Below are 56,345 nucleotides of genomic sequence, written 5' to 3'. Positions count from 1 at the left end.
GATGCCTTCACGTTCATAAGAGGCGATGATTTGCTGGTTCACGTCCTCCGTGTAGGGCGTGAACAGGCCGATCCGTTCGGTGCCGAACGTCCGGAAGGCCTCAAGATAGGCCAGCGTGGAGGTGGTGGCGGGGATCCCCGTGGGGCCGGTGATCTCCGCGGCCAGTTCATGGTCGTGCGCGGACCCCAGCCACGAGCCTGACGTGCCGTTCCAGGCAATCACGTCCACGTCCGCCGTCGCCAGCAGCTGTGCCGCCTCCCGCATGACCGCGGGGTCGAACTGGCGGTCCGAGGAATCATCGAGCGCGATCCGGGTGACCGGGATCCGGGTGAAATGCACCGTCACGTCGGTGCGGCTGCCCAGGATGCGGTACGTCTGCGGTTCCAGGCAGGTGTTGGAGGACGGCACGATCATGCCGATCCTGCGGGGGCGGATGGTTGCAGGCATGGTGGCTCCTAGAGGGCGGCGGCGGGCAGGTGGGCGGCTTCGGAGGCGGACTGGTGCTGCCGGAAGCCGTTGCGGTGGATGAAGCGGCCCGCGGCGCCGGGATCGTGGAAGCCGTCCGCGTCAAGGACCACGCGCCCGTTGGAAACAACGACGGCGGGCCAGCCGGTGAGTGCCTTCCCGTCGAAGGGGGAGAAGTCCGTGCCCATGTGGAGGGCTGCGCCGTCCACGGTACGTTCCTCGGCGGGGTCGAAAACCACCAGGTCGGCGTCGAATCCTTCGGCGATGCGGCCCTTGCCGGGGACGGCGTTGATCCGGGCAGGTTCCGCAGCGAAGGCGCTGACAAACTGTTCCACGCTGGCCCCGGCGGAGGCCATTGCCGTGAAGGTGACCGGCATGCGCGTCTCCACCCCGGGGAGTCCGTGCGGCATGGCACGCACGTCGTCGGTGCGCTCGCGCTTCTGGGACAGGTCGTAGCAGGAGTGGTCCGAGGACATGGTGTGGATGGCACCGGAGACCAGCCGCTCCTTCAGGGCCGCCACCGTTTCCGCGCAGCGCATGGGCGGGCAGCAGGCGAACCACTCGGGGAAGGTGGAGGCGTAGACGGTGTCGTCCAGCGTGACGTAGTGGGGGCAGGTTTCGGAGTAGGCCTCGATGCCGCGCTCCCGTGCCTGCGAGACCAGGTCCACGGCGCCGGGCGTGGACTGGTGGACGAAGTACACCGGGGCGCCCGTGTATTCGGCCATGGCCAGGGTCTCCTTGACGGAGATCTCCTCGGCCAGTTCGGGCCGGGTCCGGTGCAAGTGTTCGATGCCGATGCGGCCGTCCTGGGCGTGCTGTTCGGTGCAGTCGGCAATGATGGGGTCGTGTTCGGCGTGGATGTAGGCCAGGCCGTCCAGCCGCACCATTTCCCGCATGACTTTCAGGATGGTGTCGCCGTCGGCCATGGTGGTTCCGCGGTTGGTGGTGTACATCTTCACCGAGCGGACGCCTTCGGTGGCCAGTTGTTCCAGCTGCCACGGCACGGTTTCGTCCCAGCTGATGACGGCGCCGTGGAGGGCGACGTCGCAGCGGGACTGGGTGGCCAGTTCCTTCTTGTGCAGGACGGCGGCCAGCGGGGTTTCCTGGGCATCGCGGGGGATGCCGAAATCGATGATGGTGGTGGTGCCGCCCCACAGGGCCGCGGTGGAGGTGGTGCGGTAGTCGTCCAGGGTGCGGAAGCGGCCGGTCACCTGCGCCACGTGGCAGTGTCCGTCCACGCCGCCGGGGATCACGAGTCTTCCCGTGGCGTCGATGGTGCGGTCCGCCGCGGGGACCGGCTGGGCGGCGTCGGTGAGGGCGGCGATCTTTCCTTCGTGCACCACGATGTGGGCTTCCTGCCGGCCGGTGCTGTTGACGACGGTGGCGTTGGCAATGACGAGGTCTGGCTGGTGGGACATCGGTGTCCTCCTTGGGGTGGTGAAGTCTGCTTAGGCGGCGGGCTGCGGGGTTTCGGCGTGCTCCTGGCGGGCGGCGAGGGCCGCGTCCAGGTTGCCCGACAGGCCCTTGCGGTCCTTGGCCGGGGGCGGGGCGAAGGCGCCGGCGCGGTGGGTTCCGGACTGCAGTGCAGCCACGGCTTCCGCCAGGCGGATCCCGGCGGAAATACCGTCAACCACGGGCACGGGAATCTGTCCGTTGAGTTCGCGGGCCAGGCCGGCCAGCGGGGCACCGGCGAGGATTACGACGTCGGCGCCGTCCTCGGCGACGGCCTTCCGGCTGAGTGCCAGCAGGGTTTCCCGGAAGTCCTGCTGGACCGAGGCGATGCTGGTGAGGGAGTCGTTGATGGAACGGATGGAGGCCAGGCGGCCTGCCAGGCCGAATTGTTCCACGCATTCGCGGTACCAGGGCTTGATCCGGTCCGAGATGGCGATGATGGAGAAGCGGTGGCCCTGCAGTGCCGCGGCGCAAAGGGCTGCCTCGGTGATCCCGATGACGGGTACGTCCGCCAGTTCCTTGAGGGCCGGCATGCCGGGGTCCCCGAAGGCTGCGACCACTACGGCATCCACCGGGTCAGCGCCGGGGCGGGTGTGTTCGGCGATGATCTCGGCCACTGCGCCGGCGGCGATGAGGGCTTCAAAACGGGTTTCGATGTACTCCACGCCGTGGCCGGCCGTCCGGACCAGCAATTCGGTTCCGGGGGAGGCGGAGCGCAGCGCCTCGGATTCGATCAGTGCGGTGACGTCGGCACTGATGTTGGGGTTGATGACCAGGAGTTTCATTTTCTCTTCCGGTGGAATTCTGGTTCGGTTTTCTGGAAGTCCTCGGGAAACTGGTCCCGGTACTTCCCGATGTGGGATGCGGATTGGGCCGCGGCCCTGTCCGGGTCGCCGCTGGCGATCGCGGCGAAGAGTTCGCGGTGTTCGCGGATGAGTTCGGGCAGGTCGGCCACGTGCCGGAACAGCCAGTGCATGCGGCCCTGGAGGGGTTCCAGGGCGGACTTGAGGAAGTTATTGTCCGCGATCCGGGTGATGGCGTCGTGGAATTCGCTGTTGGAGCGGTGTGCCTCCATGACGGAACCCTTCGCCAGGAAGGCCTCCGCGTTGTCCAGCAGGCCCTTGAGGTAGGCGAGGTGCTCCTCGGTGGCCCGCTTGGCGGCGAGCCGGCAGGCCAGCACCTCCAGGGACTGGCGGACGTCGAAGAGGTCCTCCACGTCCTTGGGGCTGAGGCTGCTGACCTCGGCCCCGCGTGCGCCGCGGTCACTGATCAGGCCTTCCATGCGGAGCATTCGCAGGGCTTCGCGGACCGGCAGCCGGGAGACGGAGAATTCGGCTGCCAGGTCGCGTTCCACCAGCCGCGTGCCGGGAGCGTAGTGTCCTTCGAAAATCCGGGTGCGGAGGGTGTCCCGGACGGTCTCGCGGAGGGGGCGGTCCTTGTCCTGGGTCTCTTCTGCGGTCAGCATGATGCTCCATTCGGATTCTCGTACGGCACTGCTCCCGGCTGCGGGGGCGTCGATTGCAAGTTTCCCTGCGAGGGTCAGCTTAGACAGGAAGCCGCTTGTTGTAGTTCAGGGTGAGGACAGAGGCGCCCATGATCACCGCGGAACCCACGAAGTACAGCAGCGCCCAGGTGTAGGAGCCGGTGGCGCCCACGATCAGGCCGACGACGATGGGGGTGACGAAGCCGGAGATGTTGCCGCTGAGGTTCATCGCCCCGCCCAGGACGCCGGCGTTGGTGCGGCCGCCCAGGATGGAGGGGATGCTCCAGAACAGGCCCACCCAGCGCAGGAAGAACAGGACCACGGAGAGCAGGACCACGGCGGTGGTGGCGTCAGGCACCACGGTCACGCCCACCAGGCCTGCCACGACGATGGCGCTGGAGATGCCGAGGAGGGTCCGCATGACAAGGTTGGCGGAGGCGCCGGACGCGCGCCACTTGTCGGCGATGGTGCCGCCGATGATCTCGCCGACGAACCCGGCGCCGAAGATCACCAGCGTGGACCAGCCGATGGTCTTCAGGTCGAAGCCCTTGGCCTGGGCCAGGTACAGCGGGCCCCAGGTCAGCAGGCCGTAGAACACGCCGTTGAAGCCGAGCCAGCCCAGGCACATGGCCCAGAAGGAGCGGAATTTGAGGTAGGGAAGCAGCCCGCGCTTGCCCTTGCTGCCGTCCATGGCTGCTTCGGCATCCTCGGCGGCGTGCGACGCTTCGATGTAGGACGCCTCGGCGTCGTTGACCCCGCGGTGCTGGCGGGGGTTGTCACGGACGTACCACCAGACGGCCAGGCCCATGAGGACGGTGGCGGCGCCGGCGATGACGAAGGACCAGCGCCAGCTGCCGGTGGAGGCGATGAGGCCGGCAATGATGATGCCGCCAAGCCCGGCACCCAGGGGTGCGCCGGCGTCCAGGATGGTGGCGCCGCGGCCACGTTCGGACTTGTGCATCCAGATGGCATTGAGCTTGCCGCCGGCGGGCATCACGCCGGCCTCCGTCACGCCGATGCCGAGCCGGGCGATGAACATGCTGAGGAAGCCGCCTGCCATTCCGGAGGCCGCCGTGGCAGCGCCCCAGCCGATGCAGGACGCGGTCATCACCTTGCGGGGACCGAATTTGTCGATCAGCCAGCCCACGGGCACCTGCATCAGGGCGTAGGTCCAGAAGAACGCGGAGAGCAGCAGGCCCACCAGTTCGGGGGCGAGGTTGAATTCCTTTTGGATGATGGGCAGGGCGACGGAGATGGAACCGCGGTCGATGTAGTTGACGGACACCAGGACCAGGAGCAGCAGGAAGAGCTTCCATCGGACGGCAGTGCGTCGTTGCGTGCCGTCCTGTCCGGGTTTGTCGGCGGTGCCGGGGGTGGCCTCGGGGGACGTGGCCGTTGTTTCAGTGTTTGGGATGGACACAGCTTCTCCTTCACGGGGAAGTTTACGGATGGGGGGATGCGAACGGGGCGGTACGTGCCCGTTGGGCCGTTGCCATGGGGAGGATCCGCTGGGCGATCCGGAGCGCCGAGCGGAAGCTTTGCAATTTTGGGATCCCAAATTGGGATCCCAAAATCAAAGGTAGGAGTGACTCCCGCCACTGTCAAGGATTTTTCGGGCACCGGCTGCGTGGCCGGCTTCCCAACCGATGTGACTGGCGGCGGCCGGGTAGTGGGCAACCGTGAACAATCCTCTCCACCCCGGTCCAGCTGGCCTCCATGGCCGGTGCCATCATCCTGATCACCGTGGTGGGGTCGAGGCTCAACGTTCTGTTGGGGACGCGGCCGGCCGATAAGAAGTAATTTCGGCCACCTCAGCCAGCCGGTGGGCCCGCGCCGATTCCGCCGGAGTGAACGGCTCGCCCGGCCGGGAGAAAGTGATGGGCCCGTCCCATGCGGTCGGGATCTTGAGGCGCGTTCCGTCGTCGGGCCCTGTGCCGGCGGCGTCCGACGGCGGCAGGATCCTTGCGTGCAGGAGCTCGGCCACCGCCAGCGGCAGTTCGTCCGGGGCGGCAGCGATCCGTGCCGCGAGGCTCAGCGCCTTGGTTTGCCCATCCGCCATGGCCAGTGCGGTGGTGGGCCACACGTGGGAACTGCTGCCGCCGCCGTCGTGCAGTGCTGTCAAAAGCTCCCGCTCGCGCACGTGGCCGGGGACGGAGAGGACGAACTCGTCCAGGACTCCGCCGGGCACAGGGTGGACGTGGATGCTGAGGATGTTGCTGTCCAGCCGCGCCAGCGCCCGCGTGATCCGTTGCAGTGAACCGGGCTGGTCCCGCAGCATTGTCCGCGCCCGCCACAGCGATGGGGCTGCCGCCAGCTGCCGGCGGCGCCGCAGCGCAGGAGCATGCAGCCAGCGGAGCAGGAGCCGGGCGGCTGATGGCTCGGCCACCCAGATCACCAGGACCGTCGCGGTGAGGGCCAGCACCAGCACCTTGGCCACATAAGGAAGGTGGGTTTCCACCACCAGGGCGTGGACCAGCAGCTCGATGGGCAGCATCACGGCCACGTTCGCCACGGTCAGTCGGGCCTTGGGCGGTTCCGGCATCTGGCCGCAGACTTCGCAGCGCAATTCTTGAGCGGTCGGGTGGGACGAAGGGTGCTTCATGGCTCAAGCATTGCCCCGAGTTATTTCCCCTGCGTTGCCTTCCGATTCCATTCAGGGGAACGCGGCGGGCGCTGCATAGGGTCCGGGCCGTAGGATTTATCAGGAACGTCAGCGTGGCCGCCCGTCCAGAATCCACCCCAGGAAGGCGCTGCCCGTGAAGTTGTTTGCCGAGATGTTCACCATCGGCCCCGGCAACAAGGACCACCACCCGGCGCTGCGCTGTGCCGTGGGCGTCTTCGTTCCCCTCATCACGCTGGTGCTGCTGGGCCGGCTGGACGTGGCAATCTTCGCGTCCTTCGGCGCCTTCACTGGAATCTACGGCCGCGGCGAACCGCATGCCGTCCGCTTCGTGCTGCAGCTGCGGGCCGGGCTGCTGATGCTGCTGGTGATCTTCCTGGCGGCGCTCGCGGCCCGGATGGGTCCTGCCTGGGGCCTGGATGCTGCCACCCACACCTGGCTGCTGGTCCTGGCCACCACGCTTGTGGCAGGCGCCTGTTCCGTCGCCATCTCCTGGTTGCGGCTGCGCCCGGCAGGGTCGCTTTTCCACATCTTCGCTTTCGCCGCCATTGCGTCCATTCCCAACCAGCCGCCGCTTTGGCAGGGCATGCTGGTGGCCGTCCTCACCACGGTGTTCGCCCTGCTTGTGGGCTTCTCGTCCCGGATCCTTCCCAGCCACCGCACCCCGTGGACCAGGCCGCCGCGGATCCGGCGCACTGCCACGGAGAAGCGCACGGCGTGGCTTGAAGGGTTGGGCTACCTGGTGGCCGCGGGACTTGCCGGCACACTGGCCACCTGGGCCGGGTCCCGCCTGGGGTTCGGGCACAACTACTGGGCCATGGTGGCCGCCGTCGTTCCCCTGGTGGGCCACACCACACGGCACCGGGTGCGCCGCGGCATCCAAAGAATCATCGGCACCGTCCTGGGCCTGCTGGTCCTGGCGGCCGTCCTGCTGGTGGGCCTGCAGCCCTGGCAGACAGTGCTCGTCATGGCGCTGTGCCAGTTCGGCGCCGAAATGTTCATCATCCGCCAATACCTGCTGGCCCAGGTGTTCGTCACCCCCCTGGCGCTGATCTCCACGCTGTTGGTTGTTCCCGCCTCGCCTGCGTTCCTGCTGCGCGACCGCATCGTGGAGACGGTCATTGGTGCCGCCGTCGGCATAACTGTGGTGCTGGCTCCGGCCCTATGGCGCCGTGTGCGGAGCAGGCAGGGCGGGGTCACGACGGCGGCCTGACAGCCTTTTCCGATCGGCCCGCCCCCGGAGCGCCTGGGGCGGGCCGATCGGCGGCGGGTTATGGGCGTTCCGCGGCTGCTTCTTCCCGGACTGCCCGGATGGTGTGCGGAACTGCCACCAGCGCCACCACGGCAATGGCGGCAGCGGCCGCGAAGACGTAGAAGCCCCAGGGGTAGGCGATGTTGGCGGCCACCAGCGTTCCGGTAACGGCGGGGCCCAGGATGGCGCCGAGCCGCCCCACACCGGCGGCGAACCCCAGGGCGGTGGCGCGGAGGGCTGCCGGGAACAGCTGACTGACCCACGCGTAGACCAGCACCTGTGCGCTGAACACGAAAACGCCAGTGACAAAGACTGCCAGGTTGAGCAGCAGTTCACTTTGGATCTTGACGCTAAGGACCGCCAGGAAGACCGCGGAGAGCCCGAACCACAGCAGTACCACCTTCTTGGTGCCGTGCCTGTCGGCCAGGATCCCCGCGATGACCAGCCCCACCACGGCACCCACATTCAGGACCAGCAGGAGGACCAGGCCCGTGCTGACCGTGTACCCGGCGCCGGCCATCAGCTGCGGAAGCCAGGTGTTCAGTCCGTAGACCAGGAGCAGGCCCATGAAGGAAGCGGCCGCGATGGCCAGCGCCACCAGGGGGTAGGGCTTCCGGGCCAGGTCCCGGAAGCCTGTGGGGGCTGCGGCCGGTTCCCTTGCTTCCGTGGCCGGGGCAGCCGCTGAGGAGAGGGTCTCCGGGAGCTTGAACCACAGGAAGGGAGCCAGGACAATGCCCGCGAGCCCGCCGACGACGAACATCATCCGCCAGTCCGGGATCAGCATCAGGGCAAGGAAGGACGTGGCCACGGCGCCCGCGTGGTAGCCGGTCATGGTGCGCGTGGTTGACTTACCGGCAGTACCTGCCGGAGCGTAGTCGTTCATGTAGGCCAGGGCGGCCGGGAGGCAGGCACCCAGGCCCAAGCCGGCCAGAAGCCGGAAGACGCAGAACACGGTGACGTTGGGAGCGAACACCACGGCGATGGTGAAGATCGAAAACCACAGGACGCACGCCACCAGGAGGCGGCGCCGGCCGAAGCGGTCTGACAATGGGGCGATGAACAGGGCACCGGCGCCAACGCCGACGAGGGAGATGGTGGCGGCCCACGTGGCGCCCACGGCATCGAAACCAAGGTCGTGGGTCTTGATCAGCGTGGGGATGACGGTGCCCAGCACCACCAGGTCAAAGCCGTCAAGGACCATTGCGAGCCAGCAAAGCCAGACCGGCCACTTGGAGCGGGGTTGAGATGGCGCAAATGACATAGAAATACCTCGGTGTATCTTCCAGGAGTTTGAGCGGCGGGCTGCTTTGCCGTGGTGGTTTTGGGCAGCATCGCCCACATCCCCAGTGAGGTTTGTATCACCAGGGGGTGTAATCTGGGACATGTTTTCCCATTCAACGGAAGCGGGTGATCGCCCTGGCCAACTCTCCCTCCGGCGACTCGGTGGTGGACCGGATCGTCCGCCTGATTTCCGCGTTTCCCCAGGACATCGGCGCCCTGCAGCTGAGCGACCTCGCCCAGCGGGCGGGCCTGCCGCTCACCACCACGCACCGGCTGGTGGGCCAGCTTGCCGCCCATGGATTGCTGGAAGCGGCGCCGGGCGGCATGGTCCGGCCCGGGGTCAGGTTATGGGAACTGGCGAACCGTACCTCCCCAACACTCGCCCTGCGGCAGGCGGCCATGCCATTCATGGAGGACATCCAGCAGGTGCTGCACCAGAACGTAAACCTTGCCGTGCTGGACGGCTGGGAGGCCTTGTTTGTGGAACGGCTGTCCCGGCGGGGTTCGGTGGCCAACCGGGCCCAGGTGGCAGGCCGGATGCCGGTCCATATTTCGTCGGCAGGCCTGGCGCTGATGGCGCACCAGGACAAGGCTGCGCAGGAGGAATACCTCCGCGGGTTCACGGACCCGGATGGAAAAGTCGGACCTGACGCCGTGCGCGCCCTCCTTGCCGAGACCTCCCACCAGGGTTTTGCCCAACTCAAGGGCGTGGTGGATCCGGACACCTGGGGCATAGCCGTCCCCGTGCTGAACCGGCGGCAGCGCGCCGTGGCCTCGCTCGGCGTCGTGGTTCCCCTCCGCGAGATGCGCCTGCAGGCATTGGTGCCCGCGCTGCAAACGGCTGCCCGCGGCATCGCCCGGCAAATGGCAGACTTCTGATCCATTGAACGGAATAGGTGTAACGGAGGTCACCGGCTTCGGCCCACACTGGTTGCCAGACGAAGAAGCCCGGTGCCGCCTCCGGCGGGGCCCGCAATGAAGCGAGAACAGACCATGGCACGAAAAGTCATCACCACCCAGGTAGCCATCATGGGCGGCGGCCCCGCAGGACTCATGCTCTCCCACCTGCTGGCCAAGGCAGGCATCGAGTCCACCGTGATCGAGATCCGCAGCCACGAGCAGATCGCCCACACCGTTCGGGCGGGCATCCTGGAGCACGGCACCGTCAACCTGTTGGTGGACAGCGGCGTTTCAGATCGGGTGCTGCGCGACGGCGACCGGCACGACGGGATTGAACTGCGCTTCAACGGCGAGAGCCACCGCATTGACTTCAAGGACCTGGTGGGGGAGTCCGTGTGGCTGTACCCGCAAACAGATGTCTTCCTGGACCTCGCCGCGCGCCGCAAGGACGACGGCGGCGACGTCCGCTACAGCGTCACCGACACCTCGGTGCACGACCTCGAAGGCAAGCCGAAGGTGTGGTTCACCGATGCGGACGGCGTCGAGTTCGAGATCCAGGCCGACTTCCTGGTCGGCGCCGACGGCTCGCGCAGCCACTGCCGGTTCCAGATCCCCGAAGCCCACCGCAAGTGGTACTTCCACGAATACCCCTTCGCCTGGTTCGGCATCCTGGCCGAGGCACCGCGCAGCTCGGACGAGTTGATCTACGCCAACTCCGCCAACGGCTTCGCCCTGATCAGCCAGCGCACCGAGACCGTGCAGCGGATGTACTTCCAGTGCGACCCCAAGGAAAACGTCGCGGAATGGGATGACGACCGGATCTGGGCCGAATTCCGCAGCCGGGTCAACGGTAACGGCTTCGAGCTCAAGGAAGGCCCGGTCCTGGAAAAAATGGTCCTGCCGTTCCGCAGTTTCGTCCACACGCCCATGCGCCACGGCAACCTTTTCCTGGCCGGCGACGCCGCGCACACCGTCCCGCCCACCGGGGCCAAGGGCCTCAACCTGGCCATCAATGACGTCAAGGTCCTCTTCGAAGGCCTCGACAGCCACTACAACTCCGGCTCGGATGCGCTCCTGGAGACCTACAGCGATCGCGCCCTGGACCGGGTGTGGAAGGCGCAGCAGTTCTCCTACTGGATGACCACCATGCTGCACACCCCCGCGGACGCCGATGACTTCTCCCGCGCCCGCCAGCTCGGGGAACTGAACTCCGTGGTCTCCTCCCGGCATGGCAGGGCCTACCTGGCCGAGGCTTACACGGGCTGGCCCACCGCAGCCTCCTGAGCCAGGGAGGATTACGACGGCGGGCTGCCAGCCGGTCTTACGGCGTCAGCAGCCGCCGGACTGCCGACGCAATGGCGGCGGCGTCGGGAGCGTCATCCCGCCGCACGGTGAGCAGGTGCAGCAGTACGCCGTCGCCGTAGTCCGCCACGTCCCGTGCCCTGGCTCCGGCGTCCGGTACGCCCAAGGCGGCCAGTGCCTGTTCCAGGCCGCCCACCAGCCGGAAATGGCCGGCGGTTACTGACTCGGGCTTGTCCAGGGAAAGTGCCAGCCGTGCGCGGGTCAGGCCGGCATGCTGACCCGCAAGCGCCAGCACCAGGGAGGCCAACTGGTTTGCCAGTTCCTCAACGCTCCGGGGCGGCCCGGCCGGCCCCTGCTCCGCCAGGAGCGCTGCGTCCAGCTCCAGCAGGCGCTCCAGCACTGCCGCTACCAGGGTGGCGCGGTTGCGGTAGTAGTTGGAGGTGGTTCCCTCGGCCACTTCTGCTGCGGCGTCAACAGCCCGGTGGGTGAGGCCCTTCATTCCGCGGTCCGCCACCACGGCCAGGGCGGCATCGAGCAGTTGGGTGCGGCGGTCCGGCATGCGTTCAGTGTAATTGGGCTCTTCCTGTTCACTACAAAAGTAGTAGAATGTGCTGCATGGAAACGATCACGATCGTTGGCGGCGGAATCGCCGGGCTCGCCCTCGCGGCTGCTTTGGATACCAGCCGCTTCCAGGTCATCGTCCATGAGAAACGTCCGGAACTGCCTGCCGTGGGCAATGCGCTGGGGATGTGGCTAAACGCCCAGCGGGCACTGGCCCGACTGGGAATCCTTGACGAGGCGCGGGCAGTCAGTCCGGTGCTCGGCACAGGCTCGGTCCGCAATGCACAGGGGGAGCCCTGGGTCACCGTCGATGCAGGGGAGATGTTCGGCATTTCCCGGGTAGACCTGCTCCGGCTGCTGGATGCCGCCGTGCCCGCTACCATCCGTAGGGTCACTGACACCGTGCAGACGATTCCCGTGGACGGCAGACTGGTGGTGGGCGCCGACGGTGTCCACAGCATGGTCCGGCGTACGGCCTGGGGCGGGGCCACCGATGCCCGCCTCACCCCCTACCTTGCTCTTCGCGGCACCCTCCCCACTCCAGTCGCACCGGATGAGGTGGGCGAGTACTGGGGCCGGGGAGACCTGTTTGGGATGGCCGCTGCGCGTGGAGGCTCCTTTTGGTATGCGAGCTACCGGTCGGAACTCGGCCCGTACGGGATAGACCCAGCGACAGCCCTCGAGCAGGCAAGGGCACGCTACGCCAACCACGCCCCTGCCATCCGGCACGCCCTGGCTGCAGCCACGTCGGAGGAATGCCTGGTCCAGCGCCTGTGGACGGTTCCGCGCCTCGGCTCCTACGTCAGCGGCAGGAGGGTGCTCATTGGAGACGCCGCGCATGCCATGATGCCCACGCTGGGCCGCGGGGCCTGCGAATCGCTGGTCGACGCGGTCACGCTGGCCGACCTCCTCAACACCTTGCCCGAGGACCAGGCGCTGCGGGCTTACAACCGGCAGCGGAGGCTGCGCACGCGCGCCGTGAGTGTCGCCTCGTCAGCGCTGGGACGGATCGCGCTCGCCGACAGTGCCCAGCCGCTGCGGGACCGCGTGCTCAACCTCGCCCGACGGCGGAACGCAGGGGCCGCCGTCGGCAGCACCTCCGGCGGTTGATCAACGAACGGCACCGGCTGGACGCGTGGCGTCATCCTCACCCGGCGCCTGCGCTCCAGGAGCTCCCGGGCCGGGGGCTTGCGATGCGGAAGGCAGGGCGGGCAGGGGTTTCTTGGACCTGCGCCGCCCGGACCTGCCGTACACGAGGTACATGGTCACGCCCGTAATGACCATGAGGAGCACTGTGTAGACGAATGTGTTCGCGATTCCCTCAGTGCCCTCGGCGCCGTCAGTATTGGCTTTGATGACCAGGCCCAGCGGCTGCACCAGCGGATGGGCCAGGAAGATAGCGGTGTCGTAGTCGTCGAGGAGGCTGTTGAAGTTCAAGGCCGTAATGGCGGCCGCGGCCGGGAGCACCAGCGGCAGGAGGATCCGCCTGAAGACGTACAGGGTCTTGGCACCCATGATGGCTGCAGCCTCCTCCAATGAGGAGTTCACGGAGGCAAAAGACGCCTTGAGCATCCGGAGTGTAAATGGGATCTTCACCGTGACAAACGCGATGAGCAGGATCACCGTTGTCCCGGTGAGGACGGCACCGCCCACCAGGGGATTGGGGTGGTCGTAGCTGACAATCAGGCCCAGGGCCAGCAGTGCGGACGGCAGGATCCACGGGATGTGCAGCAGGTACTCGAACGTGGAGGCCACCCAGTTTTTGTACTTTTGCAGCAGCCGCGCCACAAAGAGCAGCCCGCCCACCGCGATGACCGCCGCCAGGGCGCTGTACACCACGCTGACGATGAACGGCCGGAGCCCCGACTGCTGGGTGAGGACGCGGACGTAGTTGTCCAGTGTCAGGTTCGCAGGCGAGAGCTGTCCTGTTTGGATGGCAGCGCCGTCCGCAAACGAGTACAGCACGATCAGCACGACCGGAAGCGTGTAGATGGCAAAGAGGAGATAGGCCACGCCGTGCACGGCCACGTTGGCTGCGCGATTGGTGATCTCCTGCTTCTGGAGTTCGGAAGACACCTTTGACACTGAAAAGTAGGTTCCGCCCTTTTCCAGGCGGGACATCACTGCGAGCATCAGCATGGTGGCCAGGCCCAGGATTACGGCCAGCAGCGCCGCCAGGTCGCGGGAGGTGGGGCTGTTGGTAAACGTCAGGATCATCGGCGTGATGGTCTGGAAGTCCCGGCCCCCCAGCACCTGGGGAGCGCTCAACGCGCCCAGGCCGGTGAGGAACGACAGGATGGTGACGGCGAACAGCGTGGGTTTGAGCATGGGCAGGACAATGCGCCGCAGGATGGTCCACGTGGAGGCGCCAAGGTTCCGCGCCGCCTCGATGGTCTGATAATCGATGCCCTTGAGAGCGTTGGCCACGAACAGCATGTGGTTGGTGGTGGTGGCAAAGGTCATGACCACCAGGACGGCAAAAAACCCGGAGAACCAGCCCGGGTCCATCCCGGGGAAAATCCGGACCAGCAGCGAGGTGACCATGCCCTTGTCCCCGTAGATGAATTTGTAGCCTGCGGCCAGGACGATGCCGCCGTAGATGAAGGTGGAGGCATACCCCAGGAAGAGGATCCTGGAGCCACGGATCCGGAAGTAGTGCGTCACCAGGACGATGAAGACCCCCACCGCGTTGACGGTGATGGACAGCGCCACGGCCAGGAGAAAGCTGTTGCCCAGTGCCTTCATCGCCCGCTGGGAGGAGAATAGCTTCTCCGCGGCGCGGCCCGAAAAGCTGCCGTCGGGGAAGAAGGTGGCGATCAGGATGTTCACGTTGGGCCATACCAGGAAGCCGGCAATGAACCAGGTGAGGATGACCCCCACCACCAGGACGAACGGCGAGCGGGCCATGCTGCCCACCGGGTTGTTGACGCTCATGGCAGGGCAACCGCCCGGTCCTTTGCCAGTGCGGCACCGGTTTCGGGATGGTACTGCAGGATGTGCCCGGGCTGGACGTAGACAGTTACGGCCGTGCCGGCCTCGGGGTGCGCGCCGCCGTCTTCCCGGACCAGGAGGCGAATGTCAGCGCCGTGGCTGCGCACCACGTAGCGGCTGTGCAGGCCGTGGTACGTGCGGGAGACCACGGTGGCGGAAAGTCCGACGGCGGTCCCTCCGTCCCCGGGCCGGTCCAGTGAGGCTTTTTCCACGCGCAGATAGGACCTGGCATCCGTGCTGAGGCCGGCGCCGGAAAGCCGGTTGACCTCCGCCACGAAGTCCGGCGTCAGCGTGGAACTGTCGCCGATGAAGTTGCAGACGAACTCAGTGGCGGCCTGGTCGTAGATGTCCTGCGGGGTGCCGACCTGCTCCACGACGCCCTTGTTGAACACGGCGACCCGGTCACTCATGGCCAGTGCCTCGTCCTGGTCATGGGTGACGTACACGGTGGTGATGCCGAACTCGCTCTGCAGGTCCTTGAGCTGCTGGCGCAGCTGGTGGCGTAGCTTGGCGTCCAGGTTGGACAGCGGCTCGTCCAGCAGCAGGATTTTCGGCCGCAGCACCAGGGCGCGGGCAACGGCTACCCGCTGCTGCTGGCCACCGGAAAGTTCGGCCACGTTCTTCGCCAGCTGCTCCTCGCTGAGTTCCACGCGCCGGGCAATGTCCCGCACCAGGCGGTCGCTGTCGGCCGGTTTTTCCTTCCGGACCCGGAGCCCGAAGGCGATATTCTCCCATACGCTCATGCTCGGGAACAGGGCATAGTTCTGGAACACCATGCCCACCTGCCGCTTGTCGCTGGGAAGGCGGGTCACGTCCTTGCCGTCCACCCTGACCGTACCCCTGGCCGGCTGGATGAAGCCGGCCAGGGTGCGCAGCGCCGTCGTCTTCCCACAGCCGGAGGGCCCCAGGAGGGTGAAGAACTCGCCCGGCCGGACATGCAGGTCCAGCTGCGGAATGGCGGTGAAATCGCCAAAGGTAACTTCGATGTTTTCCAAGCGGATCATGGCAACCCTGTCTGGTGGAACGCGGGAATGGCGGCTGGCGGTATGAGTTACGTCATGTACTCAAGTTCGATCTTCTCCACCCAGGCACCCATGTTCTTCTGCACGAAGTTCCAGTCGATGTCCTGCTGCTTGAGGCCGGCAAAGAAGTCCACCACCTCGGGGTTGGCCTTTGCCTGGGCACCCTTGTTGACCGGCATGGAGTTGAACTTCTGCGCGAACTCGCCCTGGACCTCGGCGCTGCCGAACCAGTCGATGAACTTTTGCGCCTGGTCCTTCTTCTTGGTCCCCTTCACCAGCGCTATCTGCTCCACGGCAAGCGGGACCCCCACGGAGGGGATGACAGTGTCCACGTTTACCTTGAAGGACTTTTCGCGGTCGGCAATGATCGAGGACGGCATCTGGCCCATGTCCACGTCACCGGAGGCGATGCGGGCAAACAGGTCGGTCTTGGCCACTGCGGGGCTGCCGTTCTTGAAGTACTGCTCAACCTGCTTCCACCCGTCGTCGGAAATCCCCAGATCGCCGGAGTCATCCCGGTACCTGGAGAGGATGCCTGCGAAGACCAGCTGCGCGGTGGCCGTGCCCATGCCGGTGACCCGTTCATAGCGGCTCTTGAACTCGTCCTTCGTCCACAGGTCCGTCCAGTCCTTTGGCGCGGCGTCCTTGCTGATCTTGTCCGAGTTGTAGCCCAGGAGGATGGCCTGCTTCACCAGGGGCCAGTAGGTCTCGCCGTCGCCCAGGCCTTTGTCCACGGCGCCCGCCCATGCGGGCTGGTAGGCCTCCAGCGCACCCTCGTTCTTGACCTGGGAGAAGTACATGTTGTTCAGGCCGAACGCGACGTCCGCGATGGGGTTGTTCTTCTCGGCAATGAGCTTGTTGGTGGCGTCGGCGCCTCCGGCCCCCACGATCTCAATCTTGAATCCGGCCTCGGCCGCCTTGGCAGCCAACCAGTCGCCCCGGCCCTCGCCGTTGGAGTTGGTGTAGATCACCAGGGTGTCCCCGGAGGCTCCCGCCGGAGCGCCGGAGGCGTCACCGGTAGAGGCCGGCGGGGTGGAGGCACCGCCACAGCCGGCGAGAAGGGTGGCGGCGACGGCGGCGGCAACCAAAGTCTGCAATTTACGCACGATCAGGACTCATTTCTGGACTGGAATCGGAGCATGTCCGCACAGCCTATAGCCGGGCATGACAAAAACCGGGCTGTTATAGCTATCGATTCGATAAACAGCCCGGCTGCCCACTTTGAACCAGTTGGGGAAACGGCTGGGGCCCGCGGCGTAAACCGGGGGCGAACGTTAGTCCTGGGCTCCGATGCCCCGCTAGGCCATGGCGGTCTGGGCGGCGCTGTGGGCGTGGATGGTTTTGGCGTAGCAGGAAGAGTGTTCCACTCCGATGTACGGCCCGAAGTTGGGGATTGCCTCGAATCCGGAGTTTCGGTAAAAATTGCGGCCGTCCGGTTGGGCCGAGCCGGCTTCTGCCTTGATCCGGGTTATGCCCTGCCTGAAAGCCTCCGCCTCGAGTGCGGCCAGGATCGAACTGGCCACGCCGGAGCCGCGCGTGTACGGCAGTACGTAGAGGCGCTTGATTTCCGCCGTCGATCCATCCAGGAGCCGCAGTCCGCCGCAGCCGACGGGTTGTCCGGAACCCTTGTCATACGCCACCAGGAAGACAGCGCAGTCGGCGCCCGACGGCGGCGGGCCGGGTTCATGGTCGGGCCGGCCGAAGCGGGCGTCCAGCTCGGCCTGCTGGGCATGGCGCAGGTCCGCGCCTACGGGGTTGGACCAGGGGACCTGCCGGATGTTCAGCCGGGGGTTGGTCTGCATAACTGCCTCGATTCGCCGGAGGGGTATGCCTGACAAGGCTAGGCGCCGGCGGTTACGCGGGTGTTTCCTGCCGGTTAGGGCCTCGCTAACGCGTGTGGGAGGCGGCAAAGCAATTTACTTGGCAGGCTAGTTATCAGTTGGTCTAGAATGATCCCATGGTTTCTACGGGCAACGAGGGATCCGGCTACTGGTACGGACCCGACGGGCAGCTGGACTACAGTGCAGCGGTGCTGAAGTCGCTCCGGGACTACCGGGCGGCTGAAACGGAAATCCGCCGCAGCACCAGGGACTCCATGGGCATGGGGGAGACGGACATCCTTGCCCTGCGCTACCTGCTGAGGGTGCAGGCGTCGGGCAAGCAGGTTGTGCCGAAGGATCTCAGCCAGTTCCTCAATATTACTAGCGCGTCCACCACCTCGCTCATCGACAGGCTGGTGGCAAGTGGCCATGTCCGTCGCGAGCCGCATCCCTCCGACCGCCGTTCAGTCGTTGTGCTTCCCACGGTCGAGTCCGACAAAGAGGTGCGCGAAACCCTTGGCGCCATGCACCGGCGGATGATGACGGTTGCCGAGAGCCTGACAGCGGAGGAAGCGCGCATCGTTGTCGACTTCCTCCAGCGCATGACCCAGTCGCTTCAGGTGCACGAAGGCGAAGAACTAAAAGTTCACTAGGCTGACTAGCTAGTTAGCCTAGTTATATGTAAGCTTACGATTGTTCCTGATGTTGCTTCCTAACGGAGTCGTGAGTGTGTTGGTTACTTTCACCGAAGTTTCGCCGCCTGATCCCCGCCTGGGCGCTGTAGTCCTGGACAGCCACTTGGACCTGAACCCATCCACCCTGGACGGCACCACTGCGCCGCAGGGCGGATGCGCGGTCCACTGCGGCACCCCAATGCAGCTCGTGACTCCTGCCGTCGGCTTGGAAACCGCGAGCTATACCTTTGCACCCGCCGATGCCGTCGGTACTGAGCTTCCACCCGTCTGGCGTTGCGGCTGCGGGTTCCAGCTCGATGCCTGGTCCACTGATCCCCGGCGGGGACATGCCCCAGTAGTTTCCCCCGCATGAGCCTCCTGGAAACTGCAGTTCATGCGCAGTCCCCTGCTGCGCAGCTCCCGGCCCGTGCAAACGGCACTGTTGCCGGACGCTGGCAACTTCGGGAACGGCTGGGCCGCGGGTCTGCTGCCGAAGTCTTTCGGGCGGTAGACCTGGAGGGCGGTCCCGATGTTGCGGTCAAGATGGCTGCCGGCAACGGCCGCAAGCAGCACCAGCGCATCCAAAACGAAGCCGGGGTCCTCGCCGGACTCACCCACCCCTCGATTGTGCGGCTCATTGCGCAGGGCGTTATGCCCGACGGCGGTACCCACGCCGGGCGTCCCTTCCTGGTGGAGGAACTGGCGCTGGGAACGAGCCTGGCCGACACCATCCGGCTGCAGAGCCCGCGGCCGGATGATGTTGCGCGCTGGGCGCGCGGCCTTTTTGAGGCGCTCGCGCACCTTCACGCCAGCGGCCTTGTGCACCGTGACATCAAGCCGGCGAACCTGATGCTGAGCGGCCTGCGGAGAAGTCCCGTCCGGATCATCGATTTTGGAATTGCAGCCACGGCGGGGGCGGCTCCCGAACCCGGGATTTCTTCCGGAACCGTGCACTACATGAGCCCGGAGCAGGCCGCCGGCGGGGCAGCGGAGCCGTCTTGGGACGTGTACGCCATGGGGTTGGTCCTGCTGGAACTCCTCACCGGCACCAAGGCCTTTCCCGGTACCGCCGTTGAATCCCTCGTGGCCCGCACCCTGCGCTCGCCCGAGATCCCGGATTCCCTGGGTGACTGGGCTGCCCTGCTGCGTTCCCTAACGGCGATGGACGCCACGGAACGTCCCACGGCAGCAGCCGCCGCGGCGATGGCGGCACAGCTGATTCCGGCGGTACCGTCGTCCAGCCAAGGTATCCAGCGCACCCTGCACAGCCAAGGGCGCCAGTGTGGCCAGCGTGGCCAGACGGGTGCCGGGACGTGTCCGGCGACGCGGGCACTCTCTCCCCGACGCCGCCGGCAGCGGGCCTAGGGAGCCGCTACGTCGCGTCCGGTGGGATCCCCGGCCGTCGGGTCTGCCAGGGCAAGGCCACCCACGGGGCTTCCATCCCAATGGATCAGGGTCCAACCTGCAGCCACATCTCCCTCCAGCGCGACGATTCCGGTGTTGGCCAGGACATGGCGTGCGGCGAACTCGTGGTCAGCGCCATCTGCCCGGAGTCCTGCCCAGGTGCGGATGGCGGCACCATGGCTGACGACGGCAACCGTGCCGTGCTGCTGCCGTTCAGCCCGTTCCACCACTTGTGCGATGGCGGCGTCGAACCGCTCGAAGAAGGCATGGCCGTCGGGCCCGGCGGGCATGCGGCGGTCCAGGTCGCCCGCAGCCCAGGAAATCACGGTCCCCATGTAGCGCTTGTGGGCTTCGTGGTCGGTCAGTTTCTCCAGTGACCCGGCCTCGATCTCGTGCAGCCCGTCCAGGACTTCAATATCGAGGGTGTGCAGCCGGGCCAGCGGCGCGGCGGTGATCTGCGTCCTGATCAGGGTGGAGGCGTAAAGCGCGCCGATGCGTTCGTTTGCCAGTGCCCGCGCCATGGCTTCCGCCTGGCGTTCGCCCAGTTCGGTCAAACCGGGCCCCGGGTGGTCGGTATCCAGTTGGCCCAGTACATTGCCTGGGGTTTCGCCGTGGCGGATCAGGAGCAACTTCATGTTCCCAGTTTCCCACCCCGAACGCACGGAAGGCGCCGGGCCCTCTTGAAGCCCGGCGCCGCCGTCGTACGTTTCCTGCCCTGCGTGCGGGCTTACTTCAGGTGGTCCACCAGCTGGTCCGCGATGCCCGTGTACTTGCCGGGCGTAAGGGCCAGGAGGCGTGCCTCAGCCTCGGGCGAGAGGCCCAGGCCCTGCACGAACTCCTGCATGCGGGCCGCGTCCACGCGGTGGCCGCGGGTGAGGTCCTTGAGGCGCTCGTAGGGGTTCTCCATGCCTTCGACGCCGGCAATCGCCTCGGCGCGCATGACCATCTGGATTGCCTCGCCCAGGACCTCCCAGTTGGTGTCCAGATCGGCGGCCAGGACGTCCTCGGCAACGTCCAGGCGGTCAAGGCCCTTGGCCACGTTGGAGATGGCCAGCAGGGAGTGGCCGAACGCCACGCCGATGTTGCGCTGACTGGAGGAGTCGGTGAGGTCGCGCTGCCAGCGGGAGGTCACCAGGGTGGCAGCCAGGGTGTCCAGCAGGCCGTTGGAGATCTCCAGGTTGGCCTCGGCGTTCTCGAAGCGGATGGGGTTGACCTTGTGCGGCATGGTGGACGACCCCGTTGCGCCGGCCACCGGGATCTGCGCGAAGTAGCCGATGGAGATGTAGCTCCAGATGTCCGTGCAGACGTTGTGGAGGATGCGGTTGAAGCGCGCCACGTCGGCGTACAACTCTGCCTGCCAGTCGTGGCTCTCGATCTGCGTGGTCAGCGGGTTCCAGGTCAGGCCGAGTCCCTCTACGAACGACTTGGACACCTGCTCCCAGTCGGCGCCGGGAACGGAGGCCACATGGGCGGCGTAGGTGCCGGTGGCGCCGTTGATCTTGCCCAGGTATTCGGTCTTGGCAATCCGGTCCAGCTGGCGGGTCAGGCGGTGCGCGATGACTGCCAGCTCCTTGCCCAAAGTGGTGGGTGTGGCGGGCTGGCCGTGCGTGCGGGACAGCATCGGGACGGCGCGGTTGTCCTCGGCCATCCTGCTGATCTGTGCCACCAGGGCGCGGGCCGCGGGCAGCCACACGTCCTCCACAGCACCCTTGACGCCGAGTGCGTAGGAGAGGTTGTTGATGTCCTCGGACGTGCAGCCGAAGTGGACCATGGCGGTCAGGTCTTCGATCCCGATCGCCGGGAGCCGGCGGCCGATGTAGTACTCCACGGCCTTCACATCGTGGACGGTGACGGCCTCGATCTCGCCCAGCTCCGCTACGGACGCGGCGTCGAACTCCGTGACGATGGCCCGGAGTTCGCCCTGCTGTTCCGCGCTCAGCGGGCCCGCGCCGGGAAGGACGTTGTTGCTGGTCAGGTGGATCAGCCATTCCACTTCGACAGCCACACGGTCGCGGTTCAGCGCGGCCTCGGACAGGTAGTCAACCAGGGGCGCGACGGCGGACTGGTAGCGGCCGTCCAGGGGGCCAAGCGCGATTTTTTCCGATGACGCGGCGAGGGCCAGGCGTCCTGAGGGCGTGCGGGTGTCAGCTGTGGCGGCAGTTTCAGGCATGTGCTGATTCTTTCACGAAGTCCGGCGCCGCCTTAAGCGCGTCCCCCACGTTACTTGTCCACATAGCCGACGGCGGTGCTTACCCGGGCAGGGAAGCGTCCCTAGCGTTGGTGGCGGCAGGGTTGGGGCGGATCATCCGGCCGGGAAGACCGCGACGGTAAGCAGCATGGAGAACGAATCGATGGACGGGATACGGGGCAGCGGGCAGGACGTCAGCCTGGAAGTCCAGGAGGTGGGCAGGAAGGTGGCGCAGTGCTCGCACAGTGCCGAAGGGGTGCTTGCGGGATTCCATGAGATCCAGATGGAGGACTGGCAGTCGCCTGCGGGACAGGCCTACCGGGAATCTGTCGCCTTGCAGGCGGTGGCCGTACGGAGGGCCTTGGACCGGATCCTGGAAGCTTCTGCCGCCGTGGCAGCACATGCCCGCGCGGCATTGACCTCCGAATGTTCGCCTGACGGCCGGTGCTGATGGCTGACGCAACGCCCTCCGGATCGGGAGGACCCATCCAGGTTTTGCCACCACCTCCGGACGGCAACCTCACAGTCTCCGGCGGGGTGGGCGGCATTACCGTCCAGCTGGAGGAGCTGGAGGTGGGGGCCGGAAAGCTCGATCGGCTGGCCGAGCGGCTCGCAGCCATCGAGACTGGGCTTTTCACTGCCTGGCAGGAGCTCGGTGCCCACCAGAACCGACCGCGCAGTACGGGAACCGCCGCCCTCATTGCCGTTTGGGAGGCTAAGGATGCCGTCCGGACAGTACGCCTGGAACTGCAGCGGATCAGCGGCCAGGTGCGCAGTTGCAGGCGCGAGTATGAGATTGCCGAATCCGCTGCCCACCTGAAGTGGCGGCTGGGTTTGTCGGATCCGGACGTGGAGCTCCAGAAGCACGTGGACTTCTGGCGGACGGGATTCCTTAACGGGGATGCCACTGAAATGCTGGTGGCAGATGCCGTCATCCTCCTGCCCGCGATCAAGCCAGCGGTTGAAGAGAACATCCCTTCCCTGCGCACGGGCCCCGTAACGGCCACGCAGGAAGAAACCATCTCCATCGATCTTGATGCGAGCCCCGCCGGGCTGCTTGAGCGGGTACGGATGATTGAGGCACGCGGCAGCGGCTACATCGAAGTCATTGAAGTGGATATCGGCGCCGGAAAAGCCTACGTCGTTGTTGTTCCCGGAACGCAGGTGAACGAATCCGATGGCGGGACCAATCCTTTTGATTTGGGCGGAATCGTAGACGGTATGGGTGCCCGCTCGGAACGGATCAATGAAGCTGTCATCCAGTCGCTCCGGCAGGCGGGTGCGGAACCCGGTGCGGAGGTGGTCGCTGTGGGGTACAGCCAAGGCGGTATCCACGCCATGAACCTGGCGGCTGACGAGGCCTTCGGGAAGGAGTACCGGCTCAAATACGTCCTGACCGCCGGGTCGCCCGTTTCGCGCATCATGCCTTCCCCCGATGTCAGCAGCCTTCACCTGGAGCACCGAACAGACTGGGTGCCCGGCAGCGATGGCTTGCCGAACCGCGACGCCAGGAACCAGGTCACCGTAACCATGAACAATGACCTTTACGTGCGCGGGGGAGAAGATGCCGGGTTGGGCCCCGGACACAGCCTCCCGGGCTATGAGGAGGCAGCCCGGCAGGTGGGCGCGAGCAAAGACCCCTCACTGGTCCAGTCCACGGCGGTGCTTGGGAGTGTCCTCGGAGCCGGGGGTGCTGCCACCGCCACCCGCTTTGCATTGTCCAAGACTCCGCCGCCCTCTGTTCCCAAGGATCCCAGGGACCCCTTTTCCGGGCGGCCGCAGCCGGGTGCCCGGTAGGGGCCGTGACTGTTCCCGGCGGGGGAGTCATGAAATCTGCGCGGCGTGCAGTTCAGCATAGGGATTTGAGCGTGGGTTTTCCGGTTTCGGGGCAGGTTCCGGAGCGGGCGGCGGGGCTGGCTGTGGAGCCGGGGCGGGGACAGCGGCGGGGCACCGGTAGTTGTAGTCGAGGTCGTTTTCCGTGAACTGCGTTGTGGTTACAGTTCCGCCTGGCGTCAAAGGTGAAGCCCCGCAATATTCCTCTGCCGACTCTGCGGAATAGGCGCCCGCCAGCCAGTTCTGAAGTTTGTCGAGGTTGCTGCCGGGCCTGACGTCACCCACAATCTCGCTGAATTGATACCCGGTTGAATAGATCCCTACTTCTGCTCCGGCGCCCTGCAGGTAGGCCGTCATGCCTTCCAGTTCTGCTGCATTCACCGCCTTGTCCCACAGCCAGCTGTTTCCGAATTCAACATCCAGCCACCACATCCGGTGGCCCACGGTGTGCCCGGCTTCCTGCAGGATGCCAGCCGCGTTGACGGCCATCCCGTAGCCGTGCACGTAAGCGCAGGCCGGGGAGGCAGTGCCATCGCATTGACCGTAGGGGTTGCTGACAGCAGCGTTCCGATAGGTGTTCTCTGCAGGCCACCACAGTGTTTCAACAGGACCTGTTGCGGCCGTGTTCACATACACGGCCGCCGGCGTCCCTCCTGCCGACAGCGCGCTTTGGTCGGCCCAGGCCAGCTGGTCCGACAAGCACGGGTTGGCTGTATCCGGCCGGCCGCCGTTCACGCCCACGATCGCGAAGGCAGGGGGTGCAGGAAGATCCGCGCCGCATTGGGGCCAGGAGATGTCGTTGCCCAAACCCCCGGCACTGGGCAACGGCCCTGTTTCGGTGTCCGCATGAGCAGGGCCGGCCTGCCAGGCGAAAAGCAGGCAGGCAGCGAGCAGGATTCTTATGGGCTTCATCTTTGGCCCCCGTGTTCCGGAACTGACAGCAACGGGCCTTTTTGCGGCCCGATTCGCAGCCTAAAAGGCGGGCACCATGGGGGTCATGGGTGGCCGGTACTGGACTTTTGGGAACCGGCACGGGGAAAGCACCTGTGAGGTACCTGCTTCCGCGGGCACTTCTACTTGGGTGGACGAATCCTGCCTGGTCGTCAGCCCCGGCAGGTGGCCCCGCGGGACGTCAGCGCCGGCCGCCGGGCAGCAGCCCTGCAACCATTGAAACCAGGGAAATAATGATCGCGGCCAGCACGGCAGTCCAGAAGAAGGAATCGAAGGTGAGGTGCACCGGGGTGTAGCTGCTGATCCAGGAGGTCAAGTACAACATCGCTGCATTGATCACTATCGCGAACAGGCCGAGCGTCAGGATGGTGATAGGAAGAGCGAGGAGACTTACCAGGGGCCGCACGAAGGCATTGACCACGCCGAAAATGAGGCCGATAAAGAGATAGGCCACCACAATCCCGATGGTCCCGGTGTCCTGCGAAATACCGGTCCTGGCCACGGCATCAGATGCCGCAGTGCTGGAAATTTCCATGCCGGGCAGGACCCAGCTGGCCACCCAAAGAGCAGCGGCATTGACGACGACCCGAAGGATGAAGGAACCCATGGCACCATGCTTCCATACCGTCCTTCCGGGCGGCTGGGACCGCCCTGAATTTCTGCCGTTCACTCCCCGGAACCCTTGAGGGCCTCGAAGTAGGCTAGAGGCCATGACTTCATCTGAAACCAGGGCTGGCGGAATCGCGCCGCGCCCGGTGCTGGACCGGCTGCCCCGCTACGCTGCAGGAAAGCCGCCGGCCGCGGTCAGCGGACTGGCCAGCTACAAGCTGTCCTCCAACGAAAACCCGCTGCCGCCGATTCCGGCGGTGCTGGACGCCATTGCCGGCCAGAAAGACTTCAACCGCTACCCGGATCCCCTGAGCAGCAAGCTCCGTGCCACGCTCGCAGAATTCCTTGACGTTCCTGCCGAGGACATCGTGACCGGAGCTGGAAGCCTGGGCGCGCTCAACCAGATCCTGGCGGCCTTTGCGGGCCAGAACGACGACGGCAAGGCGGACGAAGTCATCTACGCCTGGCGCTCCTTTGAGGCATACCCCATCAGCGTGGGCCTGGCGGGTGCCCAGAGCGTGCAGATCCCCGTGACCGGTGACGGGCGGCACGACCTCGCAGCCATGGCGGCAGCAGTGAGTGCCCGCACCAAGGTGATCCTGCTCTGCACGCCCAACAACCCCACCGGCCCGGCCCTCACGGCAGCTGAGGCCGAGGCCTTCATCCGTTCCGTCCCAGCCGACGTCGTGGTGGTCATCGATGAGGCTTACCAGGAGTTTGTCCGGGCGGAGGACGCGGTGGACGGGATCGCGCTCTACCGCAAATACCCCAACGTTGTGGTGCTCCGGACGTTCTCCAAGGCACATGGCCTGGCCGGGCTTCGCGTCGGCTACAGCGTCTCCCATCCGGAATTAACCCAATACCTGCGGGTCGCCGCAACACCTTTCGCCGTGTCCCAAATTGCCGAAAAGGCGGCAATCGTTTCCCTCGAGAATTACCCCCAGGTTGTGGAAAGGGTACAAAAACTCGTGGACGAGCGAACGCAGGTCATGGCTGGCCTCCGGGAGCTGGGATGGGCGGTCCCCGATGCCCAGGGCAACTTCGTGTGGCTTGCCCTTGGCGCTGAAACCACGGCCTTTGCCGAGCTCGCGGGCACGCGGGCCCTCTCTGTGCGGGCCTTCGCCGGGGAAGGCGTAAGGGTCAGCATCGGGGAACCCGAGGCAAACTCACGGTTCCTCCAGTTGTGTGCCGACTATACAAAGGCGCCAGCAACTTCCTAGCGCTTAACAAGTAGCCCTCCGGCTACTTACCGCAGATAAAGTTAGGATCAGTAAGCCAATGTATATGCCGTAAAGGGAATGTATTCCTTGTAAGGCATATATCCTCACGACATCGCATTGCATCCGGATGCGGCAGGCAAGGAGACGGTATGGGCACTCATCTGCCTTCCACCGAGTTCGACGGAACAGCGGTAGACGACCAGCGGGAGGCCGATGCAGAGGCCGTTATGGGTGAGCCCCCTGCCCCGATGGTGCAGTTGCTGGGCCCTGACGGAAAACTGGGCGCCGACCCGGTCTTCAGTGAGTACGCGGACAAACTCACCCCGGAGGACCTCCGCGGCCTCTACGCCGATATGGCCGCCATCCGCAGGTTCGACGTCGAGGCCACCGCCCTCCAGCGTCAAGGGCAGCTGGCACTGTGGGTCCCGCTTACCGGCCAGGAGGCAGCGCAGATTGGCTCGGGCAGGGCCAGCCAGCCGCAGGACTACATCTTTCCCACCTACCGTGAACACGGCGTAGCGCTGACCCGCAACGTGGACCTGGCAGAACTCCTGCGCCAGTTCCGCGGGGTCTCCAACGGTGGCTGGAATCCCAAGGACACCAACTTCCACCTGTATACGCTGGTCCTGGCCGCGCAGACCCTGCATGCCGTCGGCTACGCCATGGGAATCCAGCGGGACCAGAAGCTCGCGGCGTCGGATCCGGCAGGCAGCCAGCCGGATGCGGCCGTCATCGCCTACTTCGGCGACGGCGCCAGTTCCGAGGGCGACGTCCACGAATCGATGGTGTTCGCCTCCTCCTACAAGGCCCCGGTCGTGTTCTTCTGCCAGAACAACCACTGGGCCATCTCCGTGCCCACCAACATCCAGACCCGCGTGCCCCTCTCCAACCGCGCCAAGGGCTACGGTTTCCCCGGCATCCGGGTGGACGGGAACGACGTGATCGCTGTGCACGCAGTCACCGAGTGGGCGCTCGAGCACGCACGCCAGGGCAAGGGCCCGGTCCTGATCGAGGCCTTCACCTACCGGGTGGGGGCGCACACCACCGCCGACGATCCCACCAAATACCGGCACTCCGACGAAGAGGACGCCTGGCGCGCCAAGGACCCGCTGGCCCGGCTCGAAAAGTACCTGCGCGCCGAAGGCCTGGCCGACGACGCCTACTTCGCCAAGGTGAAGGCAGACGGCGACGAGCTGGCCGCTTATGTCCGCCGCACCGCCCATGATCTCGAAAACCCGGACATCCGGACGGCCTTCGCCAACGTCTACGCCGAAGCGCACCCGCTGGTGGCGGAGGAACTGGCATGGTTCGAGGAATACAGCGCAGGATTTGCCGGCGAGGAAGAATCCGCCGGGCAGGCAGCAAAGGCAGGCCACTGATGACCACCATGACCATCGCGAAGGCCATCAACGAGGGCCTTCGCGCCACCCTGGCCGCCAACCCCAAATCGCTGCTGATGGGCGAGGACATCGGCCCCCTGGGCGGCGTCTACCGGGTCACCGACGGGCTGATCGGCGAGTTCGGCCCTGACCGCGTGGTGGACACCCCGCTGGCGGAGTCCGGCATCATCGGCACCGCCATCGGCCTGGCCCTGCGCGGATACAGCCCCGTCTGCGAAATCCAGTTCGACGGCTTCGTGTTCCCCGGCTTCAACCAGATCACCACGCAACTGGCCAAGATGCACGCCCGCAGCAACGGCACCCTCACCGTTCCGGTGGTCATCCGCGTTCCCTACGGCGGCGGCATCGGGTCGGTGGAACACCACTCGGAATCCCCTGAAGCCCTGTTCGCCCACACGGCGGGCCTGCGGATTATCACCCCGTCCAACCCGCACGACGCCTACTGGATGATCCAGCAGGCCGTGCGGTGCCAGGACCCCGTGATCATCTTCGAACCCAAGCGCCGCTACTGGCTCAAGGGGGACGTGGACGTCCAGGCGCCGGGCCCCGCCGAGGACCCGTTCAAGGCCCACGTGCTCCGGGAGGGCACCGACGCCACCATCGTGGCCTACGGCCCCCTGGTTCCCGTGGCCCTTGCCGCCGCCAATGCAGCCGAGGAGGACGCCCGCAGCGTTGAGGTCATTGACCTGCGCTCAATCTCGCCGATCGACTTCGACACGGTCACCGCGTCCGTGCAAAAGACCGGCCGGTTGATCGTGGCGCACGAGGCACCCACGTTCGGTGGAATCGGCGGCGAAATCGCCGCCCGCATCAGCGAACGCGCCTTCCACTCGCTCGAATCCCCGGTGATCCGCGTGGGCGGATTCCACATGCCGTACCCCGTTGCCAAGGTGGAGGAAGACTACCTTCCGGACATCGACCGCATCCTGGAGGCGCTGGACCGCGCCCTCTCCTACTGAGGACACCATGACCCTGAACAAGTTCAACCTGCCCGACGTCGGCGAGGGCCTGACCGAAGCGGAAATCGTCTCCTGGAAGGTCAAGCCAGGCGACGCCGTGGCCATCAACGACGTCCTGTGCGAGATCGAGACCGCCAAGTCCATCGTGGAACTGCCGTCCCCGTTTGCCGGGACCGTCACCGAACTGCTGGTGCAGGAAGGGGTGACCGTCGACGTAGGGACCGCCATCATCAGCGTCAGCGACGAAGTTGCCGGCGACCCCACGCCCGCAGACGTCCGCGCGCCGGAAGCGCCGGCACAGCCACAACCGGGAGCGCCGGCACAGCCACAACAAACCGCGCAGCCGCTCTACGGCAAGCTTCCCCAGGACGAGGCGCCGGATGGAACGGACGACGGCGGCGCCAGCGCCCCGGCCGGCGGTCCGCTGGTGGGTTCCGGCCCCAAGGCCGACGCCGTCAAGCGGCGCCCGCGGAAGACCGCACCAGCCGCTGCCGTGACCGTCAACGCCCCCGAGGTTGAGCCTGTGCAGCCGCGGACCCCCGCCGAGGTGTTCGCCGGCGCACCCGCCGCCGTCGACAACCGGCCGACCCTGGGCGGCACCATCACCGGGCTGGTCAACCGCGTCCTGGCCAAGCCGCCGGTCCGCAAGATCGCCCGGGACCTGGGCATCGACCTGGCCGACGTCGTGGCCACCGGTTCACGGGGCGAGGTGACGCGGGAGGACCTGGTGAGCTACCAGGCCCAGCGCGACGCCGAACTGGACAAGGCGGACGGCTTCTGGGGCAAGGCAGGAAAGCCGCAGGACCAGCGGGTGGAGCGGATCCCGGTCAAGGGCGTGCGCAAGGCCACGGCCAAGGCGATGGTGGAATCGGCCTTCGCGGCACCGCACGTCAGCATCTTCGTGGACGTCGACGCCAGCCGCACCATGGAGTTCGTCAAGCGGCTCAAGGCCTCGCGGGACTTCGAGGGCGTCAAGGTCTCACCACTGCTCATCCTGGCCAAGGCCGTCATCTGGGCTGCCGCCCGGAACCCCAGCGTGAACGCGGCGTGGGTGGACAACCAGGATGGATCGGCCGAGATCCAGGTCAAGCACTTCATGAACCTGGGCATCGCCGCAGCCACCCCGCGCGGCCTCATGGTGCCCAACATCAAGAACGCCCAGGACCTGTCGCTCAAGGAACTCGCGCTTGCCCTGAACAACCTGGCCACCACCGCCAGGGCTGGGAAGACGCAGCCGGGGGAAATGCAGGGCGGCACCCTTACGATCACCAACATCGGCGCCCTGGGCATCGATACCGGCACGCCCATCATCAACCCGGGCGAGGTGGCCATCGTGGCCTTCGGGACCATCAAGCAGAAGCCCTGGGTGCTGGACGGCGAGGTGATTCCCCGCTGGATCACCACGCTTGGGGGATCCTTCGACCACCGCGTGGTGGATGGTGACTTGTCCGCCCGCTTCATGGCCGACGTCGCGGCCATCCTGGAAGAGCCCGCGCTCCTGCTGGACTGACCGGTGACGGTTAGCGGCGGGTCGATCCGGGTTAGGAACCGGACCGCCAGATGGCTGACTGAGGTTTTCCAGCCACCGGTGGTGGTTTCCCTCCAGCTGCTGATCAGCCCGCTGGCGGAGGCGGGGTTTCCCGGATCCATCGGCTACGGTGCACTGGCGGCCCTCTTTGTGTGCGTGGTTCCGCTCGCAGTGCTGCTGGTCCTGGTCCGGCTGGGGAAGGTGACGGACCACCACGTCAGCGACCGGAAGCAGCGCGCGCCCGTGCTCCTGATGGCGCTGGCCTCCATCGCTGTCGGTTTGCTGGTGCTCAATGCCGTGGACGCGCCATCGAGTGTGGTGGCCATGGTCCTGGCGGTGGTGGGCGGAGTCGCCGTGCTGGCCGCGGTCAGCCCGTTCTGGAAAATGAGCGGCCACGCCGCCGCGATGTCCTGCGCCGCCGTCGTATCCGTCCTGATGCTGGGCCCGGCGTGGGCGCCGCTGCTGCTCCTGGTTCCGGCGGTCAGCTGGTCAAGGGTGGTCCTGAGGGCGCACACGCTGGCGCAGGTGGTGGCAGGCTCGCTCTTCGGCGGAGTGGTGATGGCTGGGATCTGGTGGCTGTTGCGGGGCTGGCTGGTGGGCTAAAGCCCCGCGGAGCACGTGCAGCCAGGAGGTTTTAGTACGCGTTGTACGCAGTCAGGGCGTCAATGATCGCCGGATCGGCAGTCGCTCCCAGGGCCACCGCGGCGCCAGTCATCAGGACTCCCATCAGGGCGGCCATGCCGGCCCAGGCGCTCAGCAGCTTCCAGTCCTCGCGCAGGACGCTGCGGACAGTCGCCGGAAGCTGAAGGCCGGGAGTGATGAGGTTGGGAGCGCTGTCCAGGCTGCCGTCGTCCAGCAGCGCAACCACCCTGTCGTTGCTGCGGTCCAACCGCATGGAGCTGATGTGGTTGCCGTGGCGGGCCAGGAGGATGTCGTGGCCAACCAGCTGGCGGCGCTGCAGAGTAATCAAGGAAAAGCCCTTCGCTGGGGGTGGAATCGTCAGTGTCCACGCCTTTGGGGGCCTCTACAATTTTATCGTTGCGCCACCAGCTGAAGCGGTGATAGAGCGGTGAGAACGGACACCCCCCGCAGCGATATCCGCCACCACGGGGAGTGTCCGGGGTTACGCCTGGGGCCGGACGGTGGGCCTAGTCGGCGTCGTAGGTGTTGGCGATGTAGACGTCACATGGAGCGTTGTGGGCAACGCTGTTGGCAACGCTGCCGAGCACCCGGCCAACGCCGCGCATGCGCCGGTTTCCCACCACGATGATCCGTGCGTCCATTCGGACCGCTTCCTTGATCAAGGCGTCGGCCGGCCGCCCCCGTGCTGCCGAATACGTCACGGTGATGTCGCGGCCCAGCGATTCCGCTACGGTCCGCGCCACCTGCTCTGCGGCGTCCGCGTCGGAGACGATCCACCGGTCGCTGCCGCTGCCGAACACTTCGGTACGGTCGCTGTCGAAGGCCGAGACTACGTGCAGCGAAGCGTCCATGGCTGCTGCCAGGCCCTTGGCCGACTCGGCCGCCTTCTTTGCGGTTTCACTGCCGTCAACCCCTACAACGATGATTCCACCCATATGCATGCTCCTTTGCTCGGTTTACGGCTCTCGTGTGGCTTACGCTACAGCGCGGCGATGGCTTCCTGCAGCACCGGCGCCAGGCGGCGCACTCCTTCGGCGATCGCGTCGGGAGGCACGGCGCTGAAGGCGAGCCTGAGCTTGTTGGACGGCTCGTCCGACGGCGTGAAGGCGGCTCCCGGGATGAACACCACCCCGGCGTCGATCGCCTTGTGCAGCAGCGGGTAGGTATCGACGCCTTCGGGCAGCGTCACCCAGACGAAGAAGCCGCCCTGCGGACTGGTCCAGGAGGTTCCGGACGGCATGTATTCCTTGAGGGCGGCCAGCATGGCCCGGCACCTTTCGGCGTACAGTTCGCGATAGGTTTCGATTTGCCCTTTCCAGTCGTATCCGCCCAGGTAGGCCGAGACCAGCATCTGGTTCAGGGTGGGCGGACAAAGAGTCACGGACTCGGCGGCAAGGTAGTAGCGGCGCTGGAGGTGCTCCGGAACCAGCGCCCAGCCGATGCGGAGGCCGGGAGCGAATATTTTGGAAAAGGAGCCCAGGTAAATCACGTCATCGGGATTGGCGGCCCGCAGGGGAGCCAAGGGTTCCCCCTCAAAACGGAGCAGGCCATACGGGTTGTCCTCCAGCACCAGAATATTCGCCCTGCGGCATATATCCACCACCTGCTGCCGGCGTTCCTTGGCGAGGGTGATGCCGGAGGGGTTGTTGAAATTGGGGATGGTGTAGAGGAACTTGATGCTCCTCCCGGCCAGTTGTAGGGCTGCAATGCGGGCTTCCAGCAGTTCCGGGACCAGCCCGTACTGGTCCATCTCCACCGTTTCCACCTGGACCTGGTAGGCCTCGAATGTGTTCAACGCGCCCACATAGGTGGGGTCCTCCACCAGCACTACGTCGCCGGGATTGCAGAAAAGCTTTGTGGCAACATCCTGTGCCGATTGGGAGCCGGCAGTGATCACCACATTCTCCGGTTTGGCATCGAGGATGCCTTCGGTGGCCATGACCTCGCAGATCTGGGCGCGCAGTTCCGCGGTCCCCTGCCCGGCGCCGTACTGCAGGGCCGTGAGGCCGTCCTCGGCGATGATCTTCGCAGCCGTCGCCGCCAGGCGGTCAAGCGGCAGCGACTGCAGGTAGGGGCTTCCGCCGGCCAGGGACACAAGGCCTGGCCGCATCGAGATGTCGAAAACGTCGCGCACGGCCGACTGGCGGATGTTTGCCGCGCGCTCGGAAAAGAGTTCCTCATGCCGGTGCGCCGAGGTGGCGGCACGTTCGATGGCGTCAATGGCCTCTGCCGGCAGCGTGCCCGCCGCAGCGTCAAGTGTTTCGTGGGTCACAGAGTCAGGATACAGCCCACTGTTATTTCTAGAGCAACACCTGTTTATCCCCGATTTACCCGCGGGAAGTTCGGTGCCAGGCGCCCAGCTACTTCAACTTCAGGTAGTCAGCCAGGCTTTCGCCGTTGATGTAGATTGCGGCCTTGACGGCGCCAACGGCTTCAAGGGCGGTCTGGGTGAGCTGGGCCTCAACCCGCGGAGTGTCGCAGGTCCCGCCCGGGTTGAGGGTTCCCGACAGGTAGACCGTGACGGTGGTGCCGTCGAAGCTGCCGGACAGGAACTTCAGCCGGGAGCTGCCCAGTGCGTTGTACAGGTTTTCCGGTTGTTCCGCACCCAGGAGGGCGTTTATCGCTGCCTTAAGCCTGCCGTCCCCCGTGCTGCCGGCCCCGGCTGCACCCACCAGGCTGTCATTGCAGCCAAAGCGGACGCCGTGCCTGCCGCCGTCGTCCACCAGCACGAAGTACGCCGTGACCGGCGCGGCCGTTGCCTCGGTGCCACTGCCGGGGGTGGGGGAGGCTGTTGACCCACCGCTTTCGGAGGCGGCAATTGTGGCGGGAATGAAGGCCAGCGGGGCGGCGCTTGGTCCGGTGCTTCCGGCTGCGGCAGGGGATTGCACGTCAGGGTGGGGGATCGGGGAGCTGCATCCCGTAAGCAGCAGGGCCAGGCATCCCACGGCAACCATGGCGCAATGCACACAGCTGTCCCAGCTTCTTTTTCCTGCCATGGGGCCGCAATCCGATCCGGTAGTTCCAGTGGATTAACGCTACGGCCCCCCTTCCCGCCGCAGATGTCCGGACGGTACCGGTTGGGACAAGAGTTGGTCACGGCCCCTGCGCCCGCGCCTTAACGCGGCAGTGCCCGGTACGCAGGGGGCGTACCGGGCACTGCGGGGTGCGGGACGGGCTAGGCTGCCGGTGCGGATGCGGCCAGGGCGTCGAAGATGCCCTTGATCTGCTCCACTACCTCGGCGTCGTCCTTGGGGTGGACTTCGGCAAAGCGCACCATGGAACCGGGGACGGCAAGCTTGACGTCTTCAAGGACCTTGGCGCCTGCGATGCCCGCGGCCTTGCGGGCCTCATCCTGGGCCCACACGCCGCCGTACTGGCCAAAAGCGGTGCCGACGACGGCGGTCGGCTTGCCTGCCAGGGCGCCGGCGCCAAAGGGGCGGGACAGCCAGTCGATGGCATTCTTCAGGGTGGCGGGAACGGTGCCGTTGTACTCGGGGGTGACGAGCAGGACGCTGTCAGCCTCTTCAGCTGCGGCGCGCAGTGCTGCCGCTGCTGCCGGGACCTGGCCTTCGACGTCGATGTCCTCGTTGTAGAACGGGATGTTGCCCAGGCTTTCGTGGATTACCACGTCCACCTGCTCCGGTGCGTTGAGCTGGATTGCTTCCGCCAGCTGCTGGTTGGTGGATCCGGCGCGGAGGCTGCCCACAAGGGTCAGTACGGTGCTCTTGGTCATGGAAACTCCTGGCTAGGGGGCGCGGCGGGGGCCGCGTTCGGTCAGACTTCAGGCTTTGCAGCCTTTCACCCAGACTAAACGGACCGTGGTCCGGTTCTATTCCCTCTGGCTACACTGTCCTTGTGAGTTCCATCCCAGTGCGGCCGGAAACGCCGGTCACGGCCGCGGAGCGCAGCGATGCCGCCCGCAACCGGGAGCGCCTCCTGCTGGCTGCCCGCGAACTGATCGAACAGGGCGGAGCAGGGGCGCTCACCATGGACCGCCTGGCCGAGCACGCAGGGGTGGGCAAAGGCACCGTCTTCCGCCGCTTCGGGAGCAGGGCCGGACTGATGCTGACCCTGCTGAATGATTCGGAGGCCGCCTTCCAGGCCCGCTTCCTGTTCGGCCCGCCACCCATGGGACCAGGCGCTGAGCCGCTCGAACGGCTGATCGCCTTTGGAACCGAGCGGATTGCCTACTTGGTGGAGTTCGGGGACCTGGTCCTCGCGGCCGGGCACGCCTCCCGGGGACGGTTCGAGGTGCCGGCCGTGGCCCTCTGGAACCAGCACGTGGAAATGCTGCTGCGCGAGGCCGGAGTGGACTCGCCCGAGCCCTGGCTGATGGCGGGCTCCCTTACCGCAACCCTGGACCCTGAACGGCTCCTGCACCTCATCCGCGACCACGGTGTCACACGTGACCGTCTCGGCGTCTCGTGGCGCGATCTTGTGACACGGGTTGTAACAGGCGCGTAGGTTACGCCCTGGCAGTTTCGCTCGTCCAGTCACACCAACTTCACAGAACTATTCATAACGATCTGATACGGCGCGCCGGATTTCGAGGGATTACCGCGCTTTTCGGGTTGGGGCTTGTGATAGTTTCCTCTGGAATGTGACCCGCGACATAGTCCACCAGGACCTGCCCATAGGGCTGCGGGAAGCCAGCTACCCGCTGGTTCGGGACCCGGTGAGGCGGCACAATCCGTGCTTGTCCGGGGAAGACGGAAGGATCCAGCAGCGCCCATGCTCAAGTACCTCGCCAAGCGCGGCATCACCTATGTGGTGATGATCTTCCTCACCACGTCCGCCGGTTATTTCCTGGCTGTCAGCTCGCTCAAGCCGGCGCTCCTCGAACAGGAGCGGATCCCCCGGCCAACCCCGGAACAGGTCGCCAACTCGATGCGGCTGAAGGGACTGGACCCGGACCTCAGCCCATGGGAGCGCTACGTTGACTGGCTGACCGGCATCGTCACCCGCTGGGACTGGGGCCGGAGCCCCAACGGCGCCTACATCAACGCCGAGTTCGGGGACCGCGTCTGGATCTCCACCCGGCTCTTCCTGGCGTCGATCATCCTCACCCTGGTCATTGGCGTTGCGCTGGGCGTCTATTCGGCGGCACGCCAGTACAAGTTCCAGGACCGGGCCATCACGTCCTACAGCTACCTTGCCCACATTGTGCCCGCGCCCATCGCCTACTTCCTTGTACAGCTGGGCGCCATCAGCATCAACGAATCAGCGGGGAACCGCATCTTCTTTGTCACGGGCATTTCCACCCCGGGCGTTGCGCCCGGCTGGCCCCAGTTCGTCGACCTGCTGGCCCATTATGCAGTGCCCACGGTGGCCATCACCCTGGTGGGCTGGGGGTCGTACCAGATCGCCCAGCGGCAATACCTTCTGGACAACGTCAACGCCGACTTCGTCAGGACTGCCCGGGCCAAGGGCCTGAGCCGGAACCAGGCCATCGCCCGCCACGCGCTGCGCGTCTCCTTCATCCCGGTGGCCCAAAGCATCGCGTTCACCATCCCTGCCATCTTCGCCGGCGGTTTCTTCGCCGAAAAAATCTTCGCCTGGCCGGGCGTTGGTTCCTGGAGCATTGATGCAATTTCGCTGCAGGACGTCAACGCCGCCACAGCCACGTTGGCCTACGGCTCAGTGATCTTCGCCATTGGCGCCATTTTGGCGGACTTCGCCACCACGCTTGTCGACCCGAGAGTGCGGGTGCAGTAACCATGACCAACCTCAATGCCGTCGACCTGGCAGCCGAAGCGCAGGATGCGCACCTGGAAAGCGCCGACGTCGTCATCGGCAAAAACACCATCATCTTCCGCCGGTTCCTGCGCAATAAGACGGCAGTGGCGGGCCTGGCCATCTTCCTGGCCCTGACCGTTTTCTCGTTCATCGGCGGATTCTTCACGCAGTGGGACAAGGAAACGATCGACCCCTTCAACATCGGGATGCCGCCGTCGGCCGACCACTACCTCGGCACGTCGCAAGCGGGCATCGACCTCTATGCCATGACCGTCGAGGGCACCAGGATTTCCATCCTAATCGGCCTGGTGGTGGGCCTGGTCTCGGTCCTGGTTGCCGCGGTCTACGGCTGCACCATGGCCTATTTCGGCGGCAAGGTGGACAAGGTGATGCTGTTCATCCTGGAAGCGCTGATCATGATGCCGGCGCTCCTGGTGGTGGCAGTTGCCACCAGCGGCGGAGGCGCAGGCCTTAAGCGCGACCTTCCCTCGTGGCTACTGCTCATCATCGTCCTGCTGGTGTTCAGCTGGATGGGTACCGCCCGCCTGATCCGCTCCATGTCCATGTCGCTGATGCAGCGGGACTTCGTCAAGGCCGCCCAGTACATGGGCGTCCCGCCGCGCCGTATCGTCTGGCGCCACCTGGTGCCGAACATCGGCTCGCTGCTGATCCTGGACATCACCCGCGGCGTCACCGCCGCAATCCTTGCCGAGGTGGCGTTCTCCTTCATCGGCATCGGCATCAAGGTCCCGGACGTGAGCCTCGGCGTGCTGATCGGCGCCGCAACCTCGCAGGTGCAAACCTTCCCGTGGATGTTCTGGGTTCCGCTCGCCGTCATGTTCCTGCTGACCGGATCCCTGGCCATGATGAACGACGGCCTGCGAGACGCCTTTGACCCCAGCTCCAGTTCCACCGGCAAGGCCAAGAAGGCCAGGGCCCGTAAAATCACGGCGGAGAAGAAGACGGCATGAGCAGCGAAACCACCACCGGAGCCACCCAGCCAGCACGGTCCGACGTCGAGCGGCTGCACATGGCAGGACTGCATGCCCCCACCGACGCGGTGCTGTCGGTCCGCGACCTCAACGTCCGTTTCAATTCCGAGAACGGCGTGGTCCACGCAGTCCGGGGCGTCGACTTTGACCTGATGCCCGGAAAGACACTCGGGATCGTGGGTGAATCGGGCTCCGGCAAATCCGTTACCTCCCTGGCCATCATGGGACTCCTCCCGCCAACGGCAGAGGTCTCCGGGTCCGTCCGGCTCAAGGGCCGCGAACTGCTGGGGCTCAGCGACAAGGACATGTGCCAGTACCGCGGCAATGACCTGGCGATGGTCTTCCAGGACCCGCTGTCCTCCCTCACGCCGGTGTTCACCGTCGGCACCCAGATCATCGAAGCGCTCACCATCCACCACCCCACCATGAGCAGGAAAGCCAAGGAAGCCCGCGCCGTCGAACTCCTGGCCATGGTGGGCATCCCCAGTCCCAAGGAACGGCTGAAAGCCTTCCCGCACGAGTTTTCCGGCGGCATGCGCCAGCGCGTCATGATCGCCATCGCCATCGCCAACAACCCGCGCGTCCTGATCGCCGACGAGCCCACCACGGCCCTGGACGTCACCATCCAGGCACAGGTCCTCGAAGTGCTGCACACCGCGCAGGAGGAGACCGGGGCCGCCGTCGTCATGATCACGCACGACCTCGGCGTGGTGGCCGGGATGGCGGACGACATCATGGTCATGTATGCGGGCAAGCCCGTGGAGACCGGCGCTGTGGACGATATCTACTACAACCCCCGGATGCCCTACACCCTGGGCCTGCTGGGCGCCGTCCCGCGCGTGGACGCTGCCGAGAAGACCTCGCTGGTTCCCATCGCAGGCATGCCGCCGAATCTCCTGCACCCGCCCACCGGTTGCTCGTTCGCCCCCCGCTGCCCCCTGGTATCGGACGCCTGCCTCGAGGGCGAGCCCGCCCTGGCACCCGTCGACGGCCAGGGACACCGGGCCGCGTGCATCAAGTCCGAGGCCCTGGGCGGCGACGTGGACGTCCACGACGTGTTCGCCGCGCCGCCGGTGCCGGTGTCGCGCTTCGATGCGATTCCCCGGGCGGAGCGGACCACCGTGCTGGAACTCAAGGACGTGAGGAAGCACTTCCCACTGAACAGGGGCGCCCTGATCAAGCGCAGGATCGGAACCGTCAAGGCGGTGGACGGCCTCAGCTTCGACGTCCGCGAAGGCGAGTGCTTCTCCATCGTGGGCGAGTCGGGGTCAGGAAAGACCACCACGCTGCTGGAAATCATGGAGTTCCATCCGGACCAGGACGGCGAGGTGGTGATCGGCGGCCTCAGCAACAAGCAGGCGGCCGACGCAAAGACCAAGGGAAAGATGCGCCGCGAGCTCCAGATGGTGTTCCAGGACCCCACCGGGGCCCTGGACCCGCGGTTCACGGTGTACGAGGTCCTTGCCGAGCCGCTGCAGAACGCGGGCATGGACCGCGCCGCCATCAGGAAGCGGATCATGGAGTTGATGAAGCTCGTGGGGCTGCAGCCGGACCACGTCAACCGCTTCCCCAACCAGTTCTCCGGCGGCCAGCGGCAGCGAATCGGGATCGCCCGCGCCCTGGCCGTGAACCCCAAGCTGGTGGTCCTGGACGAGCCGGTGTCGGCCCTGGACGTATCCGTCCAGGCAGGTGTCATCAACCTCCTGGACCACCTGCGCGCCGAACTCGGCCTGAGCTACCTGCTGGTGGCTCACGACCTTTCCGTGGTGCGCCACATTTCCAACCGCGTGGCCGTCATGTACCTCGGGAAGATCGTGGAGATCGGGGCCGTGGACAGGGTGTTCGACAACCCCCGCCACCCCTACACGCGCGCGCTCCTGTCGGCCATCCCCGTGCCGGACCCGCAGCTGGAACGCACCCGCGAACGCATCATCCTCCAGGGCGACCTGCCCTCGCCGCTGCAGGCACCCAAGGGCTGCAATTTCGCCACCCGTTGTCCTGTCTTCGCGGCGCTGCCGGCGGCCAAACAGGAAAAGTGCCTCACCCTCGAACCACCGCTGGAAGCCGCGGCATCCGCCACGGACCAGCAGTTCGCCTGCTTCTTCCCGGACGGGGAACTGGATGAGGACATGTTGGTGGTCCATGAACCGGCGGACCACCATGCACCCTGAGACTTCTCGACCCACACGCTCCACCACTCGCACCTATGAAGGGAAAACCATGAGGAAACTGAACAGGATCGGCGGAGCTGCAGCGGTTGCTGCGGCACTGGCGCTGACCGCTTGCGGCGGCGGTGGCGGTGCCAGCGGCCCCGAAACCGCGAAGGGACAGGACTCGGGCAGCGACCTGTCCAAGCTGATCAGCATCAACGAGAAGCCGGCTGCCGATCTTCAGCAGGGCGGCAAGGTCACCCTGCCGCTGGGCAACATCGGCCCCGACTTCAACGGGTTCTCCAACAACGGCAACAGCGCGGACAACTCTGCGCTTCAGGTGCCCATGAACCCGGTGGGAATGAACAGCGGCGGCATCGGCGGCTGCTGGAAGGTGGACTTCAAGGGCAAGGTCACCCCCAACACGGATTTCTGCGAGTCGGTGGACAGCGAGGTCAAGGACGGCAAGCAGACCATCACCATCAAGGTGAACCCCAAGGCCACCTACAACGACGGCACGCCCATTGACGTCAAGGCCTTCAAGAACACCTGGAACATCCTCAAGAGCCCGGATGCCGGCTACGACATCGTCAGCTCCGGCGCCTACGAGTTCGTTGATTCGGTCGAGGCAGGCAGCAACGACAAGGAAGTCATCGTCAAGACCAGCCGCCCGGTCTTCCCGGTGGACTCGCTCTTCTTCGGTCTCATCCACCCCGCCGTCAACACCCCTGAGATCTTCAACGAGGGCTACAACGGCAACCTGCACCCCGAGTGGATGGCCGGCCCCTTCAAGCTGGACCAGTACGACACCGCCGCCAAGACCGTCACCTTGGTGCCGAACGACAAGTGGTGGGGCCAGAAGCCCGTCCTGTCCAACGTGACCTTCCGCCAGCTGGAAACCAGCGCCCAGATCGCCGCGTTCAAGAACGGCGAGATTGACGCCATGAACGCCAACACCATCTCCCTCTACAAGCAGCTGGACGGCACCAAGGACACCGACATCCGCCGCGGCCAGCGGCTGTTCGCGGGCGGCCTGAACCTGAACGCCCAGCGCATTACCGATGTCAACGTCCGCAAGGCAATCTTCGCCGCCGTGGACCGCGAAGCCCTGCGCAAGGTCCGGTTCAACGGCCTCAACTGGGAAGAGCCCAGCTCCGGTTCCATGATGCTGCTGCCTTTCTCCGAGTACTACCAGGACAACTACCCCGTCAAGGAAACCGGCCCGGACGCCGCCAAGAAGGTCCTCACCGACGCCGGCTACACCGCCAATGCCAACGGCGTCATGGAGAAGGACGGAAAGCCCGCCGCCTTCAAGATCAGCAACTTCGGTGACGATCCCACCACCCTGGCTGTGGCGCAGACCCTGCAGAAGCAGCTCCAGGCCGGCGGCATGGACGTCGGGATTGACCAGCGCGCCTCCGCCGACTTCGGCAAGGTCCTGGGCAGCCGCGAGTTCGACCTGAGCATCTCCGGCTACACCGTTGGCCCGGACGCCACCGACGCTGTCAAGCAGTACTACGACTCCAAGGTCAACGAGAACAAGCTGGGCGACGCCGAGCTGGACAAGAAGATCGCCGACCTCGCCTCCATCGAGGACAACGCCGCCCGCAACAAGGCAGCCATGGACGTGGAAAAGGAGCACATGGCCAAGTACTACTCCATGGGCGTGGTCTTCAACGGCCCGCAGATCTCCTTCGTCCGCAAGGGCCTGGCCAACTACGGACCGTCCCTGTTCCAGAGCCTTTCCCAGGTTCCGGACTGGACCACCATCGGCTGGGAAAAGAAGTAAGCACCACTTCGGCGGCGCCAGCCGCTAGCGTAGAAGCCGGCATCCCTGGGAACCAGGGATGCCGGCTTCTTTATGCCTGCGGCAGCGGCGGTAGCGTAGTTCCATGACCGGTACCGAAGGCGAACCCCGCACCATCCGCACCGCCGTCGTCGGCTATGGGCTTGCCGGCAGCGTGTTCCACGCGCCGTTGCTGGCCACCAACGCCAGCTACTCGCTGGACGCCGTTGCAACGTCCGACGCCGGGCGGCAGGCGGCTGCCTCCTCCCGGCTTCCGGGGGTGGAGGTGGTGCGCGACGGCGCCGCCGTCCTTGAGCGGGCAGCGGACCTTGACCTTGTGGTGCTGGCAACGCCGCCAATGACCCACTACCCCCTGGCCAAGGCTGCGCTGGAGGCCGGCCTGGACGTGGTGGTGGACAAGCCGTTCGCAGTCACCAGCGCCCAGGGGCAGGAACTGGTTGACCTCGCCCGGCAACTTGGCCGCGTGCTGACGGTGTTCCACAACCGCAGGTGGGACGGCGACTTCCTCACCCTGCAAAAGCTGCTGGCCGTCCAGGGCGTGGGCGAGGTGACCAGGTTCGAGTCGAGCTTCGAGCGCTGGTCACCCACCATCGGTAAGGCCTGGAAAGCCCGCGCAACGGCTGCCGACGGGGGCGGGACGCTGTTCGATCTCGGCAGCCACCTGATTGACCAGGCAATCCAGCTGTTTGGTCCGGCCACCGTGCTGCACGCGGAGCTGACGGCGCGGCGCTCCGACGAAAGGGCGGACGATGACGTCTTCCTGGTCCTGCGGCACCACTCCGGCGTTGTCAGCCACCTGGCCATGAACATGCTGTGCGCCCAGCAGGGACCGCGCTTCCGGGTGCTCGGCTCCATTGGCGGCTTCACCAAGCACGGCGTGGACCCGCAGGAACCCTACATCGCCGCCGGCGGCAGTCCCCTGGACGCTGAGTACGGCGTCGAGGCAGCGGAGTGGGCCGGCCTCCTGGGCCGCGACGGCCATCTGGACCCGCTCCCCACCGAACGGGGAAATTACCCTGAGTTCTACCGCCTGCTGGCAGAAAAGATCCTGGACGGCGGAGCAGAGTCACCCCTTCCCCTCCCAGTAGACCCGAAGGACGCGGTGGAGGTCCTCAAAATTATCGAAGCCGCCCACGAACTGGGTTAAAAACTCATCGATTGCTCCGTAGTTGTCGTTCTGAGGGCTCAAAACGACAAGTACGGAGCAATCGATGGAGGGGGACTAGGCGGAAACGAGCTCGTGCCAGTCGGCGACGAGGGGCAGGCCGTGGGCCTCGGACACGGAGTGGTGCGCCACGTGGCCGGCGGCGATGTTGAGGCCGGCGGCGAGGGCGGGGTCGCGGTCAAAGGCGGCCTTGACGCCCAGGTTGGCCAGGGACACGGCGTAGCGCAGGGTGACGTTGGTCAGCGCGTAGGTGGAGGTGTTGGGCACGGCGCCGGGCATGTTGGCCACGCAGTAGAAGATGGTTTCGTGCACCTTGTACGTCGGCTCCTGGTGCGTGGTGGGGTGCGTGTCCTCGAAGCAGCCGCCCTGGTCCACGGCGATGTCCACCAGGACCGAGCCGGGCTTCATGCGGGCCACGAGGTCGTTGGTGACCAGCTTGGGGGCCTTGGCGCCGGGGATCAGCACTGAACCAATCACCAGGTCGGCGTCCACCACTGACTTTTCGATCTCGTACTTGTTGGACGCAACGGTCTTCAGCCGGCCCTGGTACTGGGCGTCCAGCTCGCGGAGGCGGTTGATGTTGATGTCCAGGATGGTGACGTCGGCGCCGAGGCCCAGGGCCATGGCTGCGGCGTTGGTGCCGGCCACGCCGGCGCCCAGGACAACCACCTTGGCGGGGCGGACTCCGGGCACGCCGCCCATCAGGACGCCCTTGCCGCCGGCCGGGGCCATCAGGGAGGTGGCGCCCACCTGGACGGACAGGCGGCCTGCAACCTCGGACATGGGGGCCAGCAGCGGGAGGGAGCGGCCCTCCTGGACGGTCTCGTAGGCGATGGCGGTGACGCCGGAGTTGATGAGCTCCTTGGTGAGCTCCGGCTCGGCGGCCAGGTGCAGGTAGGTGAAGAGGATCAGGCCCTTGCGGAAGCGGTGGTACTCGGACTTGATGGGTTCCTTGACCTTCATCACCATGTCGGCGCGGGCCCAGACGTCATCGGCTTCGTTGACGATCTCGGCGCCGGCGATTGAGTATTCCTCGTCGGTGATGCCCGAGCCCAGGCCGGCGCCGCGCTCCACCAGGACGGTGTGGCCATGCGTGAGGAACTCGTGGACGCCTGCCGCGGTGATGGCCACGCGGAATTCGTTGTTCTTGATTTCTTTGGGGACGCCGATGATCATCGTCTGCTCCAGTTTTTAGGGCCGGTGGGCCGGAAATGCGGAAGGTTTTTCGTGTTCCAACGATAAATCCCGCTGTGAGCCAGGCGACATGAGCTGCTTGGGACCTGACCGCCAGGCACCGCGTATTTCCGCGGTTTTCTCCAACTTCAGCTCGACATGTGTCGAGTCCTGAAGCGTCAGGTGTCGCCTCGTGTCCGTTCGTCCGCAGGGCCGCCGGGGCAGTACTGTTGGCCCATGCAGCAGCAGGGTGTGGAACAGCTCGTCGAACAGGTGGCGCAGAAGCTGGGCCGGGGCCTGTCCCTCGAGGACCTGGACGGCCTGCTGCTTGCCTACAGCTCCAACCAGTCCCATGCCGACCGGGTGCGGGTCAACTTCCTGCTGAGCAAGAAGGTCCCGGCGGACGTGAGCGCGTGGCAGCTCTCGCACGGTATCGCCACCGCCGTGCGGCCCGTCGTGGTTCCCGCCAACCCGGACCTGGGCATGCTGGGCCGTGTCTGCGTCCCGCTGATGGTCCGGGGTTTCCGCGTGGGGTACCTGTGGGTACAGCAGGACTCGGCGGAGGAAAGCCCGACGGCGATCCTCACCCAGCTGCCGGGCGTCAACCACGAGCTGGAGCTGCTGTCCGGCCTCCTCCTCGACTCCAATACCGCCGAATCCGAATTCCGCCGCAGCCGTGAGCGTGAGTTCCTGCTGGCCTGTTCGGGAGAACCCAACGCGGTGGCGGCAGTGGCAGGCTGGAAGGAAGTCCAGGGCCGCGGGCCGTGGCAGATGGTCACGGTACTGGACGCCGACGGCTGGGCCAGCGGCCCGGACCCCATCGCCTCGACCCTAATCCACCGGTCCACCGCCCTCCAGGCAACGGTGGGCATGGACGCCGCCCTCTTCAGTGCCGGCACGGAGACCCATTCCGTGGTGCTGTTCCGCGAATCGACCGGCCGCGCCAACCACGCCCAGGTCCTGGTGCACTACCAGCTGGAGCTGGCCAAGCGCTCCGGCCGCCCGGTCCACCGGATCAGCCTGGGCATCAGCGAGGGCTTCGCCAGGACCAGGCAGCTCGCGGAGGCATACCGGCAATCCAGGGTGGCGGCCCAGGCGGCGGCGGTGGATCCGCAGTTGGGCGAGCTGGTGGATTGCAGGTCCACTGGCGTGTACCAGCTGCTCGCATCGGCCGGGGGAGGGGTGGGGGCCTGGGCGGATTCCTGGTCGGTCTACTTCCGAATGCTCGAGGACCACGACCGCAACGGCGAGCTCATCCCCGTGCTGGAGCTGCTCTACGACAACGACGGATCAGTCCAGGACGTGGCTGGCAAGCTCCACCTGCACCGGAGCAGTATCTATAACAGGCTGGGCCGGATCCGCCAGCTGTTGGGCGTGGACCCCCTGAAGGGGCTTCCCCGGCTGGAACTGCACGCCGCGCTCAAGATGCGCCGGTGGGCGGCACGGCCCAGGATCTGATCGCGGCCGCCACCTCCCGCGGGCGCAGGTGCTGTGCCACGTGCCCTGCCCGGGCAATTTCCACGAAGCTTCCCTGCGGCACCACCTGTGAGAGCCGGAGCGACCAGTCGGCGCCGGCCACTTGGTCATGGTTGCCGCGCAGCACCAGGACGGGGACGTTGACTCCTGCCAGCCGTGACTCGGTGGGGTAAGACATCATCACGGGGAGCTCGGTGAAGTACCAGCGGGGGCCGCAGCGGAAGTAGTCCGAGAAAACCAGCCAGTTGGAGGACGCGTTTTCGCGGAGCAGCGCATCAAGGAACAAGGCCAGGCCCTGCCGCCGGACGCTGCGGTGCCGCGAGTCCACCACCGGGCCCATCAACACCACCCGTTGCGCCTGCCCCGGAGCGTACAGCGCAGCCTCGATGGCGAACTGCACGCCCATGGAATGCCCCACCAGGATGTACGGGCCGATACCGCTCGCCTTCAGCGCCTGCGCGATGAAGGCTCCGTAGTCCGCTGCGGACAGCTGCCTGCCGGGCTTGGGGGTTGCGGCAAAGCCTGGAAGGTCCAGCGAATAGGTGGGGGCGACGGCGGCAAGCTCACCGTGCAGCCGACGCAGGTAGCGGTGCGATACACCGATGCCGTGGATCAGGATGTAGGCGGGTGCTGCCGGGCGGGCCGCAGCATCCGGACCCGGGGCAGGAGTTCCGTCAGCCCAAAGGATGCGCCCCGTGAAACCGTTCGCTTCCACGTCGGCTGAGCGAAGCGCACCGTCCTTCCGCCCTCGCGCCCACGCCGATGGGGTACGCACTATTCCTCCGTGCCGGCGTCGTCCCCGGCGTCTTTGCCTGGCTTGCGCTTCTGTTCGGCATGCTTTTGTTCCGCAAGCTTCTGCTTTTCGAGCCAGGTCATGATGTCGGCCGTCCTGATGCGGCGGTGTGAGCCGCGGTATTCCACCGGTATCTCGCCCCGGTCCGTCATGTTGCGCAGGTAGGTGTGCGAGATCCCTGCCAGCTCGGCGGCCTGCGAGGTGGTGAGCATTTCCTCCACGCTGCTTACCGTCACCGTTTCACCGCGGCTGAGCCGTGCAAGGAGGTCGACGACGGCGTCCCTCGCCTCCCCGGGGAGGCGGTGGACGGTCCCGTCCACGAACACGGTGATGTCATTGCTGTCCTTAAGGGCGCGCGTGAGGCTGCGCGCGTCGCCGGCGGGCAGGCCGGCCGTGACGCGGGGGGCTATCAGTGCCATGCACGTAGCCTATCCCGGCCGCAGCCGGCCTGCCGGAGACGTGGAGGAGGCGTCAGAGCCCCAGTTCCTCCAGGACCGGCAGCTTCTCCCGGACCCAGGCCCGTGCCTCGGTGGCGCTCGGCGCGGACAGGGCCAGCTTGGCCAGTTCCTGCGCCTCGGACAGGGTGACCGTCTTCAGGACCGCTGCCACGGCGGCCAGCGACCGGGCCGTCATGGAGAGGGTGGTGACGCCAAGGCCGGTGAGGACGACGGCGAGGGCGGGATCGGCTGCGGCCTCACCACAGACGCCCACGGGCTTGTTGTGGCCTTCCGCCCGGGAGCCTTCGACGGTCAGTCCAACGAGGCGCAGGACCGCTGGCTGCCACGGGGTGTTCAGGTTGGCCAGCGGGCCGAGCTGGCGGTCGGCGGCCATGGCGTACTGGGTGAGGTCGTTGGTGCCCAGGCTGGCGAACCCGACTTCGCGGAGGATGGCTTCTGCGGTGAGGGCCGCGGATGGAACCTCCACCATTACGCCTGGCGTCTTGATGCCGGCGTCGGCGCACATGGAAGCGAAGCGGGCAGCCTCTTCCGCCGTTGAAATCATGGGGGCCATGACCCAGACGTCTGCCTGGGACTGCTGCTGGGCCAGGGCGATGGCCTCCAGCTGACGGTCCAGCACGCCGGGGGTGGTGAAGTCGGTGCGGTAGCCGCGGACGCCCAAGGCAGGGTTGGGCTCGGTGGAGTCGGTCAGGAAGGGCAGCGGCTTGTCGGCGCCGGCGTCCAGCGTCCGCAGGACCACCTTCTTGCCGGGGAAGGCGTCGAAGACGCTCTTGTAGGCTGCGGCCTGTTCCTCGACGCTGGGTTCGGTGTCCCGTTCCAGGAAGCAGAATTCGGTGCGGAAGAGCCCCACGCCCTGGGCTCCCAGCTTGGCGGCTGCTTCAGCGTCCTTGCCGCCGCCCACATTGGCCAGCAGCGGCACTTCGTGGCCGTCCGCCGTCGCGCCCGTGCCGGTGAACTCGGCCAGGAGGGAGGCCGTGGCGGCCCACGCTTCCGCCGTGGCGCGGAGGGTCTCGTCCGGTTCCGCAGTGATGCTGCCGGCCGCGCCGTCCACGTACACCTCGGTGCCGTCCGGAAGTTCGTCAACGCCCACGGCGGCCACCACGGCCGGCAGGCCGAGGGAGCGGGCGATGATGGCGGTGTGGGACTGCGGGCCGCCGCCCGCGGTGACGAGTGCCAGTACCTTGTTGGGGTCAAGCGTCGCGGTGTCCGCGGGGGCCAGGTCCTCTGCCACCAGGACGAACGGGGTGTTGGAGGCGGGGATGCCGGGCGCGGGCACGCCCCGCAGCTCGGCGACGATCCGGGCGCGCACATCCAGGACGTCCGTGGCGCGTTCGGCCATGTAGCCCCCCAGGTTGTGCAGCATTTCCGACACGGAGGAGCCGGATTCCCAAATGGCGCGTTCGGCAGAGACGCCGCGGGCCACCAGCTTGGCGGCGCCCTTGATCAGCATGGTGTCCTTGGCCATCAGGGCCGTCGCCTCCAGGACGGCCTTGCCGTCACCGGTGGCGTGGGCGGCACGGTCCTTCAGTTCGTCGTGCACGGCCTGCGACGCTGCCTTCAGCGCCGCGGTGGCTTCTTCGGCAGTGGTGCCCGGGGCCAGCTGTTCACCGGCGGGAGGCTCGCTGATCGGCTTGGGCATCTGCCGGATGGCACCGATGACGCGGCCTGGGCTGACGCCTACTCCTGGGAAGTTCTGCACTGAAGGTCCTCATTCTCTGCCGGTAGACAGGCCCGCCAAGTGCTCCGGCGCCGTGCCGGGTCCGGCCGGAGGACTGCTACGTCCAGGGGCAGGAAACGTGCCTGAAAAAATTGTATGTGATTCAGTTCATATAGCAACGCTATAGGTGCTAGGGTAGCGGTTATGAGTTTGGATGGCCAGCTTCCCCCCAAAATGCGGCTGCTTCGTGCTGCCGCGGAACTGCTGGCAAATTCCGCGGGAGCTCCGGTCTCCACCCGCCAGATCACCCAGCTGGCAGGGGTTTCGGCTCCCACGCTGTACCACCACTTCGGTGACAAGGAAGGTCTGTTTGACGCCGTCGTCGCCGCAGGGTTTGAAGAATATGTCGCGGGCGAAAGGGATTTCGCCCCCTCCGGACAGCCGCTTGAGGACATCCGGAGAATGTGGGACAACCATGTCCAGTTCGGACTCAACCAGCCCGAGCTGTACCTGGTGATGTTCGGCAACATCCGCCCGGAAAGCCGGCCTGCCATTGTGGCGGACGCCGAAGCGCTGATGGAGGAGATGCTGAACAAGGCAGCGGCGGCGGGCCAGCTGAACGTCCAGCCCAGGGAAGCGGCCAGGTCCATCCTGGCGGCCAACGTGGGCGTGACGCTCATGCTGATTGCGGAGCCCGCCACCGAACGCAACCTTGAATTGTCCACCATGACCCGGGACGCCATGATCTTTGCGGTGTCCGCCGAGCCCGCCAGCGGGCCGGCCCCGGGCGGCACCGGAAAGTCCTCGGTGGTGGTGGCAGCGATCGCCCTGAACGCCGCACTTCAGGCTTCGCACTCTGACCAGCTTTCCAGCTCGGAACTCAAGCTCTTCCTCGAATGGCTCCACCGGATCTCCACCAGCCCGGCAGGTTAGCCCCACAAACCGGTAATACCCAGCAGTACGTCGTCGTAATCATCGGACCATCCTGCGGAGCAGCAGGAATGACGGTTAGGAAATCACATGGCAACAGAGACAGTTGCAAAACCCCGCACCAGCGCGCGCGTGCACGTCCAAAAGTTCGGGACATTCCTGTCCGGCATGATCATGCCCAACATCGGTGCGTTCATCGCCTGGGGCATCATCACCGCCCTCTTCATCGAGAAGGGGTGGCTGCCCGTTCCGCAACTGGGTGGTTTCGGTGAGACCGACGGGAAGCCGAACATCGGCCTGGTAGGCCCCATGATCACCTACCTCCTGCCGCTGCTGATCGGCTACACCGGCGGCAAGATGGTCTACGACGTCCGCGGCGGCGTGGTGGGCGCCATCGGCACCATGGGCGTGATCGTGGGGGCCGGCATCCCGATGTTCATCGGCGCCATGATCATGGGCCCCCTGGGCGGCTGGACCATGAAGAAGATTGACTCGATCTGGGACGGCAAGATCCGGCCCGGCTTCGAGATGCTGGTGAACAACTTCTCCGCCGGCATCTGGGGCGCCCTGTTGGCGTTGCTGGGGTTCTACGGCATATCGCCCCTGGTCACCGCCTTCAGCACCGCCGCGGGCAACTTCGTCCAGTTCCTGGTGCACAACGGCCTCCTGCCGCTGACCAGCATCTTCATCGAACCGGCCAAGGTCCTGTTCCTCAACAACGCCATCAACCACGGCGTGCTCACCCCGCTGGGCGTGCAGCAGTCGCTGGAGCAGGGCAAGTCCATCCTGTTCCTGCTGGAAGCCAACCCCGGCCCCGGCCTGGGCCTCCTGCTCGCGTACACATTCTTCGGCCGCGGCGCCGCCAAGGCATCGGCTCCCGGCGCAGCCATCATCCAGTTCCTCGGCGGCATCCACGAGATCTACTTCCCGTACGTCCTGATGCGGCCGCTGCTGATCCTGGGTACCATCGCGGGCGGCATGACCGGCATCGCCACCCTTGCCGTCACGAACTCCGGCCTGGTGGCGCCTGCCGCCCCTGGCTCCATTTTCGCCGTGCTGGCGCAGACCTCCCGCGACAGCTACTTCGGCGTGATCCTCTCCGTAGTGCTCGCCGCGGCCGTCTCCTTCCTGGTGTCCTCGGTCATCCTGAAGACCACCAAGCACAGCGATGAGGCAGACCTGGGCGATGCCACCGCCCGCATGGAGGAAATGAAGGGCAAGAAGAGCTCCGTGTCCTCCCATCTGACCGGTGCCGGTGCCGGAACCGCTGCTGGCGCAGCGGCAGGCCGCGGCGGAGTGGGCGTCCTGGCGGGTCCCGTGCGGAACATCGTGTTCGCGTGCGACGCCGGCATGGGCTCCAGTGCCATGGGCGCCTCGGTGCTGCGGAACAAGATCAAGGCGGCCGGCTTCCCGGACGTCAAGGTCACCAACGCCTCCATTGCCAACCTCAGCGACACCTACGACGTTGTGGTCACCCACCAGGACCTGACCGAACGCGCCAAACCGGTCACCTCCAGCGCCATGCACTACTCGGTGGACAACTTCATGAACAGCCCCCGTTACGACGAGATCGTTGACCTGGTCCGCGAGAGCAATACTGAAGGTGCTGCGGCGACCGAGGGGCCGGACGCGGGAGCAGGTACGCCCGGCGGTGCCTCCGCCTCCGGGCCCGCAACGGCGGCCGCGGCCGGCGCCGGCACCACCCACGGTGCACACGCCGCCGACGCCCCGGTCGACGCAGCCCCTGCCGCCGGTGCCTCCGCCAACGGCTCCGCGGACATCCTGGCCCGCGAAAGCGTCATTCTGACCGGAACGGCCACCACCCGCGACGCCGCCATCGACGAGGCCGGCCGGTTGCTGCTGGCCCGCGGGGCCGTGGACGAGGGCTACATAGCTGCCATGCACGAACGCGAGGAATCGGTGTCCACCTACATGGGCAGCTTCCTGGCCATCCCGCACGGCACCAACGCCGCCAAGGACCACATCCGCAAGTCGGCAGTGTCCGTCATCCGCTACCCGGAGGGCATCGACTGGAACGGCAAGCAGGTGAAGTTCGTGGTGGGCGTGGCCGGCATCAACAACGAGCACCTGCACATCCTGTCCTCCATCGCCAAGGTCTTCACCAACAAGGAGCAGGTGGCCCGCCTGGAGGCCGCCACCTCACAGGATGAAATCCTGGACCTCTTCGGAAAGGTCAACGCATAGTGAAGGCAGTACATTTTGGTGCCGGCAACATCGGCCGCGGCTTCGTGGGCCTGCTCCTGCACGATGCCAGCTATGAAGTGGTGTTCGCTGACGTCGCCGAGGAACTGATCAACCGGCTCAAGGAGGCGGACAGCTACGCGGTGCACGAGGTGGGGGAGAACTCCGCCGTGCGCACCGTGGACAACTTCCGTGCCCTGAACTCCAACGCCCAGGAAACGGAACTGGTCCAGGAAATCTCGACGGCGGACATCGTCACCACCGCGGTGGGTCCGCACATCCTGAAGTTCGTGGCGCCGGTGATCGCCAAGGGCATCGTTGCGCGGGAGCCGGGCCTGGCACCGCTGCAGGTGATGGCCTGCGAGAACGCCATCAACGCCACGGACATCCTGGCCAAGGAGGTGGCCTCCCAGCCGGGCGTCACCGCCGCGGTGCTGGACGGGAAGGCGGTGTTCGCCAACACGGCCGTGGACCGGATCGTGCCCAACCAGGAGGCCGGGCAGGGCCTGGACGTCACCGTGGAGACCTTCTACGAGTGGGTCATCGACCGCACCGCCTTCGGTGATTCCGCACCCGTGATCCCCGGTGCCACGTTCGTGGACGACCTTTCGCCTTACATCGAGCGGAAGCTGTTCACCGTGAACACCGGGCACGCCTCTGCTGCCTACTTCGGATTCGAAGCAGGCCTGGAGAAAATCTCCGACGCCATGGCGGACCAGGACGTGGCCGAGGACGTGCGCGCGGTGCTGGAGGAAACCAAGCAGCTGCTGGTGGCCAAGCACGGGTTCAGCAACGACGAACAGGAGGCATATGTCCAGAAAATCCTGGTCAGGTTCTCCAACCCGTACCTGCCGGACACGGTCAACCGGGTGGGCCGGGCTCCGCTGCGGAAGCTAAGCAGGCACGAACGGTTCATCGGCCCTGCCGCGGAACTTGCCGAACGCGGCGTTGTGCCGGAGGCCCTGCTGGGCGCGATTGCGGCCGCGCTGCGGTTCAACGATCCCGCCGATGCGGAAGCCACCGAGCTGGCGTCCATCCTGGGATCCGCCAGCCCCGCCGATGCCACCGCCAGGATCACGGGGCTTGAGCCGGAGCACCCGCTGTTCAACGCCGTGGCCACCCTCGTGGAGGAGCGGCAGGCGGAGATGGCCCGCACCCCCGCCTGACCTGGTCCGCCTTTCGGACTGACCGACGTACTGCACAAACCACGACGCCGGCACTTTCAAAAGTGCCGGCGTCGTGGTTTTGCTGTGCCAAGCTGGGCGGGTGACTTCCAAACAAGCTGCTGCTTTGTTCACTGCCGACGTCGACGGCGGGACGTTCCGCCTCCGCCACGCCACCCGGGCAGACCTGCCTGCCCTGGTCCGGTTGCTGGCGGACGACGCCCTGGGTGCGGGCCGCGAAACCGCCGGGGACCTGGAACCGTATGAGCAGGCTTTCGACGCGATCGACGCCGATCCCGCCCACCTGCTGGCGGTGGGCGAGCTGGTGCGTTCGGGCCAGGAGACGGGATCGATCGTTGCCACCTTCCAGCTGAGTTTCCTCCCCGGCATCTCCCGGCAGGGAGCCTGGCGCTCGCAGCTTGAGGGCGTCCGGGTGGCGGCGTCCCTTCGGGGGCAGGGCATCGGCAAGCTGATGGTGGGATGGGCTGTCCAGGAGTCCCGAAGCCGTGGCTGCCAGCTGATGCAGCTGACCACCCACAAGAGCCGCACGGCGGCCCACCGGTTCTATGAGCAGCTGAGCTTCGAGGCCAGCCACGTCGGGATGAAGTTGACACTCTAGGCCTTGACCGTTAGGTACCCTAAATGTTAGGCTACCTAACGATGAATACGAACGATGCCCAGCTGCAGGAGCTTGCCAGCGGGTTCCGCGAAGCCCTCCGCCACAGTATCTACCTGGTTCGGCGCCTGGACGCTGACGGTGAACTCAGCGCCGCCCAGCTCAGCACCCTCAAGATGATGCTCGGCGAAGGCCAGCGTGTGGGCGAGATCGCCCGAAACCTCGGAGTCCGCGTGCCCAGCGCCACTGAACAGATCATCAAGCTTGAGCGCGCGGGCCTGGCCCGCCGCGAGCCGGACCCGGCGGACTCCCGTGCGGTCCGCGTGATCCTGACTGAGGAAGGCCGCGCCGCCGTCGACTCCGCCAACAAGCGCCGCAACCAGGTGATGGCCGAAATCCTCAGCACCCTCACCGATCAGGACCGTAAGGCCCTGGCCGAAGCCCTGCCGGTCATCGACAAGATCAACGCATCCCTCCAGAACTGAACCGATTAGTACGAAACTTTAGGAGCACCCTCCATGGACGGCCAGCTCGCAGAATCCCTGCAAGCACCAGAATCAACCCTGCAGGCTGAAAAAGCCTCATTCCTGAAGCAGCCAAAGGCAGTCTGGGCCACCGCCCTGGCCGCCGTGTTTGCCTTCATGGGCATCGGCCTGGTGGACCCCATCCTCCCCGCCATCGCCACCAACCTGAACGCCACCCCCAGCCAGGTGTCCCTGCTGTTCACCAGCTACTTCCTGGTCACGGCGCTGGCCATGCTGATCACGGGATTCGTCTCCTCCCGGATCGGCGGCAAAAAGACGCTGCTGATCGGCCTGGCCGTCATCGTCGTCTTCTCCTCGCTCTCCGGCCTGTCCGCCAGCGTCGGTGAACTCGTGGGCTTCCGCGCCGGCTGGGGGCTGGGCAACGCCCTGTTTGTGGCCACCGCCCTCGCCGTGATCGTGGGCGTCGCCAGCGGCGGCGCCGGAACCGCCATCATCCTCTACGAAGCCGCCCTGGGCCTGGGCATCTCCCTCGGCCCGCTCCTTGGCGCCCTCCTGGGCGGCTGGCAGTGGCGTGCCCCCTTCTTCGGCACCGCCGTCCTCATGGCCGCCGCCTTCATCGCCCTGATCGCCCTGCTGCCCAAGACGCCGCTGCCCGAACGCAAGGTCCGGCTGCGGGACCCGCTGCTGGCGCTGGGCCACAAGGGACTGCGCACGACGGCGGCAAGCGGCTTGTTCTACAACTACGGCTTCTTCACCATCCTGGCTTTCACCCCGTTCATCCTGGGCATGAACGCGTACGGAATTGGCGGCGTCTTCTTCGGCTGGGGTGTGGCCGTGGCCGTGTTCTCCGTGTTTGTGGCACCGCCCCTGCAGAACCGCTTCGGCGCCGTGAAGGTCCTGACCGGGACGCTGTTCCTGCTCATGCTGGACCTGGGCGGGCTGGGACTGGCCGCCGGGCACTCGGTTCCTGCCGTCGTCGTCCTGGTCATCGTTGCCGGTGCGCTGCTGGGCGTCAACAACACCATCTACACCGAACTGGCCATGGGCGTCTCCGATTCGCCCCGGCCCGTGGCATCCTCCGGCTACAACTTTGTCCGCTGGATGGGCGGCGCCCTGGCACCGTTCCTGGCGGCGCAGCTCGGTGAACACTTTGGCCCGCAGGTTCCGTTCTTCGCCGGCGCCGTGGCCATGGTGATCGCCATCCTGATCGCGTTCGGCGGACGCAAGTACCTGTCCTCGCACGAACCGCACGTGGTCTAAGCACTGCTGGTCAAACAACAAACCCTCCATCACATGGCGTGTGATGGAGGGTTTGTTGTTTCCCTGCGAAAGGTGATGGGGCGTTACTTGGCCTTGGCCGACCCCTTTGGCACGAAGAGTGTCTCCGCCTGCTCCAGCGACATCCCGTTGGTCTCCGGCACCTTGAACATGACGAAGAAGAAGGACGCGGCCGCGAACAGGGCATACATGGCGTACGTCAGCGGCAAGGACGCGGCTGCCATCACCGGGAAGCTGAGGGTGATCACGAAGTTGGCCACCCACTGGGCAGCCGCGGCCAGGCCAAGGGCGCGGGCACGGATCCTGGACGGGAAGATCTCGCCCAGGAGAACCCATACCAGCGGGCCCCAGGAGGCGCCGAAGCTGATCACGAAGACGTTGGCGGCCACCAGGGCAACGGGACCCCAGGCGCCGGGCAGGCTGATGTCCTCGCCGCTGCCGGTTGCCGAAGAGAATGCCAAGGCCATTGCACCCAGGGACACTGCCATGCCCACCGATCCGGTCAGGAGGATGGGGCGGCGGCCAACGCGGTCCACCAGGGCAATGGCCACCAGGGTAACCAGGATGTTGGTCACGGAAGTTGCCACCGAGATGGCCAGGGAGTCCTTCTCCTGGAAGCCCACAGCCTTCCACAGAGTGGTGGAGTAGTAGAAGATCACGTTGATGCCCACGAACTGCTGCAGCACGGACAGGATGATGCCCACCCAGACCACGGCCTGCAGGCCCAGGGTCTTGCCGCGCAGGGAGCCCTTCTGGCCGGCGAGCTTGTCCTCCTCGATGGCTTCCTGAATGTCGCGGATGTGCCGGTCCGTGTCCTCCGCCGGGGCGATGGAGGCGAACACCTTCCGGGCCTCGTCCTCCTTGCCCTTGAACACCAGGAACCGCGGGGATTCGGGCAGGGTGAAGGCGATCCAGCCGTAGACGACGGCGGGCACCGCGGCGGCAAGGAACATCCAGCGCCACGCTTCAATGCCCAGCCAGAAGTTCTGGTCCGCGCCGCCCGCGGTGGTGGCCAGGACCGCGTCCGACAGCAGGGCGGCGAAGATGCCGGTGGTGATGGCCAGTTGCTGCAGCGAGGCCAGGCGGCCGCGGACCTTCCGGGGTGAAATCTCGGAGATGTAGGCGGGGGCGATGACGGAGGCCAGGCCGATGCCCAGCCCGCCCACCAGGCGCCAGAACACCAGGTCCCACACGCCGAACGCGAAGCCGGTTCCCAGGGCGCTGACCAGGAAGAGGAGTGCGCCCAGCTTCATGGCCGGGATACGGCCGTGGCGGTCCGCTACCCTGCCCGCCAGGAAGGCGCCCGCCGCGCAGCCCAGCAGGGCGACGGCCACGGCGAATCCGGTCACGGCCTCGGACAGTGCGAATTCTTCCTTCAGTGCGTCCACGGCACCGTTGACCACGGACGAATCGAACCCGAAGAGGAATCCGCCCACCGCCCCCGCAAGCGCCAGCCAGATCACCCGCCGCGGTATCCCGGTATTGGTCTGCTCCTGTGCAGTGGGCATGGTTCTCCCTGGGTTCTGGAATGGGTGGAAGCGGTGCGGCCGTCGTCGGCTGCAGAACCGGTTACGTCGCCGGTGCGCTTCCGCCAGTGTTCCATGCCATGGCTCCCTGATCCACTCGAGCGGCTGCGCGGGCGCTCTGCTGCGCGCCAAGAAAGAAGGCGACGACGGCGGTCCGTGCCGCCGTCGTCGCCTCCTCCAC

52 protein-coding genes (1 of these 52 only partly in view) are annotated in these 56,345 nt (G+C 66.2%); 26 read left to right on the top strand and 26 right to left on the bottom strand.

What is annotated here, in order from left to right:
* The 6 genes from ACFO0G_RS13205 to ACFO0G_RS13180 all read right to left on the bottom strand — a co-directional run.
* On the bottom strand, nucleotides 1-447 hold the 5' portion of the coding sequence (locus tag ACFO0G_RS13205; protein ID WP_376978128.1) for a maleate cis-trans isomerase family protein. 279 nt of this gene lie to the left of the window's left edge; the window shows 447 of its 726 coding nt (coding positions 1-447); its start codon is at nucleotides 445-447; the stop codon falls past the left edge of the window.
* Between the two features lie 8 nt (nucleotides 448-455).
* A complete protein-coding gene (locus ACFO0G_RS13200; protein ID WP_376978126.1) occupies nucleotides 456-1,883 on the bottom strand; it encodes an amidohydrolase family protein in 1,428 nt (475 codons plus the stop codon).
* A gap of 30 nt (nucleotides 1,884-1,913) precedes the next feature.
* Nucleotides 1,914-2,702 (bottom strand): aspartate/glutamate racemase family protein, encoded by a 789-nt coding sequence (locus ACFO0G_RS13195; protein ID WP_376978124.1) that lies wholly within the window; start codon nucleotides 2,700-2,702, stop codon nucleotides 1,914-1,916.
* Nucleotides 2,699-3,382: a GntR family transcriptional regulator gene (locus tag ACFO0G_RS13190; RefSeq protein ID WP_376978122.1), complete on the bottom strand. Its 684-nt coding sequence runs from the start codon at nucleotides 3,380-3,382 to the stop codon at nucleotides 2,699-2,701. The genes ACFO0G_RS13195 and ACFO0G_RS13190 overlap by 4 nt, the downstream gene beginning before the upstream one ends.
* Before the next feature lie 79 nt (nucleotides 3,383-3,461).
* A complete protein-coding gene (locus ACFO0G_RS13185) occupies nucleotides 3,462-4,820 on the bottom strand; it encodes an MFS transporter (RefSeq protein ID WP_376978120.1) in 1,359 nt (452 codons plus the stop codon).
* A gap of 339 nt (nucleotides 4,821-5,159) precedes the next feature.
* Entirely contained in the window at nucleotides 5,160-6,002 is an 843-nt protein-coding gene (locus ACFO0G_RS13180) for an ACT domain-containing protein (RefSeq protein WP_376978118.1), read from the bottom strand.
* Nucleotides 6,003-6,156: 154 nt separating this feature from the next.
* Here ACFO0G_RS13180 and ACFO0G_RS13175 point away from each other — a divergent pair, with 154 nt between their 5' ends.
* Nucleotides 6,157-7,233, top strand: coding sequence for an FUSC family protein (locus ACFO0G_RS13175; protein ID WP_286400407.1), 1,077 nt, complete (start codon nucleotides 6,157-6,159; stop codon nucleotides 7,231-7,233).
* Nucleotides 7,234-7,291: 58 nt separating this feature from the next.
* On the opposite strand, the gene ACFO0G_RS13170 is transcribed toward ACFO0G_RS13175, so the two are convergent.
* Nucleotides 7,292-8,533 carry an MFS transporter gene (locus tag ACFO0G_RS13170; protein ID WP_376978116.1) on the bottom strand — a complete coding sequence of 414 codons (1,242 nt, stop codon included), beginning with the start codon at nucleotides 8,531-8,533 and terminating at the stop codon, nucleotides 7,292-7,294.
* 155 nt (nucleotides 8,534-8,688) lie between these two features.
* Here ACFO0G_RS13170 and ACFO0G_RS13165 point away from each other — a divergent pair, with 155 nt between their 5' ends.
* Together ACFO0G_RS13165 and ACFO0G_RS13160 are read left to right on the top strand one after the other, a co-directional pair.
* The gene (locus tag ACFO0G_RS13165) at nucleotides 8,689-9,432 is read left to right on the top strand and encodes an IclR family transcriptional regulator (protein ID WP_376978327.1); all 744 of its coding nucleotides are present in this window, start codon (nucleotides 8,689-8,691) and stop codon (nucleotides 9,430-9,432) included.
* A gap of 114 nt (nucleotides 9,433-9,546) precedes the next feature.
* Entirely contained in the window at nucleotides 9,547-10,737 is a 1,191-nt protein-coding gene (locus tag ACFO0G_RS13160) for a 4-hydroxybenzoate 3-monooxygenase (protein WP_376978114.1), read from the top strand.
* A gap of 37 nt (nucleotides 10,738-10,774) precedes the next feature.
* Here the strand turns inward: ACFO0G_RS13160 and ACFO0G_RS13155 are convergent, their stop codons facing one another.
* A complete protein-coding gene (locus ACFO0G_RS13155) occupies nucleotides 10,775-11,314 on the bottom strand; it encodes a TetR/AcrR family transcriptional regulator (protein ID WP_376978112.1) in 540 nt (179 codons plus the stop codon).
* Between the two features lie 56 nt (nucleotides 11,315-11,370).
* On the opposite strand from ACFO0G_RS13155, the gene ACFO0G_RS13150 reads away from it, so the two are divergent.
* On the top strand, nucleotides 11,371-12,426 hold the full coding sequence (locus tag ACFO0G_RS13150) for an FAD-dependent monooxygenase (RefSeq protein ID WP_376978110.1): 1,056 nt from the start codon (nucleotides 11,371-11,373) through the stop codon (nucleotides 12,424-12,426).
* Here the strand turns inward: ACFO0G_RS13150 and ACFO0G_RS13145 are convergent, their stop codons facing one another.
* From ACFO0G_RS13145 to ACFO0G_RS13130, 4 genes are all read right to left on the bottom strand, one after another.
* Nucleotides 12,427-14,250, bottom strand: a complete 1,824-nt coding sequence (locus ACFO0G_RS13145) for an ABC transporter permease (protein ID WP_286400398.1) — start codon at nucleotides 14,248-14,250, stop codon at nucleotides 12,427-12,429.
* Entirely contained in the window at nucleotides 14,247-15,311 is a 1,065-nt protein-coding gene (locus tag ACFO0G_RS13140) for an ABC transporter ATP-binding protein (protein ID WP_286400396.1), read from the bottom strand. The genes ACFO0G_RS13145 and ACFO0G_RS13140 overlap by 4 nt, the downstream gene beginning before the upstream one ends.
* A gap of 47 nt (nucleotides 15,312-15,358) precedes the next feature.
* Complete coding sequence (locus ACFO0G_RS13135) at nucleotides 15,359-16,435, bottom strand: extracellular solute-binding protein (protein WP_376978107.1); 1,077 nt, start codon at nucleotides 16,433-16,435, stop codon at nucleotides 15,359-15,361.
* Between the two features lie 192 nt (nucleotides 16,436-16,627).
* Nucleotides 16,628-17,131, bottom strand: a complete 504-nt coding sequence (locus ACFO0G_RS13130) for a GNAT family N-acetyltransferase (protein ID WP_376978105.1) — start codon at nucleotides 17,129-17,131, stop codon at nucleotides 16,628-16,630.
* Nucleotides 17,132-17,286: 155 nt separating this feature from the next.
* Between ACFO0G_RS13130 and ACFO0G_RS13125 the strand changes: the two genes are divergently transcribed.
* Together ACFO0G_RS13125 and ACFO0G_RS13120 are read left to right on the top strand one after the other, a co-directional pair.
* Nucleotides 17,287-17,802 carry a MarR family winged helix-turn-helix transcriptional regulator gene (locus tag ACFO0G_RS13125; protein ID WP_376978103.1) on the top strand — a complete coding sequence of 172 codons (516 nt, stop codon included), beginning with the start codon at nucleotides 17,287-17,289 and terminating at the stop codon, nucleotides 17,800-17,802.
* Nucleotides 17,803-18,192: 390 nt separating this feature from the next.
* Nucleotides 18,193-19,188 carry a serine/threonine-protein kinase gene (locus tag ACFO0G_RS13120; RefSeq protein ID WP_376978101.1) on the top strand — a complete coding sequence of 332 codons (996 nt, stop codon included), beginning with the start codon at nucleotides 18,193-18,195 and terminating at the stop codon, nucleotides 19,186-19,188.
* Here ACFO0G_RS13120 and ACFO0G_RS13115 read toward each other — a convergent pair.
* Together ACFO0G_RS13115 and purB are read right to left on the bottom strand one after the other, a co-directional pair.
* Nucleotides 19,185-19,862 carry a histidine phosphatase family protein gene (locus tag ACFO0G_RS13115; protein ID WP_376978099.1) on the bottom strand — a complete coding sequence of 226 codons (678 nt, stop codon included), beginning with the start codon at nucleotides 19,860-19,862 and terminating at the stop codon, nucleotides 19,185-19,187. The two genes, ACFO0G_RS13120 and ACFO0G_RS13115, sit on opposite strands and share 4 nt — an antisense overlap.
* Nucleotides 19,863-19,954: 92 nt before the next feature.
* The gene (purB, locus tag ACFO0G_RS13110) at nucleotides 19,955-21,397 is read right to left on the bottom strand and encodes an adenylosuccinate lyase (RefSeq protein WP_376978097.1); all 1,443 of its coding nucleotides are present in this window, start codon (nucleotides 21,395-21,397) and stop codon (nucleotides 19,955-19,957) included.
* A gap of 166 nt (nucleotides 21,398-21,563) precedes the next feature.
* On the opposite strand from purB, the gene ACFO0G_RS13105 reads away from it, so the two are divergent.
* Both ACFO0G_RS13105 and ACFO0G_RS13100 read left to right on the top strand, forming a co-directional pair.
* The gene (locus ACFO0G_RS13105) at nucleotides 21,564-21,866 is read left to right on the top strand and encodes a hypothetical protein (protein ID WP_376978095.1); all 303 of its coding nucleotides are present in this window, start codon (nucleotides 21,564-21,566) and stop codon (nucleotides 21,864-21,866) included.
* Nucleotides 21,866-23,212 (top strand): hypothetical protein, encoded by a 1,347-nt coding sequence (locus ACFO0G_RS13100; protein WP_376978093.1) that lies wholly within the window; start codon nucleotides 21,866-21,868, stop codon nucleotides 23,210-23,212. Before ACFO0G_RS13105 ends, ACFO0G_RS13100 begins: the two co-directional genes overlap by 1 nt.
* Nucleotides 23,213-23,239: 27 nt before the next feature.
* On the opposite strand, the gene ACFO0G_RS13095 is transcribed toward ACFO0G_RS13100, so the two are convergent.
* Nucleotides 23,240-24,160 (bottom strand): glycoside hydrolase family 25 domain-containing protein, encoded by a 921-nt coding sequence (locus ACFO0G_RS13095; RefSeq protein WP_376978091.1) that lies wholly within the window; start codon nucleotides 24,158-24,160, stop codon nucleotides 23,240-23,242.
* A gap of 220 nt (nucleotides 24,161-24,380) precedes the next feature.
* A complete protein-coding gene (locus ACFO0G_RS13090; protein ID WP_286400376.1) occupies nucleotides 24,381-24,806 on the bottom strand; it encodes a phage holin family protein in 426 nt (141 codons plus the stop codon).
* Between the two features lie 103 nt (nucleotides 24,807-24,909).
* On the opposite strand from ACFO0G_RS13090, the gene ACFO0G_RS13085 reads away from it, so the two are divergent.
* The 5 genes from ACFO0G_RS13085 to ACFO0G_RS13065 all read left to right on the top strand — a co-directional run bounded on the left by ACFO0G_RS13085 (nucleotide 24,910) and on the right by ACFO0G_RS13065 (nucleotide 30,518).
* Nucleotides 24,910-26,028 (top strand): histidinol-phosphate transaminase, encoded by a 1,119-nt coding sequence (locus ACFO0G_RS13085; RefSeq protein WP_376978089.1) that lies wholly within the window; start codon nucleotides 24,910-24,912, stop codon nucleotides 26,026-26,028.
* Between the two features lie 149 nt (nucleotides 26,029-26,177).
* On the top strand, nucleotides 26,178-27,407 hold the full coding sequence (pdhA, locus tag ACFO0G_RS13080; protein WP_376978087.1) for a pyruvate dehydrogenase (acetyl-transferring) E1 component subunit alpha: 1,230 nt from the start codon (nucleotides 26,178-26,180) through the stop codon (nucleotides 27,405-27,407).
* Complete coding sequence (locus tag ACFO0G_RS13075) at nucleotides 27,407-28,387, top strand: alpha-ketoacid dehydrogenase subunit beta (RefSeq protein WP_376978085.1); 981 nt, start codon at nucleotides 27,407-27,409, stop codon at nucleotides 28,385-28,387. Before pdhA ends, ACFO0G_RS13075 begins: the two co-directional genes overlap by 1 nt.
* A 7-nt stretch (nucleotides 28,388-28,394) precedes the next feature.
* A complete protein-coding gene (locus tag ACFO0G_RS13070) occupies nucleotides 28,395-29,897 on the top strand; it encodes a dihydrolipoamide acetyltransferase family protein (protein ID WP_376978083.1) in 1,503 nt (500 codons plus the stop codon).
* 3 nt (nucleotides 29,898-29,900) lie between these two features.
* Nucleotides 29,901-30,518 carry a phosphatase PAP2 family protein gene (locus tag ACFO0G_RS13065; protein WP_286400367.1) on the top strand — a complete coding sequence of 206 codons (618 nt, stop codon included), beginning with the start codon at nucleotides 29,901-29,903 and terminating at the stop codon, nucleotides 30,516-30,518.
* A 31-nt stretch (nucleotides 30,519-30,549) separates the two neighbouring features.
* Here ACFO0G_RS13065 and ACFO0G_RS13060 read toward each other — a convergent pair whose 3' ends face one another.
* The 5 genes from ACFO0G_RS13060 to ACFO0G_RS13040 form a co-directional block, all read right to left on the bottom strand.
* Nucleotides 30,550-30,885, bottom strand: coding sequence for a hypothetical protein (locus ACFO0G_RS13060; RefSeq protein WP_286400365.1), 336 nt, complete (start codon nucleotides 30,883-30,885; stop codon nucleotides 30,550-30,552).
* Nucleotides 30,886-31,063: 178 nt separating this feature from the next.
* Nucleotides 31,064-31,492, bottom strand: coding sequence for a universal stress protein (locus tag ACFO0G_RS13055; protein WP_286400364.1), 429 nt, complete (start codon nucleotides 31,490-31,492; stop codon nucleotides 31,064-31,066).
* A 44-nt stretch (nucleotides 31,493-31,536) separates the two neighbouring features.
* The gene (locus ACFO0G_RS13050) at nucleotides 31,537-32,829 is read right to left on the bottom strand and encodes an aminotransferase-like domain-containing protein (RefSeq protein ID WP_286400362.1); all 1,293 of its coding nucleotides are present in this window, start codon (nucleotides 32,827-32,829) and stop codon (nucleotides 31,537-31,539) included.
* A gap of 88 nt (nucleotides 32,830-32,917) precedes the next feature.
* Complete coding sequence (locus tag ACFO0G_RS13045; RefSeq protein ID WP_376978080.1) at nucleotides 32,918-33,445, bottom strand: GerMN domain-containing protein; 528 nt, start codon at nucleotides 33,443-33,445, stop codon at nucleotides 32,918-32,920.
* Nucleotides 33,446-33,732: 287 nt separating this feature from the next.
* The gene (locus tag ACFO0G_RS13040; RefSeq protein ID WP_286400359.1) at nucleotides 33,733-34,290 is read right to left on the bottom strand and encodes an NAD(P)H-dependent oxidoreductase; all 558 of its coding nucleotides are present in this window, start codon (nucleotides 34,288-34,290) and stop codon (nucleotides 33,733-33,735) included.
* Nucleotides 34,291-34,412: 122 nt separating this feature from the next.
* Here ACFO0G_RS13040 and ACFO0G_RS13035 point away from each other — a divergent pair, with 122 nt between their 5' ends.
* The 6 genes from ACFO0G_RS13035 to ACFO0G_RS13010 all read left to right on the top strand — a co-directional run bounded on the left by ACFO0G_RS13035 (nucleotide 34,413) and on the right by ACFO0G_RS13010 (nucleotide 42,389).
* Nucleotides 34,413-35,021, top strand: a complete 609-nt coding sequence (locus ACFO0G_RS13035) for a TetR/AcrR family transcriptional regulator (protein WP_286400358.1) — start codon at nucleotides 34,413-34,415, stop codon at nucleotides 35,019-35,021.
* Nucleotides 35,022-35,288: 267 nt separating this feature from the next.
* A complete protein-coding gene (locus tag ACFO0G_RS13030; protein WP_286400357.1) occupies nucleotides 35,289-36,272 on the top strand; it encodes an ABC transporter permease in 984 nt (327 codons plus the stop codon).
* A gap of 2 nt (nucleotides 36,273-36,274) precedes the next feature.
* On the top strand, nucleotides 36,275-37,264 hold the full coding sequence (locus ACFO0G_RS13025; protein WP_286400356.1) for an ABC transporter permease: 990 nt from the start codon (nucleotides 36,275-36,277) through the stop codon (nucleotides 37,262-37,264).
* Nucleotides 37,261-39,456, top strand: a complete 2,196-nt coding sequence (locus ACFO0G_RS13020; RefSeq protein WP_286400354.1) for an ABC transporter ATP-binding protein — start codon at nucleotides 37,261-37,263, stop codon at nucleotides 39,454-39,456. Before ACFO0G_RS13025 ends, ACFO0G_RS13020 begins: the two co-directional genes overlap by 4 nt.
* A 49-nt stretch (nucleotides 39,457-39,505) precedes the next feature.
* A complete protein-coding gene (locus ACFO0G_RS13015) occupies nucleotides 39,506-41,224 on the top strand; it encodes an ABC transporter family substrate-binding protein (RefSeq protein WP_286400352.1) in 1,719 nt (572 codons plus the stop codon).
* Between the two features lie 103 nt (nucleotides 41,225-41,327).
* Complete coding sequence (locus ACFO0G_RS13010; RefSeq protein ID WP_376978076.1) at nucleotides 41,328-42,389, top strand: Gfo/Idh/MocA family protein; 1,062 nt, start codon at nucleotides 41,328-41,330, stop codon at nucleotides 42,387-42,389.
* A 75-nt stretch (nucleotides 42,390-42,464) separates the two neighbouring features.
* Here ACFO0G_RS13010 and ald read toward each other — a convergent pair whose 3' ends face one another.
* Complete coding sequence (ald, locus tag ACFO0G_RS13005) at nucleotides 42,465-43,583, bottom strand: alanine dehydrogenase (RefSeq protein WP_286400350.1); 1,119 nt, start codon at nucleotides 43,581-43,583, stop codon at nucleotides 42,465-42,467.
* A 234-nt stretch (nucleotides 43,584-43,817) separates the two neighbouring features.
* On the opposite strand from ald, the gene ACFO0G_RS13000 reads away from it, so the two are divergent.
* Nucleotides 43,818-45,038 (top strand): PucR family transcriptional regulator, encoded by a 1,221-nt coding sequence (locus ACFO0G_RS13000; protein ID WP_376978074.1) that lies wholly within the window; start codon nucleotides 43,818-43,820, stop codon nucleotides 45,036-45,038.
* Here ACFO0G_RS13000 and ACFO0G_RS12995 read toward each other — a convergent pair.
* The 3 genes from ACFO0G_RS12995 to ptsP are packed head-to-tail and all read right to left on the bottom strand — an operon-like array spanning nucleotide 45,001 to nucleotide 48,006.
* Complete coding sequence (locus tag ACFO0G_RS12995) at nucleotides 45,001-45,831, bottom strand: alpha/beta fold hydrolase (RefSeq protein WP_286400347.1); 831 nt, start codon at nucleotides 45,829-45,831, stop codon at nucleotides 45,001-45,003. The two genes, ACFO0G_RS13000 and ACFO0G_RS12995, sit on opposite strands and share 38 nt — an antisense overlap.
* Nucleotides 45,831-46,268, bottom strand: coding sequence for a helix-turn-helix domain-containing protein (locus ACFO0G_RS12990; protein ID WP_286400346.1), 438 nt, complete (start codon nucleotides 46,266-46,268; stop codon nucleotides 45,831-45,833). Before ACFO0G_RS12990 ends, ACFO0G_RS12995 begins: the two co-directional genes overlap by 1 nt.
* Before the next feature lie 52 nt (nucleotides 46,269-46,320).
* Complete coding sequence (gene ptsP, locus ACFO0G_RS12985) at nucleotides 46,321-48,006, bottom strand: phosphoenolpyruvate--protein phosphotransferase (protein ID WP_286400344.1); 1,686 nt, start codon at nucleotides 48,004-48,006, stop codon at nucleotides 46,321-46,323.
* A gap of 162 nt (nucleotides 48,007-48,168) precedes the next feature.
* On the opposite strand from ptsP, the gene ACFO0G_RS12980 reads away from it, so the two are divergent.
* The 6 genes from ACFO0G_RS12980 (at nucleotide 48,169) to ACFO0G_RS12955 (ending at nucleotide 54,620) form a co-directional block, all read left to right on the top strand.
* A complete protein-coding gene (locus ACFO0G_RS12980; protein WP_159629673.1) occupies nucleotides 48,169-48,897 on the top strand; it encodes a TetR/AcrR family transcriptional regulator in 729 nt (242 codons plus the stop codon).
* 87 nt (nucleotides 48,898-48,984) lie between these two features.
* Nucleotides 48,985-51,099: a PTS mannitol transporter subunit IICBA gene (locus ACFO0G_RS12975; protein WP_286400341.1), complete on the top strand. Its 2,115-nt coding sequence runs from the start codon at nucleotides 48,985-48,987 to the stop codon at nucleotides 51,097-51,099.
* Nucleotides 51,099-52,262, top strand: coding sequence for a mannitol-1-phosphate 5-dehydrogenase (locus tag ACFO0G_RS12970; RefSeq protein ID WP_286400340.1), 1,164 nt, complete (start codon nucleotides 51,099-51,101; stop codon nucleotides 52,260-52,262). The genes ACFO0G_RS12975 and ACFO0G_RS12970 overlap by 1 nt, the downstream gene beginning before the upstream one ends.
* A gap of 124 nt (nucleotides 52,263-52,386) precedes the next feature.
* Nucleotides 52,387-52,878: a GNAT family N-acetyltransferase gene (locus ACFO0G_RS12965; RefSeq protein WP_286404674.1), complete on the top strand. Its 492-nt coding sequence runs from the start codon at nucleotides 52,387-52,389 to the stop codon at nucleotides 52,876-52,878.
* A gap of 41 nt (nucleotides 52,879-52,919) precedes the next feature.
* A complete protein-coding gene (locus tag ACFO0G_RS12960; RefSeq protein WP_286400339.1) occupies nucleotides 52,920-53,360 on the top strand; it encodes a MarR family winged helix-turn-helix transcriptional regulator in 441 nt (146 codons plus the stop codon).
* 33 nt (nucleotides 53,361-53,393) lie between these two features.
* On the top strand, nucleotides 53,394-54,620 hold the full coding sequence (locus tag ACFO0G_RS12955; RefSeq protein WP_286400337.1) for an MFS transporter: 1,227 nt from the start codon (nucleotides 53,394-53,396) through the stop codon (nucleotides 54,618-54,620).
* An 83-nt stretch (nucleotides 54,621-54,703) separates the two neighbouring features.
* Here ACFO0G_RS12955 and ACFO0G_RS12950 read toward each other — a convergent pair whose 3' ends face one another.
* Nucleotides 54,704-56,146, bottom strand: coding sequence for a sugar porter family MFS transporter (locus ACFO0G_RS12950; RefSeq protein ID WP_286400335.1), 1,443 nt, complete (start codon nucleotides 56,144-56,146; stop codon nucleotides 54,704-54,706).
* Nucleotides 56,147-56,345: the final 199 nt, after the last annotated feature.

This window comes from Arthrobacter sedimenti (assembly GCF_042652025.1).
Taxonomy (GTDB): domain Bacteria; phylum Actinomycetota; class Actinomycetes; order Actinomycetales; family Micrococcaceae; genus Arthrobacter; species Arthrobacter sedimenti.
This window is presented reverse-complemented; position numbering and strand designations above follow the sequence as displayed.

Coding starts and splice junctions, on each gene's coding strand:
- ACFO0G_RS13145 (WP_286400398.1), bottom strand. CDS start 14,250: ATGAGCGTCAACAACCCGGTGGGCAGCATGGCCCGCTCGCCGTTCGTC.
- ACFO0G_RS13140 (WP_286400396.1), bottom strand. CDS start 15,311: ATGATCCGCTTGGAAAACATCGAAGTTACCTTTGGCGATTTCACCGCC.
- ACFO0G_RS13130 (WP_376978105.1), bottom strand. CDS start 17,131: ATGCAGACCAACCCCCGGCTGAACATCCGGCAGGTCCCCTGGTCCAAC.
- ACFO0G_RS13150 (WP_376978110.1), top strand. CDS start 11,371: ATGGAAACGATCACGATCGTTGGCGGCGGAATCGCCGGGCTCGCCCTC.
- ACFO0G_RS13180 (WP_376978118.1), bottom strand. CDS start 6,002: ATGAAGCACCCTTCGTCCCACCCGACCGCTCAAGAATTGCGCTGCGAA.
- ACFO0G_RS12960 (WP_286400339.1), top strand. CDS start 52,920: ATGAATACGAACGATGCCCAGCTGCAGGAGCTTGCCAGCGGGTTCCGC.
- ACFO0G_RS13200 (WP_376978126.1), bottom strand. CDS start 1,883: ATGTCCCACCAGCCAGACCTCGTCATTGCCAACGCCACCGTCGTCAAC.
- ACFO0G_RS13010 (WP_376978076.1), top strand. CDS start 41,328: ATGACCGGTACCGAAGGCGAACCCCGCACCATCCGCACCGCCGTCGTC.
- ACFO0G_RS13085 (WP_376978089.1), top strand. CDS start 24,910: ATGACTTCATCTGAAACCAGGGCTGGCGGAATCGCGCCGCGCCCGGTG.
- ACFO0G_RS13000 (WP_376978074.1), top strand. CDS start 43,818: ATGCAGCAGCAGGGTGTGGAACAGCTCGTCGAACAGGTGGCGCAGAAG.
- ACFO0G_RS13020 (WP_286400354.1), top strand. CDS start 37,261: ATGAGCAGCGAAACCACCACCGGAGCCACCCAGCCAGCACGGTCCGAC.
- ACFO0G_RS13030 (WP_286400357.1), top strand. CDS start 35,289: ATGCTCAAGTACCTCGCCAAGCGCGGCATCACCTATGTGGTGATGATC.
- ACFO0G_RS13195 (WP_376978124.1), bottom strand. CDS start 2,702: ATGAAACTCCTGGTCATCAACCCCAACATCAGTGCCGACGTCACCGCA.
- ACFO0G_RS12990 (WP_286400346.1), bottom strand. CDS start 46,268: ATGGCACTGATAGCCCCCCGCGTCACGGCCGGCCTGCCCGCCGGCGAC.
- ACFO0G_RS13160 (WP_376978114.1), top strand. CDS start 9,547: ATGGCACGAAAAGTCATCACCACCCAGGTAGCCATCATGGGCGGCGGC.
- ACFO0G_RS13025 (WP_286400356.1), top strand. CDS start 36,275: ATGACCAACCTCAATGCCGTCGACCTGGCAGCCGAAGCGCAGGATGCG.
- ACFO0G_RS13170 (WP_376978116.1), bottom strand. CDS start 8,533: ATGTCATTTGCGCCATCTCAACCCCGCTCCAAGTGGCCGGTCTGGCTT.
- ACFO0G_RS13040 (WP_286400359.1), bottom strand. CDS start 34,290: ATGACCAAGAGCACCGTACTGACCCTTGTGGGCAGCCTCCGCGCCGGA.
- ACFO0G_RS13190 (WP_376978122.1), bottom strand. CDS start 3,382: ATGCTGACCGCAGAAGAGACCCAGGACAAGGACCGCCCCCTCCGCGAG.
- ACFO0G_RS13115 (WP_376978099.1), bottom strand. CDS start 19,862: ATGAAGTTGCTCCTGATCCGCCACGGCGAAACCCCAGGCAATGTACTG.
- ACFO0G_RS12955 (WP_286400337.1), top strand. CDS start 53,394: ATGGACGGCCAGCTCGCAGAATCCCTGCAAGCACCAGAATCAACCCTG.
- ACFO0G_RS13055 (WP_286400364.1), bottom strand. CDS start 31,492: ATGGGTGGAATCATCGTTGTAGGGGTTGACGGCAGTGAAACCGCAAAG.
- ACFO0G_RS13120 (WP_376978101.1), top strand. CDS start 18,193: ATGAGCCTCCTGGAAACTGCAGTTCATGCGCAGTCCCCTGCTGCGCAG.
- ACFO0G_RS12950 (WP_286400335.1), bottom strand. CDS start 56,146: ATGCCCACTGCACAGGAGCAGACCAATACCGGGATACCGCGGCGGGTG.
- purB (WP_376978097.1), bottom strand. CDS start 21,397: ATGCCTGAAACTGCCGCCACAGCTGACACCCGCACGCCCTCAGGACGC.
- ACFO0G_RS13155 (WP_376978112.1), bottom strand. CDS start 11,314: ATGCCGGACCGCCGCACCCAACTGCTCGATGCCGCCCTGGCCGTGGTG.
- ald (WP_286400350.1), bottom strand. CDS start 43,583: ATGATCATCGGCGTCCCCAAAGAAATCAAGAACAACGAATTCCGCGTG.
- ACFO0G_RS13105 (WP_376978095.1), top strand. CDS start 21,564: ATGGAGAACGAATCGATGGACGGGATACGGGGCAGCGGGCAGGACGTC.
- ACFO0G_RS12975 (WP_286400341.1), top strand. CDS start 48,985: ATGGCAACAGAGACAGTTGCAAAACCCCGCACCAGCGCGCGCGTGCAC.
- ACFO0G_RS13100 (WP_376978093.1), top strand. CDS start 21,866: ATGGCTGACGCAACGCCCTCCGGATCGGGAGGACCCATCCAGGTTTTG.
- ACFO0G_RS12980 (WP_159629673.1), top strand. CDS start 48,169: ATGAGTTTGGATGGCCAGCTTCCCCCCAAAATGCGGCTGCTTCGTGCT.
- ACFO0G_RS13125 (WP_376978103.1), top strand. CDS start 17,287: ATGGTTTCTACGGGCAACGAGGGATCCGGCTACTGGTACGGACCCGAC.
- pdhA (WP_376978087.1), top strand. CDS start 26,178: ATGGGCACTCATCTGCCTTCCACCGAGTTCGACGGAACAGCGGTAGAC.
- ACFO0G_RS13015 (WP_286400352.1), top strand. CDS start 39,506: ATGAGGAAACTGAACAGGATCGGCGGAGCTGCAGCGGTTGCTGCGGCA.
- ACFO0G_RS13075 (WP_376978085.1), top strand. CDS start 27,407: ATGACCACCATGACCATCGCGAAGGCCATCAACGAGGGCCTTCGCGCC.
- ACFO0G_RS13095 (WP_376978091.1), bottom strand. CDS start 24,160: ATGAAGCCCATAAGAATCCTGCTCGCTGCCTGCCTGCTTTTCGCCTGG.
- ACFO0G_RS13090 (WP_286400376.1), bottom strand. CDS start 24,806: ATGGGTTCCTTCATCCTTCGGGTCGTCGTCAATGCCGCTGCTCTTTGG.
- ACFO0G_RS13070 (WP_376978083.1), top strand. CDS start 28,395: ATGACCCTGAACAAGTTCAACCTGCCCGACGTCGGCGAGGGCCTGACC.